General features: G+C 63.9%; 50 protein-coding genes, 1 other RNA gene and 1 pseudogene (1 of these 52 only partly in view). 29 read left to right on the top strand and 23 right to left on the bottom strand.

The genetic code is table 11. From position 1 onward, the window contains the following. A protein-coding gene (locus tag ACF8MI_RS23630) for an ATP-binding sensor histidine kinase (RefSeq protein ID WP_104833756.1) crosses the window boundary here: on the bottom strand, nucleotides 1-3,864 show its 5' portion. The gene continues 1,182 nt to the left of window position 1, outside the view; 3,864 of the gene's 5,046 nt are visible here — the first part of the coding sequence; the start codon lies at nucleotides 3,862-3,864; its stop codon lies off the left edge, out of view. Nucleotides 3,865-4,104: 240 nt separating this feature from the next. Between ACF8MI_RS23630 and ACF8MI_RS23625 the strand changes: the two genes are divergently transcribed. From ACF8MI_RS23625 to ACF8MI_RS23615, 3 genes are all read left to right on the top strand, one after another. Beyond that, a complete protein-coding gene (locus tag ACF8MI_RS23625; RefSeq protein ID WP_104833757.1) occupies nucleotides 4,105-5,097 on the top strand; it encodes a response regulator in 993 nt (330 codons plus the stop codon). Beyond that, a complete protein-coding gene (locus ACF8MI_RS23620) occupies nucleotides 5,094-5,462 on the top strand; it encodes a response regulator transcription factor (protein ID WP_156866863.1) in 369 nt (122 codons plus the stop codon). The genes ACF8MI_RS23625 and ACF8MI_RS23620 overlap by 4 nt, the downstream gene beginning before the upstream one ends. Before the next feature lie 141 nt (nucleotides 5,463-5,603). After that, complete coding sequence (locus ACF8MI_RS23615) at nucleotides 5,604-6,041, top strand: DoxX family protein (protein WP_104833758.1); 438 nt, start codon at nucleotides 5,604-5,606, stop codon at nucleotides 6,039-6,041. Here ACF8MI_RS23615 and ACF8MI_RS23610 read toward each other — a convergent pair. Further along, nucleotides 6,038-7,528, bottom strand: a pseudogene (locus ACF8MI_RS23610) (YifB family Mg chelatase-like AAA ATPase). The gene ACF8MI_RS23615 and the pseudogene ACF8MI_RS23610 sit on opposite strands and share 4 nt — an antisense overlap. 257 nt (nucleotides 7,529-7,785) lie before the next feature. On the opposite strand from ACF8MI_RS23610, the gene ACF8MI_RS23605 reads away from it, so the two are divergent. After that, a complete protein-coding gene (locus ACF8MI_RS23605; protein ID WP_060498166.1) occupies nucleotides 7,786-9,804 on the top strand; it encodes a DUF4034 domain-containing protein in 2,019 nt (672 codons plus the stop codon). A gap of 1 nt (nucleotide 9,805) precedes the next feature. On the opposite strand, the gene ACF8MI_RS23600 is transcribed toward ACF8MI_RS23605, so the two are convergent. Together ACF8MI_RS23600 and ACF8MI_RS23595 are read right to left on the bottom strand one after the other, a co-directional pair. Next, nucleotides 9,806-10,159, bottom strand: a complete 354-nt coding sequence (locus ACF8MI_RS23600) for a gamma-glutamylcyclotransferase family protein (RefSeq protein WP_060498165.1) — start codon at nucleotides 10,157-10,159, stop codon at nucleotides 9,806-9,808. Then, nucleotides 10,160-10,426: an accessory factor UbiK family protein gene (locus ACF8MI_RS23595; protein ID WP_060498175.1), complete on the bottom strand. Its 267-nt coding sequence runs from the start codon at nucleotides 10,424-10,426 to the stop codon at nucleotides 10,160-10,162. A gap of 371 nt (nucleotides 10,427-10,797) precedes the next feature. Between ACF8MI_RS23595 and glnK the strand changes: the two genes are divergently transcribed. The 3 genes from glnK to sutA all read left to right on the top strand — a co-directional run bounded on the left by glnK (nucleotide 10,798) and on the right by sutA (nucleotide 13,273). Further along, nucleotides 10,798-11,136, top strand: a complete 339-nt coding sequence (glnK, locus tag ACF8MI_RS23590) for a P-II family nitrogen regulator (RefSeq protein ID WP_002555808.1) — start codon at nucleotides 10,798-10,800, stop codon at nucleotides 11,134-11,136. A 46-nt stretch (nucleotides 11,137-11,182) separates the two neighbouring features. Then, nucleotides 11,183-12,514, top strand: coding sequence for an ammonium transporter (locus ACF8MI_RS23585; RefSeq protein WP_019096449.1), 1,332 nt, complete (start codon nucleotides 11,183-11,185; stop codon nucleotides 12,512-12,514). 429 nt (nucleotides 12,515-12,943) lie between these two features. Further along, complete coding sequence (sutA, locus tag ACF8MI_RS23580; RefSeq protein ID WP_200928897.1) at nucleotides 12,944-13,273, top strand: transcriptional regulator SutA; 330 nt, start codon at nucleotides 12,944-12,946, stop codon at nucleotides 13,271-13,273. 99 nt (nucleotides 13,274-13,372) lie between these two features. Here the strand turns inward: sutA and ACF8MI_RS23575 are convergent, their stop codons facing one another. From ACF8MI_RS23575 to ACF8MI_RS23550, 6 genes are read right to left on the bottom strand one after another with little or no spacing between them, the layout of a single operon-like run. Then, nucleotides 13,373-14,068 carry an HAD family hydrolase gene (locus ACF8MI_RS23575; RefSeq protein ID WP_104833759.1) on the bottom strand — a complete coding sequence of 232 codons (696 nt, stop codon included), beginning with the start codon at nucleotides 14,066-14,068 and terminating at the stop codon, nucleotides 13,373-13,375. Beyond that, nucleotides 14,065-14,964 carry a tyrosine recombinase XerC gene (gene xerC / locus ACF8MI_RS23570; protein WP_060498162.1) on the bottom strand — a complete coding sequence of 300 codons (900 nt, stop codon included), beginning with the start codon at nucleotides 14,962-14,964 and terminating at the stop codon, nucleotides 14,065-14,067. Before xerC ends, ACF8MI_RS23575 begins: the two co-directional genes overlap by 4 nt. Continuing rightward, entirely contained in the window at nucleotides 14,964-15,674 is a 711-nt protein-coding gene (locus tag ACF8MI_RS23565) for a DUF484 family protein (RefSeq protein ID WP_016712636.1), read from the bottom strand. Before ACF8MI_RS23565 ends, xerC begins: the two co-directional genes overlap by 1 nt. A gap of 13 nt (nucleotides 15,675-15,687) precedes the next feature. Beyond that, nucleotides 15,688-16,518 carry a diaminopimelate epimerase gene (gene dapF / locus ACF8MI_RS23560; RefSeq protein ID WP_060498161.1) on the bottom strand — a complete coding sequence of 277 codons (831 nt, stop codon included), beginning with the start codon at nucleotides 16,516-16,518 and terminating at the stop codon, nucleotides 15,688-15,690. A gap of 4 nt (nucleotides 16,519-16,522) precedes the next feature. Then, nucleotides 16,523-17,770: a diaminopimelate decarboxylase gene (gene lysA / locus ACF8MI_RS23555; protein WP_060498160.1), complete on the bottom strand. Its 1,248-nt coding sequence runs from the start codon at nucleotides 17,768-17,770 to the stop codon at nucleotides 16,523-16,525. Between the two features lie 9 nt (nucleotides 17,771-17,779). Further along, complete coding sequence (locus ACF8MI_RS23550; RefSeq protein ID WP_060498159.1) at nucleotides 17,780-17,992, bottom strand: lipoprotein; 213 nt, start codon at nucleotides 17,990-17,992, stop codon at nucleotides 17,780-17,782. A 252-nt stretch (nucleotides 17,993-18,244) separates the two neighbouring features. Here ACF8MI_RS23550 and cyaY point away from each other — a divergent pair, with 252 nt between their 5' ends. From cyaY to rnk, 3 genes are all read left to right on the top strand, one after another. After that, a complete protein-coding gene (gene cyaY / locus ACF8MI_RS23545) occupies nucleotides 18,245-18,577 on the top strand; it encodes an iron donor protein CyaY (RefSeq protein WP_004375540.1) in 333 nt (110 codons plus the stop codon). Between the two features lies 1 nt (nucleotide 18,578). Further along, a complete protein-coding gene (locus tag ACF8MI_RS23540) occupies nucleotides 18,579-18,803 on the top strand; it encodes a DUF1289 domain-containing protein (protein WP_013974742.1) in 225 nt (74 codons plus the stop codon). A gap of 146 nt (nucleotides 18,804-18,949) precedes the next feature. After that, nucleotides 18,950-19,360 carry a nucleoside diphosphate kinase regulator gene (rnk, locus tag ACF8MI_RS23535; protein WP_016712630.1) on the top strand — a complete coding sequence of 137 codons (411 nt, stop codon included), beginning with the start codon at nucleotides 18,950-18,952 and terminating at the stop codon, nucleotides 19,358-19,360. Between the two features lie 32 nt (nucleotides 19,361-19,392). On the opposite strand, the gene ACF8MI_RS23530 is transcribed toward rnk, so the two are convergent. After that, a complete protein-coding gene (locus tag ACF8MI_RS23530; RefSeq protein WP_200928896.1) occupies nucleotides 19,393-22,248 on the bottom strand; it encodes a class I adenylate cyclase in 2,856 nt (951 codons plus the stop codon). A 169-nt stretch (nucleotides 22,249-22,417) separates the two neighbouring features. Between ACF8MI_RS23530 and ACF8MI_RS23525 the strand changes: the two genes are divergently transcribed. Continuing rightward, entirely contained in the window at nucleotides 22,418-22,870 is a 453-nt protein-coding gene (locus tag ACF8MI_RS23525) for a YaiI/YqxD family protein (RefSeq protein WP_060498157.1), read from the top strand. A 175-nt stretch (nucleotides 22,871-23,045) separates the two neighbouring features. Here ACF8MI_RS23525 and elbB read toward each other — a convergent pair whose 3' ends face one another. Continuing rightward, nucleotides 23,046-23,705 (bottom strand): isoprenoid biosynthesis glyoxalase ElbB, encoded by a 660-nt coding sequence (gene elbB / locus ACF8MI_RS23520; RefSeq protein WP_060498156.1) that lies wholly within the window; start codon nucleotides 23,703-23,705, stop codon nucleotides 23,046-23,048. 307 nt (nucleotides 23,706-24,012) lie between these two features. After that, entirely contained in the window at nucleotides 24,013-24,651 is a 639-nt protein-coding gene (locus tag ACF8MI_RS23515) for a DedA family protein (RefSeq protein WP_164525194.1), read from the bottom strand. Between the two features lie 213 nt (nucleotides 24,652-24,864). Between ACF8MI_RS23515 and ppk1 the strand changes: the two genes are divergently transcribed. After that, the gene (gene ppk1, locus ACF8MI_RS23510) at nucleotides 24,865-27,114 is read left to right on the top strand and encodes a polyphosphate kinase 1 (protein WP_060498153.1); all 2,250 of its coding nucleotides are present in this window, start codon (nucleotides 24,865-24,867) and stop codon (nucleotides 27,112-27,114) included. Here ppk1 and ppx read toward each other — a convergent pair. Then, nucleotides 27,101-28,603, bottom strand: a complete 1,503-nt coding sequence (gene ppx, locus ACF8MI_RS23505; protein WP_016712623.1) for an exopolyphosphatase — start codon at nucleotides 28,601-28,603, stop codon at nucleotides 27,101-27,103. The two genes, ppk1 and ppx, sit on opposite strands and share 14 nt — an antisense overlap. Nucleotides 28,604-28,859: 256 nt before the next feature. On the opposite strand from ppx, the gene trxA reads away from it, so the two are divergent. From trxA to ACF8MI_RS23480, 5 genes are all read left to right on the top strand, one after another. After that, entirely contained in the window at nucleotides 28,860-29,186 is a 327-nt protein-coding gene (gene trxA / locus ACF8MI_RS23500; RefSeq protein WP_016712622.1) for a thioredoxin TrxA, read from the top strand. Between the two features lie 227 nt (nucleotides 29,187-29,413). Beyond that, nucleotides 29,414-30,673: a transcription termination factor Rho gene (gene rho, locus ACF8MI_RS23495; protein WP_003253661.1), complete on the top strand. Its 1,260-nt coding sequence runs from the start codon at nucleotides 29,414-29,416 to the stop codon at nucleotides 30,671-30,673. A 122-nt stretch (nucleotides 30,674-30,795) separates the two neighbouring features. Beyond that, entirely contained in the window at nucleotides 30,796-32,262 is a 1,467-nt protein-coding gene (ubiD, locus tag ACF8MI_RS23490) for a 4-hydroxy-3-polyprenylbenzoate decarboxylase (protein ID WP_016489755.1), read from the top strand. Further along, nucleotides 32,262-33,230, top strand: coding sequence for a CDP-6-deoxy-delta-3,4-glucoseen reductase (locus ACF8MI_RS23485; RefSeq protein ID WP_060498152.1), 969 nt, complete (start codon nucleotides 32,262-32,264; stop codon nucleotides 33,228-33,230). Before ubiD ends, ACF8MI_RS23485 begins: the two co-directional genes overlap by 1 nt. A gap of 246 nt (nucleotides 33,231-33,476) precedes the next feature. After that, on the top strand, nucleotides 33,477-34,127 hold the full coding sequence (locus ACF8MI_RS23480; RefSeq protein WP_016712620.1) for a gamma-glutamylcyclotransferase: 651 nt from the start codon (nucleotides 33,477-33,479) through the stop codon (nucleotides 34,125-34,127). A 115-nt stretch (nucleotides 34,128-34,242) separates the two neighbouring features. On the opposite strand, the gene ACF8MI_RS23475 is transcribed toward ACF8MI_RS23480, so the two are convergent. After that, complete coding sequence (locus tag ACF8MI_RS23475; protein ID WP_060498151.1) at nucleotides 34,243-35,220, bottom strand: NADPH:quinone oxidoreductase family protein; 978 nt, start codon at nucleotides 35,218-35,220, stop codon at nucleotides 34,243-34,245. A gap of 169 nt (nucleotides 35,221-35,389) precedes the next feature. Here ACF8MI_RS23475 and ACF8MI_RS23470 point away from each other — a divergent pair, with 169 nt between their 5' ends. Then, nucleotides 35,390-35,794 carry a flagellar basal body-associated protein FliL gene (locus ACF8MI_RS23470; RefSeq protein WP_016712618.1) on the top strand — a complete coding sequence of 135 codons (405 nt, stop codon included), beginning with the start codon at nucleotides 35,390-35,392 and terminating at the stop codon, nucleotides 35,792-35,794. Between the two features lie 57 nt (nucleotides 35,795-35,851). Here the strand turns inward: ACF8MI_RS23470 and ACF8MI_RS23465 are convergent, their stop codons facing one another. From ACF8MI_RS23465 to ACF8MI_RS23450, 4 genes are all read right to left on the bottom strand, one after another. Next, entirely contained in the window at nucleotides 35,852-36,964 is a 1,113-nt protein-coding gene (locus ACF8MI_RS23465) for an ABC transporter permease (protein WP_019096508.1), read from the bottom strand. A gap of 1 nt (nucleotide 36,965) precedes the next feature. Then, nucleotides 36,966-39,686, bottom strand: coding sequence for a ribosome-associated ATPase/putative transporter RbbA (gene rbbA, locus ACF8MI_RS23460; RefSeq protein ID WP_200928895.1), 2,721 nt, complete (start codon nucleotides 39,684-39,686; stop codon nucleotides 36,966-36,968). After that, nucleotides 39,683-40,642 carry an HlyD family secretion protein gene (locus ACF8MI_RS23455; RefSeq protein ID WP_060498148.1) on the bottom strand — a complete coding sequence of 320 codons (960 nt, stop codon included), beginning with the start codon at nucleotides 40,640-40,642 and terminating at the stop codon, nucleotides 39,683-39,685. Before ACF8MI_RS23455 ends, rbbA begins: the two co-directional genes overlap by 4 nt. 95 nt (nucleotides 40,643-40,737) lie before the next feature. Next, nucleotides 40,738-41,187 (bottom strand): EVE domain-containing protein, encoded by a 450-nt coding sequence (locus ACF8MI_RS23450; protein WP_025752145.1) that lies wholly within the window; start codon nucleotides 41,185-41,187, stop codon nucleotides 40,738-40,740. A gap of 179 nt (nucleotides 41,188-41,366) precedes the next feature. Between ACF8MI_RS23450 and ACF8MI_RS23445 the strand changes: the two genes are divergently transcribed. After that, nucleotides 41,367-41,522: a hypothetical protein gene (locus tag ACF8MI_RS23445; protein ID WP_164525190.1), complete on the top strand. Its 156-nt coding sequence runs from the start codon at nucleotides 41,367-41,369 to the stop codon at nucleotides 41,520-41,522. A gap of 18 nt (nucleotides 41,523-41,540) precedes the next feature. Here ACF8MI_RS23445 and ACF8MI_RS23440 read toward each other — a convergent pair whose 3' ends face one another. The 4 genes from ACF8MI_RS23440 to ACF8MI_RS23425 form a co-directional block, all read right to left on the bottom strand. After that, on the bottom strand, nucleotides 41,541-42,149 hold the full coding sequence (locus ACF8MI_RS23440; RefSeq protein ID WP_060498155.1) for a 5-formyltetrahydrofolate cyclo-ligase: 609 nt from the start codon (nucleotides 42,147-42,149) through the stop codon (nucleotides 41,541-41,543). 81 nt (nucleotides 42,150-42,230) lie between these two features. Further along, a non-coding RNA gene (ssrS, locus tag ACF8MI_RS23435) (6S RNA) lies at nucleotides 42,231-42,410 on the bottom strand. A gap of 17 nt (nucleotides 42,411-42,427) precedes the next feature. Beyond that, a complete protein-coding gene (locus ACF8MI_RS23430) occupies nucleotides 42,428-42,748 on the bottom strand; it encodes a cell division protein ZapA (protein ID WP_019098106.1) in 321 nt (106 codons plus the stop codon). Then, complete coding sequence (locus ACF8MI_RS23425; RefSeq protein ID WP_029886233.1) at nucleotides 42,745-42,927, bottom strand: TIGR02449 family protein; 183 nt, start codon at nucleotides 42,925-42,927, stop codon at nucleotides 42,745-42,747. The genes ACF8MI_RS23430 and ACF8MI_RS23425 overlap by 4 nt, the downstream gene beginning before the upstream one ends. Nucleotides 42,928-43,108: 181 nt before the next feature. Between ACF8MI_RS23425 and ACF8MI_RS23420 the strand changes: the two genes are divergently transcribed. The 10 genes from ACF8MI_RS23420 to gcvP all read left to right on the top strand — a co-directional run bounded on the left by ACF8MI_RS23420 (nucleotide 43,109) and on the right by gcvP (nucleotide 55,535). Further along, nucleotides 43,109-43,663, top strand: coding sequence for a YecA family protein (locus ACF8MI_RS23420; protein WP_060498147.1), 555 nt, complete (start codon nucleotides 43,109-43,111; stop codon nucleotides 43,661-43,663). A gap of 21 nt (nucleotides 43,664-43,684) precedes the next feature. Beyond that, nucleotides 43,685-45,019: a Xaa-Pro aminopeptidase gene (pepP, locus tag ACF8MI_RS23415; RefSeq protein WP_060498146.1), complete on the top strand. Its 1,335-nt coding sequence runs from the start codon at nucleotides 43,685-43,687 to the stop codon at nucleotides 45,017-45,019. Continuing rightward, nucleotides 45,016-46,215: a 2-octaprenyl-6-methoxyphenyl hydroxylase gene (ubiH, locus tag ACF8MI_RS23410; protein ID WP_060498145.1), complete on the top strand. Its 1,200-nt coding sequence runs from the start codon at nucleotides 45,016-45,018 to the stop codon at nucleotides 46,213-46,215. Before pepP ends, ubiH begins: the two co-directional genes overlap by 4 nt. Next, entirely contained in the window at nucleotides 46,212-46,694 is a 483-nt protein-coding gene (locus ACF8MI_RS23405) for a DUF4442 domain-containing protein (protein ID WP_060498144.1), read from the top strand. Before ubiH ends, ACF8MI_RS23405 begins: the two co-directional genes overlap by 4 nt. Nucleotides 46,695-46,703: 9 nt before the next feature. After that, nucleotides 46,704-47,921: a 2-octaprenyl-3-methyl-6-methoxy-1,4-benzoquinol hydroxylase gene (locus ACF8MI_RS23400; protein ID WP_177337090.1), complete on the top strand. Its 1,218-nt coding sequence runs from the start codon at nucleotides 46,704-46,706 to the stop codon at nucleotides 47,919-47,921. Nucleotides 47,922-48,039: 118 nt separating this feature from the next. Continuing rightward, the gene (locus tag ACF8MI_RS23395) at nucleotides 48,040-49,041 is read left to right on the top strand and encodes an extracellular solute-binding protein (RefSeq protein WP_016712606.1); all 1,002 of its coding nucleotides are present in this window, start codon (nucleotides 48,040-48,042) and stop codon (nucleotides 49,039-49,041) included. 162 nt (nucleotides 49,042-49,203) lie between these two features. After that, nucleotides 49,204-50,826: an iron ABC transporter permease gene (locus tag ACF8MI_RS23390; RefSeq protein ID WP_200928893.1), complete on the top strand. Its 1,623-nt coding sequence runs from the start codon at nucleotides 49,204-49,206 to the stop codon at nucleotides 50,824-50,826. Nucleotides 50,827-50,949: 123 nt separating this feature from the next. Next, nucleotides 50,950-52,032 carry a glycine cleavage system aminomethyltransferase GcvT gene (gene gcvT / locus ACF8MI_RS23385; protein ID WP_060498141.1) on the top strand — a complete coding sequence of 361 codons (1,083 nt, stop codon included), beginning with the start codon at nucleotides 50,950-50,952 and terminating at the stop codon, nucleotides 52,030-52,032. 51 nt (nucleotides 52,033-52,083) lie between these two features. After that, nucleotides 52,084-52,467 (top strand): glycine cleavage system protein GcvH, encoded by a 384-nt coding sequence (gcvH, locus tag ACF8MI_RS23380; protein ID WP_060498140.1) that lies wholly within the window; start codon nucleotides 52,084-52,086, stop codon nucleotides 52,465-52,467. A 194-nt stretch (nucleotides 52,468-52,661) separates the two neighbouring features. After that, on the top strand, nucleotides 52,662-55,535 hold the full coding sequence (gene gcvP, locus ACF8MI_RS23375; protein WP_060498139.1) for an aminomethyl-transferring glycine dehydrogenase: 2,874 nt from the start codon (nucleotides 52,662-52,664) through the stop codon (nucleotides 55,533-55,535). Nucleotides 55,536-55,605: the final 70 nt, after the last annotated feature.

The following is a 55,605-nucleotide window of genomic DNA, read 5'->3' as shown; positions in this document are numbered from 1 at the left end:
CAAGGTTTCGATCAGCCCTTCGAGCAGCACTTCTTCGGACAACGCGCGCGCCGCTTCTATGCCGGCTTCCAGGTCCCGCTTGGCCTGGTGGTCGGTGTGGCAGGCCTCCTGGATCGGCTGGGTGCGCAAGAAGGGGTGCAGCGCCTCCAGCTGATGCACCTTGCCGGTCGCCCCCCAGATATGGAAGCAGTCGCGGGCAATGCGCAGGTGCAGGTTGGCACCGGAAATCAGGCCGCTGGGGATGCATACCTCGGCCAGCTGTTCATGGGCCAGGGCCTGCTCGTGGATGAAGCCGGCAGCGGCGGCTGCGATCTGCGCCTGGTCGAAGCAGCGGATGGCACTCAGGCCGTCGCCTTCGAGCTTGGCGATCACGCCTTCGATCAGCAACAGCTTGTTGCGGAAGGTGGCCGGGTTGAAACCGGCCCAGCGGCCGAAGCGCTCGCGCAGGGCCTGTAGCTCGCGCAGCTTGTCGGCAATGCTGCCAGCGGCCTCGGGGCTGCCCAGGGCCAGGCCGCGGAACAGGTGAAAGTCTGCCAGGTTGATGTGCGCCGGTACTGCCCAGGTGTTGTCTGCGGCCAGTGCCAGGTTGCGCATGGCCTGCGGGATATTGCCCAGGTAGAAGTCGCACATGCCGGCGAACAGGTACTGGAAGAACCGCGTCGTGGGCGATTTCGAGGCTGTGGCCGAGGCTGGGCAGGGCGTGCCGCTCAAGCGGGTGACGAACGCTTGCTGGGCTAGCAGGATCTGCTCGACGTCGCGGTAACCGTAGCGACGTACGGTGGTTAGGCCTTGCGCCAGTTCCTCTACCACGTCTGGCAGGTAACGGCCCATGAACAGCGAGTCGGAAACCAGGTGGTTGCAGGCGTAGCAGCTCATCGCCAGGTCGCCGCTCAGGCGCCCTGAATCGACCGCATCCAGCGCGGTACGGCGGGTGAACTCCATGGGCGAGGTCCAGGCGCTGACCTGGTCCAGGGCCAGCAGCGCGCTGGTCAGGTCCGCGTCGAAGCCGTGCCGTTCAATCAGCTTGAGTGCGGCCAGGCAGCAGGCGTGGCCATCATGGTAAGCGCCGAAACGCTCGGCAATCATCACCCCGTACCAGGCCATGCCATAAGTGCTGCCCGGGGCAGCACCGTGCAGCAGCGACAGCTCCATGAGCTTGGCCAGGTGCAGGAAGCAGATGTCGTCTTTGACGAAAAACGATGACGACAGGGTGGCCAGCAGGCTGATGGCAACCGTCACTTCTTCCGAATCGGTGCGCTGCAGCGACTCCAGACAGTGCCGCCCTTTCTGTTCGACCAAGGCCTGCACATGGGCATGACTCGCCTCGACCTGTTGCCAGTCGATGCCCCGTACCGGGCTTATACCCAGCAAGTCCAGGCCGGATATGGCGCTGTCGATGGCCGCCTGATAGTCGCCGCGCAAGGTATGCAGCAGTGCCTGCAGGCGGCACACCCGCGCCTGGTCCAGCGTCGAACGTGCGCGCTGGCGGCATTCGGTGATCCGGGCTTCGGCTGCGATCATTCGCGACAGTTGTATGTCGCACTCCGTCGCCATGCAGGCGATGGCAAAGCCATGTGTGGCGCGGCTTTCCAGCGTGGCGCCGTGCTGCAGCAGCTGCTCGGCGGTGTGCAGGTAGCCTGCGCTCTGCTCGAAAGCGCCACCGTCGCGCGCGCGCGTTGCTGCTTCGCGCAAAAGCTGCAGGAACGCTTCGCAGTCATCTGCTGCAAACCCGCATGGGCTGGCGCGTTGCAGCTGGCTGGCGAGCTCGAACAGTGCTTCGTGCAGGTGGCGTGGCCAGGCCTTTCGCATGGCCAGGGCAATACGTGCATGCAGTTGGGTACGTTCGCGTATGGGCGTGAGCGCGTACGCGGCTTCCATCACCCGCTCATGGGCAAAGCCCAGGCCGTTCTGGCCCTGTTGCAGGAAACCCTCGCCAATCAAGGCTCTCAACGGTTCGCCAGGCGCCTGGGCAAGGACCTGCTGAAGCAAGCGCTCATCGCAGCGGCTACCCGCCGCGCTGGCCACCCGCAGCAGATCGCGCTGCGGCATCGGCAGGCGGGCCAGGCGGTGGATCATCAGGTCGGCGACATTGTCGGAGTAGCGGTGGCGGGCCACGGCCTGCAGGCACCATGACCAGCGCATGGCCTGGGTGTCGAAGGTGAACAGCTGGTCCTCGACCATGGCCCGGAGGATCTGATGGATGAAGAACGGGTTGCCCGCCGTCTTGTCGTGCACCAGCACGGCCACCGGCAATGCGTCCTCGGGGCCGATGTGGTAGCGCTCGCCGATCAGCTCGGACACCGCGTCCACACCCAGAGGCCGCAGGTTCAGCGTGGTGCTGCGCACCGTTGCGGGCAGGCTAAGGGGGGCACTGCTGGCTGGCGCATCATTGCGTCGGGCGACGATCAACAGCAGGTTGCCGGGTGCGTGAGCCAGCAGTTGCGTCAACAGTTGCTGGCTGGCGTCGTCGGCCCACTGCAGGTCATCGAAGAACAGCACCAGCGGCTGACCGGGGCGGCTGAACACCTGCAAGAACTCGACGATCGCCCGTAGCTCCTTCTGCAGTGCCAGGCGCGTGGGCTTGGCCGGCAACGCGGGCAAGGGGCCAAGGATCAGTTGCAGGTCTGGTGCCAGCTTGCCGAGCAGCCGGCCATGGCCTTTGATGCGGCGCAGGATCTCGCGGCGCAGGCTGTCGAGGGCCTGGCTGCTCTTGGCCAGCAACTGGGTGGTCAGCGCACCGAGAATGTCGACCCAGGGTGCGTAGGGCACGGTTTGGGCAACGCTGTTGCACTTGCCGATGGCCCAGTAACCCTGGGCGTTGGCTTTGAGTGCTGCCTCGACCAGAGTCGACTTGCCCATGCCGGTGGCGCCGTTGATGAACAGGGCTTGCGGCTTGCTGTCGCGGCGCAGGGCCTTGAGCAGCAGGGCGATGGCCTTCTGTTCGGCGCAGCGGCCATACAGGCGTTCGCGGCCAGGCGTGGCGGGGTCGGCGCAGCCTGGCTCGAAGCCCTGAATGGTCTTGCTGGCGGCCCATTGCCGCTGGCAGTGGGCCAGGTCTACCGCCAGGGCGCGCGCACTCTGATAGCGGGCGTCGGGCTCCTTGGCCAGCGCCTTGGCCAGCACCCGGCTCAGCGGCTGTGGCACGTTGCTGTCCACTTCGCAGGCCGCCCTTGGCTGCACGCCGGCATGCAGCTGGCGCCAGTGCTGAGTGTCGCGCCCTGCCAGCGGCAGTTCACCCAGCAGCAACTGGTACAGGATCGCACCCAGGGCATAGATGTCACTGCGCTGATCGCTGCTGCTGCCGTGCGGGCAGACCTGTTCCGGTGCCAGGTACGACCAGTTGCCGAGGGGGGCGCCTTGTTCGCCAATCAGTTCCGCCAGGTCGGCGCGAAAACAGCCTAGGCGCACTCGCTGGCTGGCGTACAGGCACACGTACTCGGGTTGTAGCGCGCCATGCAGCACATTGCCTGCGTGAGCCTGTGCCAAGGCATTGGCCGCATTTACCGCGATGTCGAGAAATGGCGCTAGGGCTGCCGGGCCTTCGGCGATCAGGTCGGCGACTGAGTGGCCAGCCGGGTACACCAGCAGCGGGCCTTCGGCTGAACGCACGAACGCAGACGGGATCACCGCCCACTGCGGGTCCAGTTGGAGGCGGTAGTCTCTTTCCAGGCGCTGACAGGCGGCGGGGGCCTCAAGTGGGGCGCGCACGGCGATCCAGGCCTGATGGGTGGCCGGGTCGCGCAGGCGAAAGTAGCTGAGCTCGCCTTCCTGGCCCAGCGCGCTGATGTCGCACCGGTTCAGCCAGCCCTCGTCGACCGACTGGTCGTATTCGATGGGCCTGTGGGCAAGGCGTTCATCGAGCATAAAGCACCCCCTGCTAGCGACATCCTGAGTCGCGAGTATACGCAGCGGGCCCAGTAAGGATGCGGCTTGTAGCCTGCCTGGCAGGAACGGGCACGCTGTTGTCCGTTATCGCACCCTGCGGGCAGGCGGGCTTTTGTATAGTCCTGAGGGCAACCTATCCCTCGGGATAATTGTGTGAACGCGTACGCTGTCCTAGCCTGCCCGGGGCTGCGTAAACGCCCATGCCCGCGTGAGGACGCCATGATCCGAATAGGCAATGCCCAAGTGTCGCTGGAGCGGCGAGAAGTGTTTCTCGACGGCAAGCCGATCCTGTTGGGTGGCCGCGCATTCGAGGTGTTGGCCACGTTGATCAAGGCCAAGGGCCGGGTGGTCGGCAAGGACGAACTGTTCAGCCAGGTGTGGGCCGGCACGGTGGTCGAGGACAACAACCTGCAGGTGCAGGTGTCCTTGCTGCGCAAGGCCTTTGGCGACCGTGGGCTGATTCAGACCGTATCCCGCCGGGGCTACCGCCTGGCTGCCGAGATAAGCCTTGATGTCCCTTGCCAGTCGCCGGGTCACTTGCCGCAGGGCGCCGGTGCCGACATGTTTGGGCCCTTGGAAGACAGTGCGAATGTACCGGTGCTGGTGGTGGACGATGACCCCTCGGTGCGTACGGCACTGGGCCGCCTGCTGCGCTTGCAGGGTATTCCGCATCATTTGTTCGCCAGTGCCGACGCGTTGTTCGAAGCCCGTCTGGAAACCCCCTGCGCCTGCCTGCTGCTCGATATGCACCTGCCCGATACCACTGGCCTTGAGGTGCAGCACGCCCTCCGCCAGCTGGGGCTGCCTTGGCCGATCGTGTTCATGACCGGTTTCGGCACCATCCCGATGACGGTGCAGGCCATGCGTGCGGGGGCAGTGGAGTTCCTGACCAAGCCTTTTGATGAAGACCAGTTGCTGACGCTGCTGCAGGCCGTGCGCACCCAGGCTGTGGTCGATGGGCGCAAATGGCACCATGCGCGGCAGGTCGAGGCAAAGTACCAACGCCTGACCCAGCGTGAGCGCCAGGTGTTCTCGCTGGTGGTCGATGGCCTGTCGCACAAGCAGATCGCCAGGCAGATCGGCACCAGCGAAGTGACGACCAAGGTGCACAAGAAAAACATCATGAACAAGATGCAGTCCCGCTCGCTGGTGGAACTGGTGGCCATGCACAACATCATCGGGGCGCGGGTAGAGGGCCTGGCCGGCGCATGAGCAAATGGGTGTGCATCGTCGATGACGATGCTTTGGTGCGCAAAAGCCTGGCCAACCTGCTGCGTTCGGCCGGGTTCGAGAGCTTGGCGTTTGCTGCGGGGGATGTATTCCTGGGTTCGGAGCTGGCGCGGCAGGCGGGCTGTGTGCTGCTCGACCTGAAAATGCCCGGAATGAGCGGGCTGGCCGTGCAGCGCAAGCTGGCCCGGCAGCAGTGGCGGTTGCCGGTGATCTGCATGTCGGCGCATTGGGATGATGACGCGGTGCATGCGGCGATGAGCCTTGGGGCATTGGCCTGCCTGGGCAAGCCTTTTTCTGAAGAGGTGCTGCTAAGAGTGGTTGAAGAGGCATTGGCGGGCGGGCAGTGATGTGCTGCCTTTGCCGGCCCTTTCGCGGGCTCGCCCGCGAAGAGGCCAGTAGCCTTAACATCCATCTCAGCACACTTGCGCAATCAATCACCGGGGATTCGGGCAATGCTCCCGTGGTAATCGTTTAGCGAGCCCCTTGCCATGCCCCGCCTGAAAACCTTCCTTGACCCCCAATCCCCAAGCCTGAGCGCCACCGGCCTGCTCTTCATGCGGGTAATGGCCGCCTTGCTATTACTGTTTATCCATGGGCTCCCCAAGCTGCTGGACTGGAGCGGTGAATTGCAGCGCATAGAAGACCCATTCGGGTTGGGCGCACCGCTGACCTTGGGGCTGGCGGTTTTTGCCGAGGTGGTTTGCCCACTGTTGCTGCTTTTGGGTGTTGCCGCGCGCCTGGCTTGCCTGCCGGTGCTGGCAGTGTTGCTGGTGGCGCTGGTGGTGGTGCACCCGGACTGGACGCTAGAGCAGGGGCAGTTTGCCTGGTTGCTGGTGGCACTTTACGGCGGGTTGGCGTTGACTGGGCCTGGGGCGTATTCGGTTTCCGGGTATTTCTGCCGGGGCAAAAAAGCCCCGGCAATCTAACTGCTCCCCGACCGGTACTGCAGGGCCTCGGCTAGATGAGCCCGGCCAATCGCCTCGCAACCCTCCAGGTCTGCCAACGTTCGTGCCACCTTCAACAAGCGGTGTGCCGCCCGCAACGATAAGGTCAATCGCTCACAGGCACCCTCCAGTCAGGCCTGGTCTGCTGGAGTCAACTCACAGTGGCGGCGCAACCCCTCGAGGTTGAGAAACGCATTCGCGCACCCTTGGCGCCGGTGCTGCAGTTCCCGTGCTTCAGCCACCCTGACGGCCACATCGGCACTGGTCTCGCCGCAGGGCTGGTTGTTCAGGGTGGTGCTTTCGCGGGCCACGGTCAGGTGCAGGTCGATACGGTCCAGCAGCGGCCCGGACAGCTTGTTGCGGTACCGTGCGATCTGCTCGGTGCTGCACCGGCAGCGGCCTGTGGGGTCGCCCAGGTAGCCGCAAGGGCAGGGGTTCATGGCAGCCACCAGCTGAAAGCGTGCCGGGAAGCGCACCTTGTCGCGGGCCCGGGCAATCACGATTTCGCCCGATTCCAGCGGCTCGCGCAGCACTTCCAGCACACGCCGTTCGAACTCTGGCAGCTCATCCAGAAACAGCGCGCCATGGTGGGCCAGGGTGATTTCGCCCGGTTGCGGTCGGCTGCTGCCTCCGACCAGTGCCGGGCCGGAGGCGGAGTGATGAGGGTGGCGAAACGGCCGTTGTGGCCAGCTATTCAGCGGTGCATGCCCGCTGACCGACTGAATGGCCGCTACTTCCAGCGCCTCGTGCTCGTCCAGCGGCGGCAGCAGCCCGGGCAGGCGGCTGGCGAGCAAGGTCTTGCCGGTGCCCGGGGGGCCTGTGAACAACAGGTTATGTGCACCGGCCGCTGCCAGTAGCAAAGCCCGTTTGGCTGCCAGTTGGCCCTGCACTTCGCTCAGGTCCGGGTAGGGGCGTTGATGCAGGATCAGGCCATTGGCAGCGTACGGTGGCAGCGGCACCTGGCCATTCAGGTGGGCGACCAGCTCCAGCAGGTGCCCCACTGCATACACCACCAGTCCACCCGCCAGGCTGGCTTCCTCGGCATTTTCCCGTGGTACCACCAGCGCCCGGCCTGCCTCTCGCGCCGCCAGTGCCGCGGGTAGCACGCCCTGCACCGGGCGCAACTTGCCCGACAGCGCCAGTTCGCCCAGGCATTCGACTTCGGCGAGGGTGGCAACCGGCACCTGGCCGTCGGCAGCCAGTATGCCCAAGGCAATGGCCAGGTCGTAACGCCCGCCATCCTTGGGCAGGTCGGCAGGGGCAAGGTTCTGGGTAATGCGCCGCTGCGGGTAGTTCAGCCCGGAGTTGACGATGGCGCTGCGCACCCGGTCCTTGCTTTCCTTGACGGTGGTTTCCGGCAAACCGACCAGGGTGAGATGGGGCAGGCCATTGGCCAAGTGGGTTTCAACGCTGACTGCCGGTGCCTGCACACCCACCTGGGCGCGGCTATGGACGAGGGCTAGGGACATGGACGCTCCGTTGTCGCTGGAAAGGGCCGCTTCCTGCGGCTGGGCCAAGGATAGCCAGCGCCGTGCCTGGGTGGCGCAAGAAGTGTGCGTCATGGTTTTTCAGGGCAGGGACTTTCCCTGTATTTTCAGGCAGATTGGCAAGAATGGATCCAATTACCTTTGCGCAGGTGCCCGCGATGGCTTAGTGTTGTTGGGCAACTGCCGTTGCCATGGGATGGCATCGCGGCTTCTTTCAAATGGACTTGAGGTATTGCTCCGTGCAAACGCTCGCCCGCACGCGCCAGGTTATCCGCGAACTGGTGCAGGCCAATTCATTCATAGAGCTCACCCGCTTTTTCGACAGCCTCGAGGCGCAATGGCACCAAGCCCCGCCCGGCGAGTTTCCCGCCTACATGGCGGCCCTCGAGGGGCACATGCTGGTCGACCTGGGCAGCCAGGGCGACAGGGCGCTGAGCCAGGTGCTCAAAGCCTGGATCGACGTCTGCCCCAAGGCCTACCACCCGCAGGTGGTAATGGGCCTGCATTGTTTTCATCGCGCCTGTCAGGTGCAGGGCGGCGGCCAAAGCAACGCGGCACGCGTGCTGGCCGTCGAGCAGATGTGTGAACGCGCGACGGCGCACTTGCTCCGCGCCATGGACCGTTCTGCCCAGCCTGTGGCAGCGGCCATTGGTATGCTGCGCATCAGTGCGCAATTGCGCGAGCCCGGCTGGTTGGTCGAACTGTTCCAGGGTCAGCCCGCACGCTACAGGCCCAGTGCCCATACCGATGTGGAGGTGCAGGAGGCTGCGGCCCCACTGCTGGTGAAGCATGGGTTGCTGCCCCTGGCCGAATTGCCACTGGCATTGCCGGCATGCCTGAGCAGGCGAGTCGATCACGAGAACGAAGCCCCCCGCTATTACTGGCTGCGCCATGCGCTGGTTGCCCGCCCGGGTTGCTTCGAAGCGATCCAGGCCCTCGCCGAATACTTGCTGCCCCGTTGGGGCGCCAGCTTCGATGCGCTGGAGCTATTGGCCAATGGACCGTTGTGCGAGGCGTGGGACGAAGCGTTGCGTAATGCGTTGCGCTGGATGGCCGTCGAAGACCGGCTGAAACTGCCCCATGGCGACCAGTTGCAGGCCGTCGCGGATTGGCAGCAGCTGTTCGACGCCTGGTTGCAACGCCCGCTAAGGCCCAGGGAGCGCGCTGTCGTGTTGGCTTGGCGAGCCGCGCTGCGCAGCAGTGCCTTGCAGGACGCTGTCGGTGGTATGCGCGACTTTACCGCGAGCTTTGCGTGCAACGCCGATCACGGCGCAATCCGCGCCATGGGCGTGCCGTTTCGCTGTCTGGTCGAGCTGATACTGCGCGATGGCATGGCAGATGAACAACAGCTGTTGCGCACCGCCATCGAGCGCCTGTGTGACGGTCGCTTGCATGCTGGCGCCAGTGCACTGCGCGCTGTCGGGCATCGCTTCGGCCTCTGGGGGATGCCGCGCTCTGCCGAGCAGGCAAGGGTATGGTCGCAGGTGGCGGTGAAACTCCAGCGCGCGGGCCAGGTATCGGGCCTCGAGGTGCTTGGCGCGGCGCGGCTGCTGTGGGCTGCCAACCGGCATGAGCTGGCCTGTTACCTGTATGAGCGCTGTGCCGAGCTGAACCTGCCGGGGGCTGCCCTGGGACTGTACGAGCTGCACAGCGGCGGCCTGAGCAACACGCCGGCGCACTATCTGGATGACGAGGCGGCAGAGCACTGGCTGCTGCGTGCGGTGGAAACAGGCAGCCGGCAAGCCAAGTACAACCTGGCCTGCTTGCGCATGGAGGGTGATGAGGACCTTAACGAGCGCAGTGCCATGCTGGCCGTCAGGTGCCTGCTGGTCGACGCGCTGGGCAATGCACAAACCAATGCACGCGCGCGCTTGCACCTGGGGATTCTGTTGCGCCAGTTTGGCCAAACGCAGGAACGGGCCGAAGCGGTCGCCTACCTGTCGAGCCTGGTCGAGCACCCGGACCCGTGGATTGCCGGGCGTGCCAGCGCCGAACTGGGGCTGGCCTGGATGCAGGGGCGCGGCACCCGCAAGCAGAGCCGTTTTGCCGCCATCGAATGGGCCAACCGTGCGGCCGCTTTGCAGCCAGGGGATTCGGCCATCGAGGATATCCAGGCCGAGATACTCAATTCACACAACCGGGTGAAAACCCTGTTCACTCAGTGCGGTGCGGCCCTGTTTCGCGGCACTCTGCATGCCAGTGAGCTACCGCCGAAACAAGCGGCATCCCGGCTACCTCGATTACGGGCCTCGGCCTGATTCAGGCGCGCACATAAACCCAGGCAGTCAGGCCCGAGGCAAGGGTGACGGCGACACGCTTGTAGTCGGCGACTTCATAGCGGTCTGCTGCCGCCAGCTCTTCTTCGCTGATCTGGAAGACCATGCCGGCCACGCTGTCATCGGCCTGGCTGCTGGGGGAAACGATGGGGTGACGGGATTTGCCGCTGGCCGCCAGTACGGCCGGGTCGGTGATCTCGACCCAGTCCTGGCGGTAGCCCGGCATGCGGTCGGCCTGGCCGTTCAGCTCACGGCCGAAGTTGGCCAGTTGCACGGCCTTGTCCTGCAAGGTGCCGTAGGAAAACAGCAATACCGGGTAGGCGCTGGAGGGCTGCATTCACTCATCCTGTGGGGTCGGGTTCAGCCGTGCTTCCAGCTCGGCTACTTGTTTTTCCAGGGTCTCGAGGCGTGCGCGGGTGCGCGCCAGCACGACCATCTGGCTGTCAAATTCATCGCGGCTGACCAGGTCCAGCTTGCTGAAGGCACCTTGCATCAGCACCTTGAACTGGCTTTCCAGCTCTGCGCGGGGCTGGGCGGTATCGCCGCTGAACAGGCGCGAGGCCTGGTCGCTCAGGGCATCGAGAAGGGCTTTTGGCGCGAGCATGGGGCTGTCCACTGAAACTGAGAATGGCCGGCAGTGTAGCACGGGCCATGACGCGGCTTGGGGCCACAAGCCTGCACGTTTTTCGCGCAGCGCGGCCTGCCGGTGCGCACCGAAATTGTGCATGTTTTCCATGCTGGCGACTGGCCAATCCCGACTGATTTGCATAACCCACTGTTTTCCGGTGCTTTGCCCGAACTGGCAAGGTTTCTGCAAAGACCTGTACGAGCCATGCACTGATGCAGTTCCTTGTGACCAGGCAGTGCGCACGCGGAGCCGGATGCCGACGACGCGTTACAAAGCCAACCGCTGCGCTTAGACTTGAGACGGGTTTGTTTTCCTGGGGCAAGTCCACCAAATCGGGAGAGAGTTTCATGAAGCTAGTCACAGCCATCATCAAGCCGTTCAAGCTGGACGACGTGCGCGAGTCGCTGTCGGAAATCGGCGTGCAGGGCATCACTGTTACCGAAGTCAAAGGTTTCGGTCGCCAGAAGGGCCACACCGAGCTGTATCGCGGTGCTGAATATGTGGTCGATTTCCTGCCCAAGGTGAAGATCGATGTCGCCATCGATGACAAGGACCTTGATCGGGTAATCGAAGCCATCACCAAGGCAGCCAACACCGGCAAGATCGGTGACGGCAAGATTTTCGTGGTGAATCTGGAGCAGGCGATCCGCATCCGTACCGGCGAAACCGATACCGACGCGATCTAAGCAGCAACAAAGCCTCACCAAACCCAAAGCCCCAGGAGAAAACAACATGACTCTGCGTAAGATCGCAGGGCTAGGAGCCCTATTGTCCCTCGTAATGCCCGGGCTTGCCCTGGCAGAGGAAGCTGCCCCAGCGCTGAACTCCGGCGACACCGCTTGGATGCTGACCGCAACGGCGCTGGTGCTGTTCATGACCATTCCGGGCCTGGCCCTGTTCTATGGCGGTATGGTGCGCTCCAAGAACGTGCTGTCGGTGATGATGCAGTGTTTTGCAATCACCGGCCTGATGAGCATTCTCTGGGTCGTCTACGGCTACAGCATGGCCTTCGATACCACCGGTATGGAAAAGGGCGTGCTCAACTTCAACTCCTTCGTCGGCGGCTTCTCCAAGGCCTTCCTCAGTGGCGTCACGCCCGAGAACCTGACGTCGGCCACCGCGCTGTTCCCTGAGGCGGTGTTCATCACCTTCCAGATGACTTTCGCCATCATCACCCCGGCGCTGATCGTGGGTGCCTTCGCCGAGCGCATGAAGTTCTCCGCGATGCTGGTGTTCATGGGCATCTGGTTCACCCTGGTGTACGCGCCGATCGCGCACATGGTGTGGAGCGGTGACGGTGCACTGATGTGGGACTGGGGCGTACTGGACTTCGCGGGCGGCACCGTGGTGCACATCAACGCCGGTATCGCAGGCCTGGTCTGCTGTCTGGTGCTGGGCAAGCGCAAGGGCTACCCGACCACCCCGATGGCCCCGCACAACCTGGGTTACACCCTGATGGGCGCCGCCATGCTGTGGATCGGATGGTTCGGCTTCAACGCAGGCTCCGCCGCTGCCGCCAACGGCACCGCCGGCATGGCCATGCTGGTTACCCAGATCGCCACTGCCGCTGCTGCACTGGGCTGGATGTTCGCCGAGTGGATCGGCCACGGTAAGCCAAGTGCCCTGGGCATTGCCTCGGGTGTGGTTGCCGGCCTGGTCGCCATCACCCCGGCTGCAGGCACCGTAGGCCCGATGGGCGCCCTGGTGATCGGTCTGGCTTCGGGTGTGATCTGCTACTTCTGCGCCACCACCCTCAAGCGCAAGCTGGGTTATGACGACTCGCTGGACGCCTTCGGCGTGCACGGTATCGGCGGCATCATCGGTGCCATTCTCACTGGCGTGTTCGCAGCTCCGGCGCTGGGCGGCTTCGGCGCCGTCACCGACATCGGCATGCAGGTCTGGATCCAGGCCAAGGGCGTGATCTTCACCGTGGTCTACACCGCCATCGTTACCTACGTGATCCTCAAGGTGCTGGATGTGGTGATGGGCCTGCGGGTCAACGAAGAAGAAGAGTCGGTCGGTCTCGACCTGGCTCAACACAACGAACGCGGCTACAACCTGTAACTGCGACGCGGTAAAAACTTGCCCGGCTTGCCGGGCATTTTTTTGCCAGATTTTTAGCATTTCCCGCACGGCAAACGGTTTATCCAACACGTTCGCGACGTAGGTAGAAAACTTACAAGTCGTAGGGCATTTATGGTGCTTTGCTTTTTCCACGGGCGCGCTAGAATGCGCGCCGAAGGGTGTTTTACGAGTAGTCCACACACTTCTCCAGCCTTTGCTAGGCTTGCCAATAGCGTGTGGCCAGCAGGGGCTAATGGATTTGTCAGGTCCTGCCAGGAGCAGGGCCTGCTGGGTGCCGCCTCCCATCAGGAGCGCCGACCCAAGGGCAGTGGCCTAACCCACGGCCAGTTGAATTTTCACTGGTGGCTGCCGGTCTACGGCTGCACTGGTCTATAACTAACCTGCTTTTCGCAAGTCATGAGGTAGAACATGAGCGACGACGATCTGGAAAACGACGACCTCGAAGTAGGCGACGAAGACGAGGGTGATGAAGGCCTCGACGCGGCAGCTGACGACGGCGCCGAAGACGCTGGCGATGACGACAGCAGCCCGGCACCCAGTGCCAAGGGCAAATCCAAGGCGGCGGTCTCGGTAGACGAGATGCCGAGCATGGAAGCCAAGCAGAAAGAGCGTGATGCACTGGCCAAGGCGATGGAAGAATTCCTTTCTCGCGGTGGCAAGGTGCAGGAAGTCGAGGCCAACGTGGTCGCTGACCCGCCCAAGAAGCCGGACAACAAGTACGGCAGCCGCCCTATCTGAGTGGCTGATCGCAAAAAAGCCCGCCGTCGCTGCGGGCTTTTTTGTGCCTGCGGGTTATGGGTTGCCTGTGCCCGCGAATGGGCCGCGTAGCGGACCCTGTCAGCGCCAGCGCGAAAGGACGTCGGGTAACTGCGACAGCCGCTGGATCTCGGCATCCGGCGCCTGCTCACCCGCCCAGGCCTTGCCCTGTGGGTTGAACCACACTGCCCGCAGTCCGGCGCGTTGGGCGCCGGCAATGTCATCGCCAGGGTGGTCGCCGATGTGCACAGCCGCGCTGGCGTCCACTTCGCCACGGCGAAGGGCTTCCAGGAACGGGGCCGGGTCTGGCTTGCCGATGCCAAGGTCCTCGGCGCACAGGGCAAAGCGGAAGTAGTCCGCCAGCCCCAGTCGGCTTACGTCGGCGTTGCCGTTGGTAACCACACCCAGGGTGTACTGATGGCGCAAGATCTCCAGCACCGGCTGCACCTCGGGGAAGATCTCCACCTGGTGGCGAGCATGCAGGAACACTTCAAAGCCTTCATTGGCCAGCTCCTGCGCATGTTTTTCGCTGTAGCCGACCTCTTCCAGGGCATGGAACAGCACCCGCCGGCGCAGGGCGCTGATGCGGTGCTTGAGGCCGGGCTCGGCCTGCACCAGGCGCTCGCGGATAGCAAACAGGTGCTCTACCGGCACACCGCCCAGGATCGGGGCGTTGGCTTCCAGCCAGTCGCGCAGCACGACTTCTGCACTGGCGATGACCGGCGCGGTGTCCCACAGGGTGTCGTCAAGGTCGAAGGTGATCAGCTTGATGCTCATGAGTCTGTGCCTTTGCTGCGTTTGGCCCGAGGGTGGGCACTGTCGTACACCGCGGCCAAGTGCTGGAAGTCCAGGTGGGTGTAGATCTGGGTGGTGCTGATGTCGGCGTGGCCGAGCAGCTCTTGCACCGCGCGCAGGTCCTGAGACGACTCCAGTATATGGCTGGCGAAGGAATGGCGAAGCATGTGAGGGTGCAGGTGCTGGCCCAGCTCGCGTTCGCCGGCTGCCTTCACCCTTCGCCGAACGTCCCGGGGGCTGATGCGGTTGCCGTTGCGGGTGATAAACACCGCGCGATCGCGCGGGTTACCGATGCCGCGCAGGCGATACCAAGCCTGCAACGCCTCGCGTGCCTTGCGGCCCACCGGCAGCACGCGTGCCTTGCCGCCTTTGCCCAACACCTGTACCAGGCCGGCGGCCAGGTCGAGGTGATCGAGGTCGAGGTTGGTCAGCTCGGACAGGCGCAGGCCCGACGAGTAGAGCAGTTCCAGGATGGCGTGGTCACGGCGGGCGAAGAAGTCGTCGTCGACGCCGCCATCGAGCAGCTGCTGGGCACGGTCGGTGTCCAGCACCTTGGGCAGCCGTCGCTCACCTTTGGGCGCGCTCAGGCCGGAAGCCGGATCGTGCTGGCACAGGCCTTCGCGGATGAGGTAGCGGTACAGGCCGCGTACTGCCGAAAGTAGCCGTGCCAGGCTGCGCGAAGACTGGCCGTGGTGGTGCAGGCGGGCGATCAGCTGGCGCAACGGCTGGATCTGCAGCGTTTGCCAGTCGGCAATGCCGTGCTCTTCGCAGTAGGCCATGACCTTGTTCAGGTCGCGACGGTAGCCCAGCAGGGTGTGCTCCGACACCTGGCGCTCGTTGCGCAGGTGTGCGCAATAAGCCTCCAGTTGGCGCTCCATCAGCGTACCGGGCGCAGGGTTTGGGTCACGCGTGGCACAACGCGGCCGAGCACCTCGGCAATGTAGCCGAGGAACAGGGTACCGACGCTGCTCTTGTAGTGTTGCGGGTCGCGGCTGCCGATTGCCAGCACCCCATGCAGCCCTTGGTACTCAAGGGTAGCGACGGCGCTGGAGCCCACTTCCCGGCGCTGTTCCTCACCGAACAGGAAGGCCAGCTCGTGCTCGCGCAGGTTGCCACTGACCGTCTTGCCGCCGCCCAGCAGGGCTCCGATGGCTTGTTGCGCTTCGGTGTTGCTGACCCAGCGCCCGACCGGCGCGACGTTGTCGCCGAACAGGATCAGGCTGACGAAGGGCACCTGGAACTCCTGGCGCAGGCTGTCCTCGACGGCCATCACCACTTCTTCCAGGCTGCCGGCATCGAGCAGGTCCAGGATCAGCCGGCGGGTCTTGTCGAACAGCCGGTCGTTGTCGCGGGCCACGTCCATCAGTTGCGACAGGCGATGGCGCATCTCGATGTTGCGGTCACGCAGCAGCTTCAGCTGGCGCTCAACCAGCGAAACGCTGTCGCCACGCTGGTGCGGGATGCGCTGCTCGATCAGCAGCTCGTCGTGCTCGGCGAAGAAGGTGGGGTGGGCGCGCAGGTAGGCGACCACCGCTTCGGCATCGAGCTCGACGGACTGCGTGGGTACAACCTTGGGCTGATCGGTCATGGCGTTTACTCGCTTAGAGACGAACCTGTCCTTCGTAGACGCGTACGGCCGGGCCGGTCATCAGCACGGGCTTGCCGGGGCCGGCCCATTCGATGTGCAGGCGGCCGCCGGGCAGGTCGAGGGACACCGGGGAGTCCATCCAGCCTTGGCTGATTGCCGCCACGGCTGCGGCGCACGCGCCGGTGCCGCAGGCCTGGGTTTCGCCCGCGCCGCGCTCCCACACGCGCAGGTTGGCGCGGTGGCGGTCGATGACCTGGATGAAGCCTGCATTCACCCGCTGCGGGAAGCGTGGGTGGTTTTCGATCTTCGGGCCCAGCTCATGCACGGGGGCAGTCTGCACGTCGTCAACGCGCAGCACCGCATGCGGGTTACCCATGGACACGGCGGCAATCGAATACAGCTGGCCGTCGACGTCCAGTGGGTAGCTCTGTGCTTGCGCGTCAGCGATGAAGGGGATTTCGGCAGGGATGAAGCGCGGAGGGCCCATGTCGACACTCACCTGGCCGTCGTTCTGCACGTCCAGCACGATGATGCCGCTCTTGGTTTCCACCCGAATGCGCTTTTTCGCGGTCAGGCGCTTGTCCAGCACGAAGCGGGCGAAGCAACGCGCACCATTGCCGCACTGCTCGACCTCGGAGCCGTCGGCGTTGAAGATGCGGTAGCGGAAGTCCACTTCCGGGTTGTTCGGCGCCTCGACGATCAGCAACTGGTCGAAGCCGATACCGGTGTGGCGGTCACCCCATTGCTTGGCATGCTTGGGCTGGATGTGCGCGTGCTGGCTGACCAGGTCGAGGACCATGAAGTCGTTGCCCAGCCCATGCATCTTGGTAAAACGCAGCAGCATGGGCTTACTCCGGCAGCAGGCTTTCGCCAGCGTACAGTTCGGCGATGGTCTCGCGGCGGCGTACTTCGAACGCCTGGTCGCCGTCGACCAGGATTTCAGCGCAACGGCCACGGGTGTTGTAGTTGGAGCTCATGACAAAACCATAGGCGCCCGCGGACTGTACGGCCAGCAGGTCACCTTCGGCCAGGTTCAGTACACGGTCCTTGCCCAGGAAGTCCCCGGTCTCGCAGATCGGGCCGACCAGGTCGTAGGCACGGCCTTCACCGGCGCGTGGTTTGACCGCACTGACACCCATCCAGGCCTGGTACAGGGCCGGGCGGATCAGGTCGTTCATGGCCGCATCGATGATGGCGAAATCTTTGTGCTCGGTGTGCTTGAGGTATTCCACGCGGGTCAGCAGCACGCCAGCGTTGGCCACGATGTAGCGGCCCGGCTCGAACACCAGGGCCAGGTCGCGCGTGCCTACGCGTTCGCGGATGGCCTTGATGTAGTCGGCCACCAGCGGCGGCTGTTCATCGCGGTAACGCACGCCCACACCGCCGCCCAGGTCCAGGTGGCGCAGGTGGATGCCGCATTCGGCCAGGCGGTCGACCAGCACCAGCAGGCGGTCGAGGGCGTCGAGGAACGGCTCTACGGTGGTCAGCTGCGAGCCGATGTGGCAGTCGACACCGACCACTTCCAGGTTCGGCAACTGCGCGGCGCGCACGTAGATGGCCTCGGCGTCGGCAATGGCGATGCCGAACTTGTTTTCTTTAAGGCCGGTGGAAATGTACGGATGGGTACCGGCGTCGACGTCCGGGTTGACCCGCAGCGACACCGGGGCCACCTTGCCCATCTCGGCGGCCACCACTTGCAGGCGCTCCAGCTCGTCGGTGGATTCGACGTTGAAGCAGTGCACGCCCACTTCCAGGGCGCGGCGCATGTCTTCGCGGGTTTTGCCAACGCCCGAGAACACCACGCGGTCAGCGCGCCCGCCAGCGGCCAGCACGCGCTCCAGCTCACCGCCGGAGACGATGTCGAAGCCTGCGCCCAGGCGCGCCAGTACGTTCAGCACGCCCAGGTTCGAGTTGGCCTTGACCGCGAAGCACACCAGGTGCTCGGCGCCTTGCAGGGCGTCGGTGTAGCTGCGGTACTGGGCCTCGATGTGGGCGCGCGAGTACACGTAGGTCGGGGTGCCGAACTGCTCGGCGATGGCCGACAGGGCCACCCCCTCCGCGAACAGCTCACCGTCGCGGTAGTTGAAAGCATTCATCTGGTTTCCTTACTGCGCAGGCGACTGCTCGGGCTCGGACGGCAGCTCGGGCTGCTGTTCTTGTACCGGGGCCGGCTTGGCTTTTGGCTGGTGCTGATGTGCCTTGTGCGCTTTGCCGTTATCGCCGTCTTCAGGCAGATACAGCGGGCCCTTCTGGCCGCAGGCAGAAACGAGGCAGGCAACAGCGACCAGCGCCGCGAAGGAGGAAATCAGGCGCTTCATGGGTGAAATCCTTAGAAAATGCAGTATTGCGCCCGAGTATACCGAGCGACCGGCGGCTTGCCTATGCAAGGGCCGGTCAGCCGGACGGAGCAGCAGAAAACTGCAAGTTCTAAGCTTCAAGCGGCAAGAAAAGGCTGCCAGGTGTAGGCTGAGCTTTTTCTTGCCGCTTGAAGCTAGCAGCTTGCAGCTGGCGCTTTGCGCCCGTATCTTGCCCGGCTTGCCTGTAACGCAGCCAATTTCGAGGTTCCTGCAATGAGTTTGAGTGAAGCGCGTTTCCATGATCTGGTCGACGCGACCCAACAGGCCCTGGAAGACCTGTTCGACGAGAGCGGCCTGGACCTGGACATGGAGAACTCCGCTGGTGTCCTGACCATCAAGTTCGACAATGGCAGCACGCTGATCTTCAGCCGCCAGGAGCCGCTGCGCCAGCTGTGGCTGGCCGACCGTTCCGGCGGTTTCCACTTCGACTACGACGAAGAAAGCGGCAAGTGGGTGTGCGAGAAGAGCGAGGAGCTGCTGGGCGAAATGCTCGAGCGCATCGTCTGGGAGCGGGCCGGCGAGAAGCTGGACTTCGACGAGATCTGACATGAGCAGCACCCAGGCCCGGCCGCCCAAGCCGCTCTACAGCAACGTCAGCCCCGCAGTACCGTCGCCCTGCATCAGTGTTTGCCGGCTGGACGAACAGCGGGTCTGCACGGGTTGCCATCGGCATGTCGAGCACATCCGCGAATGGCGTTCGGCCGATGACGAACGGCGCCGGCAGATCTGCCGCGAGGCACAGGCCCTGCGCGACCAGGCTAAGGCACACTGAACGCAGGGGCTTGAGTATTTGCCCGGCTGTGGTAACGTCGGGTTCTGCGTCGGTGACGCCAAAGCCTTCTCAAACCCCGCCCTTGGGCGGGGTTTTGCTTTATCTGCACGATGAAAACCGCCTGTTCAAAGGAGTCTGACTGGATCATGAGCACCAAGCCTTCCCTCATCCTCACCCGATTGGACGTACAACGTCTGGAGCGTCTGATCGACAGCCTCGACGAGAGTACGCCGGGTGTGCTCGCCCTGCAGGACGAGCTGGACCGCGCCGAGCAGGTGGTCGGTCACGAGGAAGTGCCGGCAGGCGTGGTGACCATGAATTCCCGCGTGCACTGCCGTGAGGAAGCCAGTGGCAAGGACTACCACCTGACCCTGGTGTACCCGAAGGATGCCGGGCCGGAAGGCAAGGTTTCGATCCTGGCGCCGATCGGCTGTGCGCTGCTTGGGCTGTCGGTGGGCGAGCAGATCGACTGGCCGGCACCGGGCGGCAAAACCCTCAAGCTGAAGCTGCTGGAAGTGGAATACCAGCCGGAAGCGGCGGGCGATTTCGACCTGTAAGGGTCAAGGGGTCGCAAAGCGGCCCCGGCATTTCAGGCGCCTTCCGCCAACACCTGCTCCAAACCCTCATTCAACGCCTGCTCCAGCACCCGCTTGTAGCTCAGGTACACCTGCGTCGCCCCCAGCCGGTCATCCAGCAGCTCGGACAAATCCAGGTCGGTGATGTAGCACCGGTACCGCCCCGCGCCACGCCGCTGCCCGATGATCTGCCGGGCCACCACCGCATACAGCTGGTCACCATGCTCCAGCTCGGAAAACTCTTGCTGGTCGCAGTACAGCGTCACATGTGCCGTACCCGCCACACCGGCCTGGATGATGGCCTGCACCTCGTAGTAAGGCTGAGCGCTACCCTCGACCAGGGCCGGGCATGGCTCGATGCTGCGCGCCTTGCCAGGGCCGGCAGGCAACAGTTGTGCATAGTGGATGTCCAGCGAGGCCGCGCGCTGGCTGTCCAGCGGCAAGCGGGCATCGCGGCGCATCACCACCGAACGCAGGAAGCGCTGTAGCGGTAGCAGCAGGTGCGCTTCGTCATGCAAGGGCAGGCGTTGCTGCCAGAGGGCATTGTATTCATCCAGCACATACAGGTCGGCCCAGCCATCTTGCAGGCGGTAGAACACCTGGACGCACGCCGGCCGGCCTTGTTCCAGCACCAGGCGCAGATCGTGGTCCAGCAGGGCGTTGGCATCCAGGTACAGCGGGCTGTAGGCACTGCGCTCCTCGCCCAGGTGGCTGAGCAGCGCATCGTGCTCGGCCAGGGTGGCCAGGCTGACATGCCCGGGTAACAGCTCCAGTACATGGGTGTGCTGGGCTACCTGAAGCAGATAGCGGTGGTTCAGGCCTTGGTCCAGCAATAGCTGCACGGTGTCGAATATTTCCTCCACGCGCTGGCCGATGGCCTGGGCGCGGCTCTGGCAGAAGCAACGCACCCGCACCCGTGGCCGGTGCCCGCGCAGCACCGGGCTGTTGAGGAAGTCGCGCAGGCAGCGTACCAGCGCGTGTTCGCCTTCGTAGCGCTGCACCAGCACTTCGTTCCAGCTGTTCAGAGTGACCTGGTCCAGGGTCAGCACCAGGTTATCGCGCACGCCGGCATAGCTCAAGGCGTCGGTACGCTCGGTGGTCATCAGGATGTTCAGGTCGCGGTGGTGGCGCAGCGGGTCGACGGCGACGTTGACCAGCAATAGCACCTCGTCGGCAACACTGGGTTGCAGCAGGCGCACTTCGCTGACGATCGGCAAGGGCAGAGGGATACGCTGCTGCAGGCAGCCCACCAGATTGAACAGCTCGTACTCGGTGAGGTCGCTGACGCCCGGGTGCAGTGCCAGGCGCGTGCTGCTGTCGATTACGCCGTTGCGGTGTGCCCAGGCCAGCAGTTCAAGCAGCTCGCGGCAGCGTTTGATCGGGCTGAAGTGTTCAACTTCATGGGTATTCAGGTTGCCGGTGTACAGCTCCCAGTGGTAGCTGCCGGGCTCCCTGCGGTTGGGTGCCTGGACCAGGGTCAGGGTGCCTTCGGCAAGGTCCGGGGCGATGCCGGGGTTGATCACTTCGACCTTGCCTGCACGGCGCTCGAAGGCTGCATACAAACGCCGGCCCAGCACGTTGAGGTCGCGCTGGTCGGCGCGGCTGCTTGCGTTCTGGGTGCGCGCAAACTCGCTGAGGAAGCGATAGCTATGGTTCAGCTCGGCCACCAGTTCGCGGCGTTCGGCGGCCACCTGCTGCACTTTCCATTGGCTGCGGGTGTCCAGCAGGGCCAACTGACGTTTGTCCCAGCCCCACTCGTCGGCCAGGCGCTGCAACAGGCGGCGCTGCCAGCCCTGATTGCGGCCTTGGTCACTGAGTTTCTTGTTCACCTTCAGGTACAGGCTGCGCCGTACCAGTTCCAGGCGCGCAGGCTCGCCACGTTGCAGCAGGTAGCGCTCGATACGGCGGTAGACCATCACATACGGGTCCAGCTCGTCGAGGTCGAGCTGGTTGGCGAATACGGCTTGCTTGTAGTCCAGGCTCAGGCAGCGCACAGCGGGGTGTTCGCTGGCGTAGGTTTCGGTCAGCAGCAGCTTGAGCAGCGACTTGTAGGGTGAATCGATGCCCTTGAACAATTGCCACAGGCCGGCGCCGACGAACTCGCCTGGCGGTATGTGCGCGAGGTTGCCAAGGTCGAGTGCGTCCTGGCTGCGGATGAAACGCTTGGTCAGCAGGGTCTGGGTATACGCGTGGTAGTTGTGTTCCTGGTAGACGGGTACCAGCCACCACAGCGGTGTGCGCCCGGCTAGCCAGAGGGTGGTGCGGTAGAACTCGTCCAGCAGCAGGTAGTGCTGGGTGGTGCCGCAGTCGTCGGAGCCCAGCTGGCCCTCCCGCTGGCCCCGGGCAAAGCCTTGCGTGTCGATCAGGAAGAAGTGTGCCTCGGCGCCCAGGCTTGCGGCCCAGTCCTCCAGCAATTGGCATTTGCGGCGCAGCTCTTCCAGCAACGGCTCGGGTAAACCGGGCGCGTGGCACACCCACAGGTCCATGTCGCTTTGCTCGGCCTGGGCCAGCGAGCCCAGGCTGCCCATCAGGAACAGGCCGTGGATCGGGCGTGGCGGGTTGCCATGGCGGGCTTTGTAGGTGAACGAGCGGGCCAGGCGCTGGGCCTCGATCACCAGGTCGGCGCCTGGCTCGTAGCCCGATACGCCGGCTGGAGTGCTGCCCGAGACGTAACCCGGCAACAGCGGGTGGTTCACATGGAACAGCAGCGGCAGCAGCGTCAGTACCTGTTGCTGGCGCGTCGACAGGCCTTCCATGGCCCGCTGCAGCCGCCCTTGGTTCAGCCGCAGGAAGCGCGCACGCAACGTCGCCAGGACCTTGCGGTCGATGCCTTCGTCCAGGTCTGGGCGGATTTCGTGAGGGTGGTTCATTGCGCACTCGGGCAGGCCAGTGGGGCTGTGGCGAGTTTAGCCTGAGTGGCGGGGTCGGATAAGCGGCAATCGAAATATTGGCGCCATTTTTACAGCGCTTGCCGGGCGGCTGCAGTTTTCACCGGGCTTGAGGCATGATGGGGGCCTTGAATTCATGAAGAGTAGTCCGATGCGTGTATGGATCGATGCCGACGCCTGTCCCAAGGCGGCCAAGGATCTGATCGTCAAGTTCGCCCTCAAGCGCAAGTTCGAAGTGGTGATGGTGGCGGGCCAGGCCGTCGCCAAGCCGGCGTTCTCGATCGTGCGGTTGATCGTGGTGCCAAGCGGCATGGACGCAGCCGACGATTACCTGGTCGAGCACGCTGTGTCGGGCGAGTTGGTGATCTGCAGTGATGTGCCGTTGGCTGACCGCCTGGTGAAAAAGGGCGTGGCGGCGCTGGACCCGCGCGGGCGCGAATTCGACGAACGCAACATGGGCGACCGCCTGGCGGCGCGCAACCTGTTTACCGAGCTGCGTGAGCAAGGCCAGGTGGGGGGAGGGCAGGCGGCCTATGGCGAGCGCGACAAACAGGCGTTCGCCAATGCGCTGGACCGGATCATTGCCCGGCTGTCCAAGCCCTGAGGCGACCCTGTGAGGGCATGTTGTGGGTTAACTGTCTTCTGCAAATATTGGAAGCTTGCGCGGTACCTGTGGGAGCGGGCTTGCCCGCGAACACGGGCGAAGCCCGTGCCATCCACCGCGGTGCCTGCTTCGCGGGCTTGCCCGCTCTCACAGGGATTTGCGTAATACTTGCGGGTTACTCGTGCGTCAGCTCCAGCACCCGATCCACCAGCTTGTAGATCCCGCCAGCCGCTTCGCTGATCGACTTGGCCTCCATGTACGCCGGTGTCGTCACCAGTTTGCGCTGGGTATCTTCGACAATATCGTGCACATCGCACTCTTCATGGGTGCCGCCCATTTTCGTCACGGCTGCCGCAGTGCCTGCGTCGGTACCGATGGTGCAGACCACGCCCGGCCCGTAGATTTTCGCCGCCAGTGCCGGCGAGATGCAGATCAGGCCGACCGGCTTGCAGGCGTCGGCGAAGGCTTCGGCCAGGGCCAGCACGTCCGGGTTGACGCTGCAGTTGGCGCCTTCCACGGCAAAGTTGGACAGGTTTTTCGCTGCACCAAAACCGCCAGGCACGATCAGCGCATCGAAGTCTTCGGCCTTGGCTTCGCGGATGTCCTTGACCTCACCGCGGGCAATGCGCGCCGATTCCACCAGCACATTGCGTGATTCGGGCATTTCTTCGCCGGTCAGGTGGTTGATCACATGCATCTGCGCAATGTTCGGCGCGAAGCACTGCACCTGAGCGCCGCGCTGGTCGAGGCGCAGCAGGGTGATCACGCTTTCGTGGATTTCGGCGCCGTCATACACGCCACAGCCGGAAAGAATCACCGCCACTTTTTTTGTCATGTTTAAAACTCCAGTATTTTATGGCGCCTGGGAGATCGAGCGCCGCCCGCGCGGCGCATCGCGAGCTGGCGCGCGCTCCTACGTTTGTTTCGGGCCAGTCATGTCTGTGACAGGCCCATGGCTGCGATGTTCGTACTACGCGATACCAAGCCATTCGCCAAGGCGGTCGCGCGCAAATCCCACAGGTATTATTGGCCAGAAACAAACGTAGGAGCGAGCGCCAGCTCGCGATGCGCAGCGCGGGCGGCGCTCGATTTATGCATCACCTGAAAACTCAAGGCAGGCACTACTGGCCGGCGCAGTGGGCCTAGCGGTGGTCGCGCCGCTGGCCTGGTTCCTGCTCGTGGCTTACAGCCTGCTTAGCCTCTGGGGCCTGGCCCGCCGCCTTGCGCTCCGCACGCAGGGTGCGGAAGCGCCGGCGCAGCCACAACAGGCCGCCCAGCGCCAGCAGGCCACCGAGCACCCATAGCTCGTAACGCTTCACATTGCCCAGCAGGCCTTCGAGAATGGCGCCGAAGTGGTAGGCAGCGGCGCCCAAGGCTATTGCCCAGATGGCCGCACCAATGCCGTTCAGCAGCAGGTAGCGGCGAGGCGGGTAGCCCGACAGGCCAATGGCCACCGGCATGACCGTGCGCAGGCCATAAACGAAGCGGAAACTCAGCACCCAGATATCGGGGTGGCGGCGGATGTGGTCCAGCGCCCGGTCACCCATGGCCTGCCAGCGCGGCTTGCGCGCCAGGATCCTGCGCCCGTGGCGGCGGCCCATGAAATACCACAGCTGGTCGCCGGCGTAGCTGCCGAAGAAGGCCACCAGGCACACCAGGTTGATGTCCATGTAACCGCGGAACGCAAGGAATCCTGCAAGCACCAGGATGGTCTCGCCTTCGAAGAAGGTGCCTAGAAAAAGGGCGAAGTAGCCGAAATCCTGCAGGAATTGTTGAAGCATTTTCTGAGGTGCTGGCGAAATGAACGCGCAGCCTACCCCTTCGCGCGCGTTCGTGAAAGTGTCCAAATGTGTCTCGACATGAACAATCCCTACTCAGACAATGCCAGAAGCCACGCGCCATGGCTTGCCCTGGTGTGTAACACAGGCGTCATAATGGGCGCTTATCTTGCCGCTCAATTGATGATAGGGCGTTAACGTCCTCAGGAACGCCAGATGAATAACGAAGTGCTCACCCCTGTCGCGATCAAGGATGCCCAGGAGCTCCCAGAAGAGATGGTGCAGACCCCGCCAGACCTGCCGCCTGCGCCCGAGCCGGTAGCGGAGCAGGTGGCCGAGCCTGTGGCCCCGGTGCCTGCCCCCGCGCCCGCCCCGGCAATCGCCGTCCCTGGCCTGGACGACAGCAGCCTGTACATTCATCGCGAACTCTCGCAGCTGCAGTTCAACATCCGCGTGCTGGAACAGGCGCTGGACGAGAGCTACCCGCTGCTCGAACGCCTCAAGTTCCTGTTGATCTTCTCCAGTAACCTCGACGAGTTCTTCGAGATCCGCGTCGCCGGCCTGAAGAAGCAGATCAACTTCGCCCGTGAGCAGGCTGGCGCCGACGGCCTGCAGCCGCACCAGGCGCTGGCGCGCATCAGCGAGCTGGTGCACATCGAGGTAGAGCGCCAGTACGCGATCCTCAACGACGTGCTGTTGCCAGAGCTGGAAAAACACCAGATCCGCTTCATTCGCCGCCGTTACTGGACACCCAAGCTCAAGACCTGGGTGCGCCGCTATTTCCGCGACGAAATCGCCCCGATCATCACCCCGATCGGCCTCGACCCGACTCACCCGTTCCCGCTGCTGGTGAACAAGAGCCTCAACTTCATCGTCGAGCTCGAAGGTGTCGACGCCTTTGGTCGCGATTCAGGCCTGGCGATCATCCCGGCCCCGCGCCTGCTGCCGCGGGTGATCCGCGTGCCGGAGGAGGTCGGTGGCCCAGGCGCCAACTACGTGTTCCTGTCGTCGATGATCCACGCGCACGCCGACGACCTGTTCCAGGGCATGAAGGTGAAGGGCTGCTACCAGTTCCGCCTGACCCGTAACGCCGACCTGGCGCTGGACTCTGAAGAAGTCGACGACCTGGCCCGCGCCCTGCGCGGCGAACTGTTCTCGCGCCGTTACGGCGACGCCGTTCGCCTGGAAGTGGCCGACACCTGCCCGAAACACCTGTCGGACTACCTGCTCAAGCAGTTCAGCCTCAGCGAAAGCGAGCTGTATCAGGTCAATGGCCCGGTCAACCTCACCCGCTTGTTCAGCATCACCGGTCTGGACAGCCACCCGGAGCTGCAATACACGCCGTTCACCCCGGCGATTCCAAAACTGCTGCAGAACGCCGACAACATCTTCAGCGTGATCGGCAAGCAGGACATCCTGCTGATGCACCCTTTCGAGTCCTTCACCCCGGTGATCGACCTGCTGCGCCAGGCCGCCAAGGATCCACACGTACTGGCCGTGCGCCAGACCCTGTACCGCTCCGGGGCCAACTCGGAAATCGTCGATGCCCTGGTGGACGCGGCGCGTAACGGTAAGGAGGTCACTGCGGTGATCGAATTGCGCGCGCGCTTCGACGAAGAGTCCAACCTGCAGATGGCCAGCCGCCTGCAAGCGGCCGGTGCGGTGGTGATCTACGGCGTGGTCGGCTTCAAGACCCACGCCAAGATGATGCTGATCCTGCGCCGCGAACAGGGCGAGATCGTGCGGTATGCGCACCTGGGTACCGGTAACTACCACGCCGGCAACGCCCGCCTGTACACCGACTACAGCCTGCTCACCTCTGACGACGCCCTCACCGAAGACGTCGGCAAGCTGTTCAGCCAGCTGATCGGCATGGGCAAGACCCTGCGCATGAAAAAGCTGCTGCACGCGCCGTTCACCCTGAAAAAGGGCATGCTCGACATGATCGCGCGGGAAACCCAGTTCGCCCTCGAGGGCAAGCCGGCGCACATCATTGCCAAGTTCAACTCGCTGACCGACGCCAAGGTCATCAAGGCGCTGTACAAAGCCAGCCAGTCGGGCGTGAAGATCGACCTGATAGTGCGTGGCATGTGCTGCCTGCGCCCAGGCATTCCGGGGGTTTCGCACAACATCCAAGTGCGCTCGATCATCGGCCGCTTCCTGGAGCACACGCGGGTGTTCTACTTCCTCAATGGCGGCGAAGAGCAGATCTACCTGTCCAGCGCCGACTGGATGGAGCGCAACCTCGACAAGCGTGTGGAGACCTGCTTCCCGGTGGAAGGCAAGAAGCTGTTGCTGCGGGTGAAGAAGGAGCTGGAAGGCTACCTGACCGACAACACCCACGCCTGGACCTTGCAGCCAGACGGGCGCTACGTGCGCAGCACGCCAACCGGCAACCAGAACCCGCGCAGTGCCCAGGCGACCCTGCTGGAGCGCCTGAGCAACCCGGTCCTCAACGTACGCTGAGGACGAAGCCGACCCGGGTCAGCCACTCCGCCTCGTTGGCGAAGTCGGCCTGGGTTAGCTGGTTCTGTTCCAGCCAGCCTTCCGGGAAGGCGACATCGAGGCTGTCATCGGCAGCCTTGAGCTGAACTTTTGGCATCTGCTGGTTGCCACGGATGTGGTGGAACAGGATGGCGAAGCGCAGCAGCACGCACAGGCGTAGCAGTTTGACGCCTTCTTCACCCAGTTCGGCGAACTTGTCCTTGGGGATGTTGCGGCGGTGGCCGCGCACCAGCAGGGCCATCATCTGCTGGTCCTCGCGGGAAAAGCCCGACAAGTCGGAGTGCTCGATCAGGTAGGCGCCGTGCTTATGGTAGTGGTAGTGGGCAATATCCAGGCCGATTTCGTGCACTTTCGCCGCCCAGCCTAGCAGATCGCGCCAGTTGCCGTCTTTCAGGTCCCAGGCATCGGCCACTTGGTCGAAGGCGTGCAACGCCTTGCGCTCGACGCGCGCGGCCTGGCCTTGGTCCACATGGTAGCGCTCCATCAGCGAGTTCAACGTGCGTTCGCGCACGTCTTCATGGTGGTGGCGGCCGAGCAGGTCGAACAGCACACCTTCGCGCAGTGCGCCGTCACAGTGGTCCATGCGCTGCAGTTCCAGGGCGTCGAAGATCGCCTCCAGAATCGCCAGGCCCGCTGGGAAGATGGTGCGGCGGTCCGGTTTGACGCCGTCGAAGTCAATCTTGTCGACCTCGCCCAGTTTGAACAGCTTGCGTTTGACCCAGGCCAGGCCTTCAGCGTTGACCTCGCCATTGCCCAGGCCGCCGGCCTTGATGGCGGCGCCGATGGCACGGATGGTGCCGGACGAGCCGATGGCCTCGTCCCAGGTCAGGCGGTGCAGGGCGTGTTCGATGCTCATCAGCTCCAGGCGTGCAGCGGTGTAGGCCTGTGCATAACGCGCCGGGGTGATCTTGCCGTCGCGGAAGTAGCGCTGGGTGAAGCTGACGCAGCCCATCTGCAGGCTTTCGCGCAGCAGCGGCTCGAAGCGCTGGCCGATGATGAATTCGGTACTGCCACCGCCAATGTCGGCCACCAGGCGCTTGCCTGGGGTGTCGGCCAGGGTGTGCGACACACCCAGGTAGATCAGGCGCGCCTCTTCACGGCCGGAGATGACCTCCACCGGGTGGCCGAGAATGGCCTCGGCGCGCTGGATGAATGCATTACGGTTGCGCGCTTCGCGCAGGGCGTTGGTACCGACGATACGCACGGCGCCGGCCGGCATGCCGTTGATCAGCTGTGCGAAGCGCTTGAGGCATTCGAGGCCCCGTTCCATGGCTTCTTCGCTAAGCAGGCGGTCCTCGCCGATGCCGGCGGCCAGCTGAACCTTCTCGCCCAGCCGCTCGAGAATGCGGATTTCGGTATGGTGGGCCTTGGCCACGACCATATGGAAGCTGTTGGAGCCAAGGTCGATGGCAGCGATCAGGGACAGGTTCTTCGCGATGGTATGCGGCATGATCTGGTTGTTCTCGGTCGTTAACCCGGCAATCGTGCCACGATAGCAGGCTGTCGCCAACGCGTGACACGCAGCCGGTGTGCTGGCCTTGATGCAAGGCAATGTGCCATTCGATTCTATGACGGCTGTGTGACAGTTTCGATTCGCGGCGTCTTGCACAACTATAGTTACACTCAATCGTCCGCAGCTTCCTGTAGACGGCAGGGGCGGCTATGATGGGCAACGTTTTTTATTGCTTACGACCTTGGAGATTTCCATGAGCGACAAAATCAAACACGTCACCGACGCCAGCTTCGACGCCGACGTACTGCAGGCTCAAGGCCCGGTGCTGGTCGACTACTGGGCTGAATGGTGCGGCCCATGCAAGATGATCGCTCCGGTTCTGGACGACATCGCTGCCACCTACGAGGGCAAACTGACCGTCGCCAAGCTGAACATCGACGAGAACCAGGAAACCCCGGCCAAGCACGGCGTGCGTGGTATCCCGACGCTGATGCTGTTCAAGAACGGCAACGTCGAAGCCACCAAGGTTGGCGCTCTGTCCAAATCGCAGCTGGCCGCGTTCCTCGACGCCCACCTGTGATGTGAAAAGGCCCCGCAAATGCGGGGCTTTTCTTTTTCAGAGCACTAGACGCAGAAAAAAGCAAGTGTTACATTCGGTCTCGCACTGCTTTTCCAGTGCCCTCTACACGCCGTCGCCGAAGCATCCCTAATTCGAATCAGTACGCGATCCTGTCGCCATCTAGCGGCGCGGCCTCATTAAGCCAGAAGCTTAATTCTCCCTTCTTACATGATTACGTCACTCCCCTTATGAACCTGACTGAACTCAAGCAAAAGCCGATTACCGATCTTTTGGAAATGGCCGAACAGATGGGCATCGAAAACATGGCCCGTTCGCGCAAACAGGACGTGATTTTCGCCCTGCTGAAGAAGCACGCGAAAAGCGGCGAAGAGATCTCGGGTGACGGCGTGCTGGAGATTCTCCAGGATGGTTTCGGTTTCCTGCGTTCGGCTGATGCGTCCTACCTGGCCGGCCCAGACGATATCTACGTCTCGCCTAGCCAGATCCGCCGTTTCAACCTGCGTACCGGCGACACCATCGTCGGCAAGATCCGCCCACCGAAGGAAGGGGAGCGTTACTTCGCCCTGCTGAAGGTCGACACCATCAACTTCGACCGTCCGGAAAACGCGAAGAACAAGATCCTGTTCGAAAACCTGACGCCGCTGTTCCCGAACAAGCGCCTGAAGATGGAGGCTGGTAACGGCTCCACCGAGGACTTGACCGGTCGCGTCATCGACCTGTGCGCCCCGATCGGCAAAGGCCAGCGTGGCCTGATCGTCGCTCCGCCAAAAGCGGGCAAGACGATCATGCTGCAGAACATTGCGGCCAACATCACCCGTAACAACCCCGAGTGCCACCTGATCGTCCTGCTGATCGACGAGCGCCCGGAAGAAGTGACCGAAATGCAGCGCACCGTGCGCGGCGAAGTGGTTGCCTCCACCTTCGACGAGCCGCCAACCCGCCACGTGCAGGTTGCCGAAATGGTGATCGAAAAGGCCAAGCGCCTGGTCGAGCACAAGAAGGACGTGGTCATCCTGCTGGACTCCATCACCCGTCTGGCGCGGGCCTACAACACCGTGATCCCGAGCTCCGGCAAGGTGCTGACCGGTGGTGTCGACGCCCACGCCCTGGAGAAGCCGAAGCGCTTCTTTGGTGCTGCGCGTAACATCGAGGAAGGCGGCTCGCTGACCATCATCGCCACCGCGCTGGTCGAAACCGGCTCGAAGATGGACGAAGTGATCTACGAAGAGTTCAAGGGCACCGGCAACATGGAGCTGCCACTGGACCGCCGCATCGCCGAGAAACGCGTGTTCCCGGCCATCAACATCAACCGTTCCGGTACCCGTCGCGAAGAGCTGCTGACCGCCGACGACGAACTGCAGCGCATGTGGATCCTGCGCAAGCTGCTGCACCCGATGGACGAAATCGCCGCCATCGAGTTCCTGGTCGACAAGCTCAAGCAGACCAAGACCAACGACGAGTTCTTCTTGTCGATGAAGCGCAAGTAAGATCGTCGTACCACGCAAAAGCCGGGGAAACCCGGCTTTTTGCTATCTGTACTTTGGCTATTGCGGCCCTATCGGCGCTACACTCTGCACCCCGACCGATACGGCCAACACGAGGCTCATGCATGCAGTATCGCGACTTGCGCGACTTCATCCGTGGCCTGGAGCAGCGCGGCGAACTCAAGCGCATCCAGGTTCCGATTTCCCCCGTCCTGGAAATGACCGAGGTCTGCGACCGCACCTTGCGTGCCAAAGGCCCGGCATTGCTGTTCGAAAAGCCCACCGGCTTCGACATCCCGGTACTCGGCAACCTGTTCGGTACGCCAGAGCGCGTGGCCATGGGCATGGGCGCCGAGTCGGTCGACGAACTACGCGAGATCGGCAAGCTACTGGCCTTTCTCAAGGAGCCCGAGCCGCCAAAGGGCCTGAAGGACGCCTGGTCCAAGCTGCCGATCTTCAAGAAGGTCGTGTCGATGGCGCCGAAAGTGGTCAAGGACGCGGTGTGCCAGGAAGTGGTGGTCGAGGGTGACGATGTCGACCTTGGTGCACTGCCGATCCAGCACTGCTGGCCGGGCGACGTGGCGCCGCTGATCACCTGGGGCCTTACGGTTACCCGTGGCCCGAACAAGGACCGCCAGAACCTGGGCATCTACCGCCAGCAGGTCATCGGCCGCAACAAGGTCATCATGCGCTGGCTCAGCCACCGTGGTGGCGCCCTCGACTACCGCGAGTGGTGCGAGAAGAACCCCGGCCAGCCGTTCCCGGTTGCCGTGGCACTGGGCGCTGACCCGGCAACCATCCTCGGCGCCGTGACCCCGGTGCCGGACACCCTCTCTGAATATGCCTTCGCCGGCCTGCTTCGTGGCAACCGCACCGAGTTGGTCAAGTGCCGTGGCAGCAACCTTCAGGTGCCGGCCACTGCCGAAATCATCCTGGAGGGTGTGATTCATCCGGGCGAAATGGCCCCGGAAGGCCCGTACGGCGACCACACCGGTTACTACAACGAAGTGGACAGCTTCCCGGTGTTCACCGTCGAGCGCATCACGCACCGGCAAAAGCCGATCTACCACAGCACCTACACCGGCCGGCCGCCAGATGAGCCGGCAATCCTCGGTGTGGCGTTGAACGAAGTGTTCGTGCCAATCCTGCAGAAGCAGTTCCCGGAAATTACCGACTTCTACCTGCCGCCGGAAGGCTGCTCGTACCGTATGGCGGTGGTGACCATGAAGAAGCAGTACCCGGGCCACGCCAAGCGCGTGATGCTGGGTGTGTGGTCGTTCCTGCGACAGTTCATGTACACCAAGTTCGTTATTGTGACCGATGACGATATCAACGCCCGTGACTGGAACGATGTGATCTGGGCCATTACCACGCGCATGGACCCCAAGCGTGATACGGTGATGATCGACAACACGCCGATCGACTACCTGGACTTCGCGTCGCCGGTATCGGGGCTGGGGTCGAAGATGGGCCTGGACGCCACGCACAAGTGGCCGGGCGAGACAACACGCGAATGGGGACGGGTCATCGTCAAGGACGAAGCCGTCACCCGCCGTATCGATGAGCTGTGGGATCAGTTGGGAATAGATTGATGCAGGTAACGTTGCAGCCGTCCGGGGCGGTGCTGGCGCTCGAACCCGGGGAACGGATCCTGGATGGAGCGCGGCGGTTGGGCTATGACTGCCCGAACAGCTGCCGCAATGGCAATTGCCATGTTTGCGCCGCGTTGTTGGTCGAAGGCCGGGTACGCCAGGATGGCGAAGTCCGCGACCATGGCGAGTTGTTCACCTGCATTGCCGAACCGCTGGAGGACTGTGTGTTGCTCTGGGACGGTGTGCTCGCCCTGGGCGAGCTGCCAGTGCGCAAGCTGGCGTGCAGCGTCAGCGAGTGCGTCGACGTCGGTGGCGACGTGTGGCGGGTGCGTTTGCGCGCGCCAGCCGGCAAGCCGCCGCGTTACCACGCCGGGCAATACCTGATGATCGAGCGCGAGGGCGGCAAGCAGGCGGCCTTCTCGCTGGCCTCCGCGCCCCACGGCGGTCGTGAGCTGGAGCTGCATGTGCTGGCGCGTGAGCCCAGTGCGCTGCAACTGATCGAGCAACTCAAGCGTGACGGTTTGGCGCGCATCGAAATGCCATTCGGCGACACTCACCTGGCCGAGCTGCCGGATGGGCCGCTGGTGCTGATCGCCGCGGGTACCGGCATGGGCCAGATGCACAGCCTGGTCGAGCATTGCCGGGCCAAGGGCTTCAAGCACCCGGTGCACCTGTACTGGGGCGTGCGCAGGCCCGAAGACTTCTACCAGATCGAGCACTGGGATGAATGGCAGCGCCTGCCCAACCTGTTCCTGCATCAGGTTGTCAGCGACCTGTGTGGCTGGGAAGGCCGTTGCGGCATGTTGCACGAGGCGGTTTGCGAGGACATTGCCGACCTCAACACCGTGCATGTGTATGCCAGTGGTTCCCCAAACATGATCTACGCCACCCTCGACGCCCTGGTCGAAGCCGGCATGGATGCACACCGCATGCGTGCGGATGTGTTTGCCTACGCACCGCGCGGTTAATAACCGAAGTTTGAAAGTGTGGGTATAAGGCGGTAATTGTTACCGCCTTGGCTAATAACTTTCACCGCTGTTGAAACAGTACTTTCCAGTCGTCGGAACCGCGCATGAAACACTGATGCGAGGGCTTGAGTATTCCTGCCGTTCTGGCCTATGGTTACTGCAAGCGCCCTTGGTATAGAGGCCTTGGGCCGCAGCGTAATCGAATCTCGCTACATCCGTAGTTCACAGGGATAATGGCGGCAGCTTATGTCGGCACTTGAAAGTATGTCCTGGGAAGTTTCATATCCTCCGGCACTCGACTTCGGTCAGCAACATACTCACGACCAGTTGTTCAACTCGATGAAGACGACCATGTCGCGCCATCAGGGTGGGCCGGTGTGGTTGTTTGCCTATGGTTCGTTGATCTGGCGGCCGGAGTGCAATTCGGTAGAACGCCAGCGCGCGCGGGTACATGGCTATCACCGGGGCTTGTACCTGTGGTCGCACGAACACCGCGGTACCCCGGAAACGCCCGGGCTGGTGTTTGGCCTGGACCGTGGCGGTTCCTGCAGCGGCTTTGCCTACCGGCTGGATGAAAGCAACCTGGATGACTCGCTGATGGCCCTGTGGCAGCGCGAGATGCCGTACCCGGCATACCGACCGCACTGGCTCACCTGCCGGCTGGGCGATGGTAGCAAGGTGCAGGCTTTAGGCTTTGTGCTGGAGCGGCATTTGCCGTGCTATGCGGGGAACTTGCCAGATACCTTGCTCAGCCAGATTCTGGCCAGTGCCAAAGGGCGTTATGGCACCACGCGGGACTACGTGGAACAGACGTTGAATGCCTTGCGCAGCCACCAGATGCCCGATCGCAACCTGGAGGCGCGGTTCCGGCGCTGCCATAACCTGCGCGAAGTGTGAGTAACCTGTACCGGCCTCTTCGCGCGCAAGCCCGCTCCCACAGGTACTGCACATTTCTCAAGGTCGGTGCGATCCCTGTGAGAGCGGGCTTGCCCGCGAAAGGGCCGGAACTTTCTTACTTGGCCAACACCACCAACTTACCCACAGCCTGCCGCTGCCCCAACTTCTCGATGGCAGCTCCAGCCTCAGCCAGTGGATAAGTCTGCGACACCAGCGGTTTCAACTTGCCCTCGGCATGCCAGGCAAACAGCTGCCTGAAGTTGGCCGCGTTATCTTCCGGCTGGCGCTGTGCAAACGCCCCCCAGAACACCCCCAGCACCGCAGCGCCCTTGAGCAACACCAGGTTGGCCGCCAACTGCGGAATGGTCCCGCTGGCAAAGCCCACCACCAGCAGCCGGCCATTCCAGGCCAGCCCGCGCACGGCCTGCTCGAACAACTCGCCACCGACCGGGTCGTAGATGACATCCACACCCTGGCCACCGGAAAGCCGCTTGATCTCGTCGCGCAGGCTGGCCTGGCTATAGTCGATCAGCTCATCCGCCCCGGCCGCCTTGGCCACGGCCAGTTTCTCGGCACTGCTGGCCGCCGCGATCACCCGTGCGCCCATGGCCTTGCCGATTTCCACTGCCGCCAGCCCAACACCGCCGGAAGCGCCCAACACCAGCAGGGTTTCAGCTGCTTGCAGTTGGCCACGCTGGCGCAGGGCGTGCATCGAGGTGCCGTAGGTCATGCCGAATGCCGCAGCGGTGGTGAAATCCATGCTCGCCGGGATCGGCAGTACGTTGTAGAACGGCACCGCCACCTGTTCGGCAAACGCGCCCCAGCCGGTCAGCGCCATGACCCGGTCACCCACCTTGAACGCTCCAGCCTTTTCCCCGACCGCAGCCACCACGCCCGCCGCTTCGCCACCCGGCGAGAATGGCAGCGGCGGCTGGAACTGGTACTTGCCTTCGATGATCAGGGTGTCGGGGAAGTTGACCCCGGCGGCCTGCACATCCAGCAGGATCTCGTTCTTCTTCGGCAGCGGGCTGGCCACGTCTTCCAGCACCAGGTTGCGCGCCGGGCCCAGGGTTTTGCACAACACAGCTTTCATCGGGGCTATTCCTTTGCGGGTAGTGGCCGATAAGTGTAGGAGGGCCACCTGCCGGGTCAACGAGCATGGCCCACCCTGATGTGCAGGCATAAGTGCCGGCATAAGCCCGGGCTTGGGTTTGAGCGGTGTGCTGGGTAAGCTGGCGCCAACTGTATTGAGGAGCGAATTCGTGAAAGCGTGGATCTTGATGGTATTGGCGCTGCTGCTGCCGGCTGCGGCCATGGCCGAAGAAGCCAAGGAAGGGGCGCCCAAGGTCGCCTACATCAGTCTGAGCCCGCCCTTTGTCGGCAACTATGCCCTCGACGGCGGCCCACGGCTGCGTGTGTACAAGGCCGATGTGGCCCTGCGCGTGACAGGCGATGAAGCCGCCAAGGCGGTGCAGCACCACGAACCGCTGATCCGCAACCAGCTGGTGGCGCTGTTCACCCAGCAGACGGTGGACAGCATGAGCAATGTCGAGGCCAAGGAACACCTGCGCCAGGAGGCGCTGAAGCAGGTGCAGCAGGTGCTGGAAGCAGAAGAGGGCAAGCCGATTGTTGAAGACTTGCTGTTCAATAACCTGATCGTGCAGTAATCAATTGTGGGAGCGGGCGTGTCCGCTCCCACAGATGCCTCCACGGTGCCTGCGTTATCAAGACGCCAGGCTCCGACGAAACCGCGCCAGCGCCACGCTGAAGAACACCAGGCCGATCAGGCCCAGCGCCAGGATATCCGGCCAAACCACCGCCCACCCTGCATCCCGGAACAGGATCGCCGCCCCCAGGCTGACGAAGTGCGTCGACGGCGAGCCCTGCATCACCCACTGCAACCACTGCGGCATGCTGTCCAGCGGTGTGCTGCCGCCTGACAGTAACAGCATCGGGATGATCACCGGGATCGCCAGCAGGCCGAACTGCGGTGTCGAGCGCGCCAGGGTGGCGAGGAAGATGCCCAGCGCGGTACTGGCGAACAGGTACAGCGCCGTCACGGCCAGGAACAGCCCCATCGAGCCGGACAACGGCACGCCCAGCGCACCTTTCACCACCACCACCAGCGAAATCCACGTGCAGATCACCACCACCAGCGCGTTGCTGCCAATCTTCGCCAGCATGATTTCCAGTGCCGTCAGCGGCAGCACCAGCAGGTGGTCGAGGGTGCCGTGCTCACGCTCACGCAGCAGCGCGGTGCCGGTGAGGATGATCGCCAGAATGGTGATGTTGTTGACGATCTGGATCACCGCCAGGAACCAACCACCCTCCAGGTTGGGGTTGAACAGCGCTTTGGGGTTGATCAGCACTGGGCTTTGCACATTGCCGCGTTGGCTGTAGTCGAGCAGTTCACGCTCGAAGATGCGGCCGATATAGCCAGCGCCCATGAACGCCTGGCTCATGGCCGTGGCATCGACATTGATCTGCAATTCCGGCGAGCGCCCGGCCAACAGGTCGCTCTGGAAATTCACCGGCACATTGATCACAAAGGTGTACTGGCCGCTGTCCATGGCCTGGTCCAGGTGCTCCGGTGCCAGCGGCACGGCGGGCTGGAACTCGGGCGGTTGCAGGGCTTCGCTGAGCTTGCGTGAGAGCAGGCTGTGGTCTTCGTCCACCACCGCGACGCTGGCGTTGTGCACGCCGATCACCGAGCCGGCTGCCGGCATGTAGATCGCCACGCTGAAGGCATACAGCAGGAACAGCAGCAGGACGCTGTCGTGGCGAAGGCTGGTCAGTTCTTTCAGGCCCAGGCGCAGGGTGTGGTTCAGGCGCGACATGTCAGGCCTCCTGCTTCTTCAGCATGGCCAGGCTCAGGCCGGTGAACGCGGCAAAGAAGCCCAGCAGGATCAGGCACTGCGGCCACAGTTCGCGCAGGCCCAGTGCCTTGGTGAAGGTGCCGACCGCGATATCGAGGAAATAGCCCGCCGGGAACAGCTGGCCCATCACCGCCGCTGCGCCGTCCAGCGACGAGCGTGGCACGATCAGCCCGGAAAACTGGATGGTTGGCAGGCTGGTGATGATCATGGTGCCCAGGATGGCCGCGATCTGGGTGCGGGTGAACGCCGAGATCAGCAGGCCCAGGCTGGTGGTGGCCAGCAGGTAGGCCACGCCCCCGCAGGCCAGGGCCAGCACGCTGCCCTTGAGCGGCACGGCGAACAGCCAGCGGTTCATCGCCACCAGCAGCGCCAGGTTGACCAGGCTTACGGCCAGGTAGGGCATCTGCTTGCCCAGCAGGAACTCCAGGCGCGTGAGGGGGGTGGCATAGAAGTTGGTGATGGAGCCCAGCTCTTTCTCGCGGACGATGCCCAACGCAGTAAGCATGGCCGGGATGAAGGCCAGGATCAGTGCCATCACGCCCGGGCCGATGGCATTCACGCTGACCACGTCCTGGTTGTAGCGAAAACGCGTTTCCAGGCGCACCAGGTCCTGCCGTGCCTGCGGCGGTGGGCTGGCCCTTGCCAATTGCTCCAGGTTGGCCTGGTGCACGGCTTCCACGTAGTTGCGGCTGGTTTCCGCCCGGAACGGCATGCCGCCGTCGAGCCAGGCGGCCACCACCGGCTGGCGCCCGGCATACAGGTCACGCCCAAAACCGGGAGGAATCTCCAGCGCCAGTTTGATTTCCGAGCGTTGCAGGCGCTGGTGCATTTCGCGGCTGTCGCGGATCGGCGCCTGCTCGGCGAAATACCGTGAGCCACGGAAGGCCTCGAGGTACGCCCGGCTTTGCGGGCTCTGGTCCTGGTCGTGCACAGCAAAGGCAAGGTTTTCCACATCCAGCGAAATGCCGTAGCCGAAGATCACCATCATGAACAGCGCACCCAGCAGGGCGAAGGCCAGGCGTACCTTGTCGCGCAGCAGCTCCTTGCCCTCGCGGCTGGCCACCGCCAGCAGGCGGCGCAGGCTGAAGCCCTGGCGCAGCGGCGGCGCGGCCGTGGCGGCCTGCTCCAGCACAGCGTTGTCCGTGGCTTGTGGTGCCAGCTCCTGGGCTTGCTCCAGGCAGCGAACGAATGCGTCTTCCAGGGTGACGCCGTGGTACTGGCGCTGCAAGGCATCCGGTGTGTCGCAGGCCAGTACCCGTCCGGCATGCATCAGCGAGATGCGGTCGCAGCGCTGGGCTTCGTTCATGAAGTGAGTGGAAAGGAAAATGGTCACGCCCTGCTCGCGGGACAGCTCTACCAGCAGGCGCCAGAAGTCGTCGCGGGCGGCCGGGTCGACGCCAGAGGTCGGCTCGTCGAGGATCAATACTTCCGGGCGGTGCAGCACCGCCACCGCCAACGACAGGCGCTGACGCAGGCCAAGGGGCAGGGCGCCGGACGGTTGGTCGGCGATAGCGGTAAGGTCGAAGCGCTCTATCAATTCGTCGATGCGCTGGGCGCTTTCGGCTTTGGGCAGGTCGAACAGGCGGGCATGCAAGGCCAGGTTTTGCCGGGTGCTGAGCTCGCCATACAGCGAGAAACTCTGCGACATGAAACCGACCCGCTTGCGCGTGGCCAGGTCGCTGGCGTCCACCGGGCGCCCCAGCAGGCTGGCGTTGCCCTCGCTGGCCGGCATCAGGCCGGTCAGCACTTTCATGGTGGTGGTCTTGCCGCAGCCGTTGGAGCCGAGGAAGCCGAAGATCTCCCCACGGCCGATGGCGAAGCTGACCTTGTTCACCGCTGTGAAGTCGCCAAAGCGCAGGGTCAGGTCGTGGGCCTCGATGGCGATCTGGCCGTCCTTGGCCTCACGCGGCGGGATGGTCAGGGGTTGATGCTGCGCCTTGCCTGCGCCCTGGTAGTGGGTGAAGGCATCGTCCAGCTTGCCACTGGGAGTGGCTGCGGCCAGCTCATGGCTGGGGCCTGCGGCCAGCAGGCGGCCGCCATCGAGCATCAGGCAATGTTCGAATTGTTCGGCCTCTTCCATGTAGGCGGTGGCCACCAACAGTGTCAGCTGGGGGCGTTGTGCGCGCACCTGTTCGACCAGCTCCCAGAAGCGCCGCCGCGACAACGGGTCGACGCCAGTGGTCGGCTCGTCGAGGATCAGCAGGTCCGGTTCGTGGATCAACGCGCAGCACAGGCCCAGCTTCTGCTTCATGCCGCCTGACAGCTTGCCGGCCGGCCGCTCGGCAAAGCGCTGCAGGTCGGTGGCTTGCAGCAGGTTGGCCATACGCTGCTCGCACTCGCGCCGACCCAGCCCGAACAGGGTGGCGAAAAAGCGGATGTTCTCGCTGATCGACAGTTCCGGGTACAGGTTGTTGCCAAGCCCCTGCGGCATGAACGCCACTTTCGGGTACAGCGCAGCCCGATGACGGCGCTGGCGGATCGAGCCGCCCAGCACCTGCAACTCGCCCTGTTGCAGGCGCTTCACGCCGGCGATCAGCCCAAGCAGGGTCGATTTGCCCGCGCCATCAGGGCCGATCAGTGCGCAGCGGGTACCGGCAGGCAGGCTGAAACCCAGTGTATGCAGGGCTGTCAGGTCGCCATAGCGGTGGCTGATACCCTCGGCCAGCAGTGCCGGGGCGTTCATTGCAGGTTGGCCGGCCAGTCCACCTCAGCCGTGCGCACGTAGCCGGCGCCAGGCATGCCCGGTTTGGCCTGCGGCACGGTGCCCGGATCGGTCAGGCGCAGTTTTACCCGGAACACCAGCTTCTGCCGCTCGTCGCGGGTTTCCACCTGTTTGGGAGTGAACTGGGCCTTGGCCGCAACGAACGCCACTTTCGCCGGCAGGGCACGTTCGGGTAGGGCGTCGAGCACGATCCGCGCCTGGTCGCCTACCGTCAGCCGGCCGCTGGTGGAAGCCGGGAGGTACAGGTTCATGTACTGGTCGCTGGGGTCGATCAGCATCAGCACGCGGCCGCCAGCACCCAGCACTTCACCGGGCTCGGCCAGGCGCAACTGGATAATGCCGTCGATGGGCGCACGCAGGCTGCTGTCGTCGATTTCACTGGTGAGCTGGGCCACCTGGGCTTCGGCGGCGCCGATGGCGGCCTTGATTGCTGCCAGCTGGGCGCGGGCCGCGACCACGGCCGAGTTGGCCGTGTCGAAGCGCGCCTGCTGTTGGTCGAGCAATTGCTGACTGGCGTACTTGCGCTGGAAAATTTCGCGCACGCGCTTGAGTTCCTGGCTGGCCAGCAGCAATTCGCTCTGGCGCAACTGTACGGACGCCTGGGCCGCTGCGTAGTTTTCCCGGGCGCGCAGCACTTCGGCCTCGGCCTGGGTGCGCTGGGCCTCCATGGTGCGGGTGTCGATACGTGCCAGTAACTGGCCGCGGGTGACCTTGTCGCCTTCGTCGACCAGCACTTCGGCCAGGCGACCGGGAATTTTGCTGGCGATCTGCACTTCGGTGGCCTCCAGGCGGCCATTTCCCATGCTCAGGCCTTCGGGCAACTGATCGTGAAGCGATTTCCAGTACCCCAGCCCACCGGCTGTTGCCAGCAGGGCGATCAGTGCGGTGGCGAAGATTCTGGGGGCGTATCGGTTCATCGTTCTGCATCCTTGCGGTCATGCACGCCACATCATGGCGCGCGGCCCTGTATGGCGTGTTGATATCGGTCAAACCCTTGACCTTAGCTGCACATTCAACGCAACGCGACAATCACCGCCCATTGTTCGGGTGTTACCGGCATCACCGACAGGCGGCTGCCTTTTTGCACCAGCGGCAACTCGGCCAGGCCGGCTTGTTGTTTCAGCCAGCCCAGCTCCAACACCCGAGGCAGGGTTTGCACATGGGCCACATCCACTGCGCTCCACGGGTTTTTCTCGGGCGTGGCCTTGGCATCGTAATAGTGGCTTTGCGGGTCCAGTGCGGTCGGGTCGGGGTAGGCCGCGCGGGTGATCCTGGCAATACCGGCGATGCCCGGTTGCGGGCAGCTGGAGTGGTAGAAGAAAAATTCGTCACCCACGCTCATGGCCCGCAGGAAATTACGCGCCTGATAGTTGCGCACGCCGTCCCAGCGCGCTTCGCCCAAGCGGCCGAGGGCTTCGATGGAGAGCTCGTCGGGCTCGGATTTCATCAGCCAATAGGCCATGGAGGTTGCTCCTGAAAAGGTTTGAAATAACCTGTTGCACGAAACCGACAGCCGGTTGGCGTCAAGGTTTGCGTGCGGACGCAGGTTGTCGGAAAATGCGCCCCGTTTAAAGCGCTATGCGCTGGCGATTCCCAGAAAATCGCCGCGCACTGAACAGTTTGCCTGGGGGGCAATCTTCGATGAATCAACGTAAAAAGCCGGATCTGCTGTGGATCCTGGTGTTCATTTTTGGCCTGGGTGTGGTCACTACCGGTTATGCGCAAGGGTTCTGGGAGCGTAAGCTGGACAACGCCTACCAGATGCCGGTCGACGCCAGCCAGCCACAACAACGTTGATGCCCTCGCTGGCGCCGCTCAACGCGGCGCCAGGTACCAGCCACGGTCCGAGACCGTCCCCTGCAGCGGTACATCCCAGCTGGCCTGCGCCAGCCGCTCGACCTTCTGGCATTCATGCGCCAGCCCCAGCAGCAAAGGCTTCTTCCAGGTGTTGCGACGCCCTTGGTAGGCCAGGCTGCGATCATAAAAGCCGCCGCCCATGCCCAGGCGCCCGCCCACTTCATCGAAACCGACCAGCGGCAGCAGGATCAGGTCCAGCGCCCAGATCGGCCGTTGGCGCTTGCGGTCGGTGACCGGTTCAGGAATACGGAAACGGTTGGGCTTGAGCTTTTCGCCCTGCTCGAAACGCTGGAACACCATGCGCGTACGTGGCCAGGCGTGCAGCACCGGCAGGTAGGTGCGCTTGCCGCGGCGCTGAGCTTCGCGCAGCAGCAGGCCGGGGTCGATTTCGCCGTCGTTGGGCAAATACAAGGCAATGTGCCGAGCGCGGCGGAACAGCGGGTGTTGCGCCAGTTGGCGGTACAGGCCGAGGGTGGCCTGGCGTTGCTGGGCAGGGGTAAGGGCGCGGCGGGCGTTGCGAAGCAGGCGACGGAGCTGGGGGCGGGTGAGCGGCGCGGTGTCGGTCATGGCACGGGCGATCCCAGAAGTGATGGCCGACATTGTCGGCCAAAACGAATTGCCCGCCAGAAGGGGCGGGCAAGAAAATTCAGGCTCCCCGATAAGACCGCTATCGGTGTAGCCCTTGAACCCGAAAGTTCAAGGTGGAGATTGCAGGGGGCGTTAAGGCTTTCCGTCGGGCGGACATGCACACCGGCCCCAGCGTGCAACCCCCGTGGTTGTGCGTATCGGCTCAGGGACATAACCGACTGGCGCATCCCCCAGGGAGTGGCGCCAGTATACCAATGTCAGCCGATTTTGGTACCCGTGTCGTCGGACAGCGCCTGATCGACCCGCTCCAGCAGGTCGCGCACCTGTTCGCGGGTGGTGCCGCCGGCCGGCGCTTCATTGCGGTCTTCCTGGCGGTGCAGCATCTCGTGGGTAATGTTCAAGGCCGCCATCACCGCGATACGGTCGGCGCCAATCACCTTGCCGCTGCTGCGGATCTCGCGCATCTTGCCGTCCAGGTAGCGGGCGGCGCTGACCAGGTTGTTGCGCTCTTCCGGCGGGCAGATGATCGAGTATTCCTTGTCGAGGATCTGCACGGTGACGCTATTGCTTGAACTCATGAGTCTTGCTCCAGAGCCTTGAGGCGTAAAATCATCGACTCGACTTTGCGCTTGGCGATCTCGTTCTTTTCGATGAGGTGGGCGCGCTCTTCGCGCCAGGATTTTTCCTGCGCTACTAGGAGTGCATTTTGCCGTTTTAGTTGCTCGACGCGTTCGATCAGCAACTCGAATCGGCTCATCAGTGCCTGCAGGTCGTTCTCTTGCGTGGGTTGCACTCGATTCGCTCCGTCGTTGAGTCACCTGGCGATGATGCCTCTCCCTGGGCGCCGACGGCCAGTGCCGATGGTCTTGGCGCGCCTGCCGGTGCTAGGATACAAGGTCTCCATTCTAGTCATTGCGCCGTCTGGCGCCTAGCTGCCCATGCCCAATACCCAATCGCCCTACATCGCCTTCGCCATGCTGCTTTCGAGCAATGGCCACCCTGTTACCCCGGCCGAGCTGCACGGCCTGCTGATCGGCCGCAGCTGCGCCGGTGCCGGCTTTGACGCCGACAGCTGGCTGGCCGATGCCGCCCAGCTGCTGGAAACCGAGCCCGGTGATACCGTGCGCAACGCTCTGGTCGGCCTGCAGGAAATGGTCAAGGGCGAGCTCACCAGCGACGACATGGCCATCGTCCTGCTGTTGCCTTCCGACGACGCCGCACTGAGCGACCGCGCCACCGCGCTGGGCCAGTGGTGCCAGGGCTTCATTACCGGTTTTGGCCTGAATGCCGGTGGCAAGGACCTGTCCGACGAGGCCAAGGAAGTGCTGCAGGACCTGGTGGCCATTTCCCAGGTGCAGGAAGCGCTCGAAGAGTCCGAAGACGGCGAGAGCGACTACATGGAAGTCATGGAATACCTGCGCGTGGCACCGCTGTTGCTGTTCTCCGAGCTGGCCAAGCCGGCCGCACCCGCGCCCAAGCCATCGCTGCACTGATCAACCGGGGGTAGTCTGCCCATGAGCCACATTCCCAAGGCCGAGTATGCCCGTCGGCGCAAGGCGCTGATGGCGCAGATGGTCCCCAACAGTATCGCCATCCTGCCCGCCGCCGCCGTTGCCATCCGCAACCGCGACGTCGAGCACGTGTACCGCCAGGACAGCGATTTCCAGTACCTCAGCGGCTTCCCGGAGCCGGAGGCAGTGATTGCGTTGATCCCCGGGCGTGAGCACGGCGAGTACGTGCTGTTTTGCCGTGAACGCAACCCCGAGCGCGAGTTGTGGGACGGCCTGCGGGCCGGCCAGGAAGGCGCCGTGCGCGATTTTGGCGCCGACGATGCTTTCCCCATCACCGACATCGACGAGATTCTGCCGGGCCTGATCGAAGGCCGCGAGCGGGTGTACAGCGCCATGGGCAGCAATGCCGAGTTCGACCGCCGGCTGATGGACTGGATCAACGTGATCCGCTCCAAGGCCCGGCTGGGCGCGCAGCCGCCGAACGAGTTCGTTGCGCTGGATCATCTGCTGCACGACATGCGCCTGTATAAATCGGCGGCGGAAGTAAAGGTGATGCGCGCAGCGGCAGACATTTCGGCACGGGCTCATGTGCGGGCCATGCAGGCCTGCCGGGCCGGGCTGCACGAATACAGCCTGGAAGCCGAGCTGGACTACGAATTCCGCAAAGGCGGGGCGAAGATGCCGGCCTACGGCTCGATCGTCGCGGCCGGGCGCAACGGCTGCATCCTGCACTATCAGCAGAACGACGCCCCGCTCAAGGATGGCGACCTGGTGCTGATTGACGCCGGCTGCGAAATCGACTGCTACGCCAGTGACATCACGCGCACCTTCCCGGTTAGCGGGCGTTTTTCGCCCGAGCAGAAGGCCATCTACGAGCTGGTGCTCAAGGCACAGGCGGCGGCCTTTGCCGAAATTGCCCCCGGCAAGCACTGGAACCACGCGCATGAGGCGACCGTGCGGGTGATTACCGAGGGCCTGGTGGCGCTGGGCCTGCTCACCGGTGAGGTGCAGGCGCTGATCGACAGTGAGGCCTACCGCGCCTTCTACATGCACCGTGCCGGGCATTGGCTGGGCATGGATGTGCATGATGTGGGCGAGTACAAAGTGGGCGGCGAGTGGCGGGTGCTGGAGCCCGGCATGGCGCTGACCGTCGAGCCAGGCATCTACATTGGCGCCGACAATCAGGCCGTGGCCAAAAAATGGCGCGGCATTGGTGTAAGGATCGAGGACGACGTGGTGGTGACCAGGCAAGGTTGTGAAATCCTGACTTCGGGCGTGCCGCGCACGGTTGCCGAGATCGAGGCGCTGATGCAGGCCGCCCGCAAGGACGCGGCATGAACCGGGTAAACCTGGCGATCATCGGTGGTGGGCTGGTCGGCGCAAGCCTGGCCCTGGCCCTGCAAGCCGGGGCCAAAGCGCGTGGCTGGAAGATCCTGCTGATCGAACCGTTCGCCCCCGGCGACAGCTTCCAGCCCAGCTACGATGCGCGCTCTTCGGCGTTGTCGTTCGGCACCCAGCAGATCTACCAGCAGCTGGGCCTGTGGCAGGCCATCGGTCAGCGTGCAGAGCCGATCCGTCAGATTCACGTGTCCGACCGTGGCCGCTTTGGCGCCACTCGCCTGGATGCCCTGGAAGAGGGCGTACCAGCATTGGGCTACGTGGTGGAAAACGCCTGGCTGGGCCAATGCCTGTGGCAGGGGCTGGACAGTGAGGTGGTGAGCTGGCGCTGCCCGGCGGAAGTCACCTCCATGCAGGCGATCGAGGGCGGTTACCGCCTGTGCTTGAACGACGATACCCAGCTGGAGTGCGACCTGGCGGTACTGGCCGACGGCGGCCGTTCCGGCCTGCGCGAGCAGCTGGGTATTCACGTACGCCACACGCCTTACCAGCAGAGCGCCCTGATCGCCAACATCACCCCGGGTGAAGCCCACGGCGGCCAGGCGTTCGAGCGTTTCACAGAAGAAGGCCCCATGGCCCTGCTGCCGCTGCCGGAAAACCGCTGCGCGCTGGTGTGGACACGCCAAGGCATGGACGCACGGCGCCTGGCCGACATCGACGAGCGTAGCTTCCTGCGTGAGCTGCAGGGCGTGTTTGGCTATCGCCTGGGCGCGTTGCGCCAGGTTGGCGCACGGCACCTGTACCCGCTGTCGCTGATCGAAGCCCAAGAGCAGGTGCGGCCGCACCTGGTGGTGCTGGGCAACGCCGCGCACAGCCTGCACCCCATTGCCGGCCAGGGTTTCAACCTGTCGCTGCGCGATGTGCAGTCGCTGGCCGACGCGCTGCTGGCCGGGCCGCAGCAGCCTGGCGACCTGACCACGCTGCAGGCCTATCACCAGCGTCAGCGCCTGGACCAGGCCATGACCATCGGCTTTTCCGACCAGGTCACGCGCCTGTTCGGCAGCAACCAGCCGTTGCTCGCCGCCGGGCGTAACCTCGGCCTGCTCGGGCTCGACCTGCTGCCGCCGGCCAAAAGCTGGTTCGCCCGCCAGGCCATGGGCCTGGGTACGCGCCCCGATCCGCGGGGCCAGGCATGAGCAACCCTCGTAAACTGGCGCGCCGGGCGCGCATGCTGCGCTGGCTGCTGAACCTCTATCCACCTTACCTGGGCGCCGGGATCCGCGTGCAGCACATCAGCCCGGACATGCGCAGCGTCAAGGTAGCGATGAAGCTGACCCGCTGGAACCGCAATTATGTCGGTACGCAGTTCGGCGGCAGCCTGTATTCGATGGTCGACCCGTTTTACATGTTGCTGCTGATCGAGCAGTTGGGCCGCGATTACATCGTCTGGGACAAGGCCGCCAGCATCGATTTCATCTCGCCGGGCAAAGGCCCGGTGTATGCCGAATTCCACGTCGATGACGCGCTGCTGGACGACATTCGCCAGCAGACCGCCACCGGCAAGAAGTGCCTGCCGCGTTTGCAGGTCGATATCCGCGATGGTGCCGGCGAACTGGTCGCGCGGGTCGATAAAACCCTATACGTGCGGCTCAAGCCGCAAGCGAGGCTGGCGTAAGGCATGGAAATGCGCGCAGATCTGTTGATTGTCGGTGCCGGTATGGTCGGCAGCGCCCTGGCCCTGGCATTGCGCCACAGTGGCCTGCAAATCCTCTTGCTCGATGGCGGGCCGCTCACGGTCAAGCCATTCGATGCCCAAGCCCCGTTCGAGCCGCGTGTCAGTGCGCTTTCGGCGGCCAGCCAGCGCATTCTCGAACGCCTTGGCGCCTGGGACGGCATTGCCCAACGGCGTGCCACACCGTATTCCGACATGCATGTGTGGGACGGCAGTGGCACTGGGCAGATTCATTTCTCGGCCGCCAGTGTGCATGCACAGGTGCTCGGCCATATCGTCGAGAACCGGGTGGTGCAGGACGGCCTGCTGGAGCGCCTGCACGACAGTGACGTAGGCCTGTTGCCCAACGCCCGGCTGGAGCAGCTGCGTCGTTCCGGCGATGAGTGGCTGCTGACCCTGGCCGACGGCCGCCAGCTGCGTGCGCCGCTGGTGATCGCGGCCGACGGCGCCAATTCGGCCGTGCGACGCCTGGCCGGCTGCGAAACCCGCGAGTGGGATTACCTCCACCACGCCATCGTGACCAGCGTGCGTTGCAGCGCCGGGCACCAGGCCACGGCCTGGCAGCGCTTTACCGATGAGGGGCCACTGGCATTCCTGCCGTTGACCCGCGATGGCCAGCAGGACTGGTGCTCGATTGTGTGGTCGACCACGCCGGAGCATGCCGAGCAGCTGATGGCGCTGGATGAAGCGGCCTTCTTGCGGGCCCTTGAGCGGGCGTTCGAGGGGCGGCTGGGTGACGTGTTGCAGGCCGACCCACGGGTGTGCGTGCCGCTGCGTCAGCGCCATGCCAAGCGCTATGTGGATGAGGGCTTGGCGTTGATCGGCGATGCCGCGCACACCATTCACCCGCTGGCCGGGCAGGGTGTGAACCTGGGCTTCCTGGATGCTGCGGTGCTGGCCGAGGTGCTGGTCAATGCCTGCGCGCGTGGTGAGCGGCTGGCAGATGTGAAGGTGTTGAGCCGTTACGAGCGGCGGCGCATGCCGCACAACCTGGCGTTGATGGCGGCCATGGAAGGTTTTGAGCGGTTGTTCCAGGCTGATCCGCTGCCGTTGCGCTGGTTGCGTAACAGTGGGTTGAAACTGGTGGAGAAGATGCCGGAGGCCAAGGCGGTGTTTGTGCGCCAGGCGCTGGGTTTGAGTGGGGACCTGCCGGATTTGGCCAAGGCTTGAGATTGCTGGGGCCGCAAAGCGGCCCCCTCTGCAACATCCGGTAACGGCTAGGTAGATGAGCCAGAAAATGGGATTCACTACCATTTGCACCTCTCATACGATCCGAGGAGTGCTTCACATGTTGCCACGCAAGCCCCTACTGGCCGCTCTGGCCCTGACCCTGTTCGGCGGCACCGCCCAAGCGGCGGACGAAGTGGTGGTGTACTCCTCGCGCATCGACGAGCTGATCAAGCCGGTGTTCGATGCCTATACCGCCAAGACCGGGGTCAAGATCAAGTTCATCACCGACAAGGAAGCCCCGCTGATGCAGCGCATCAAGGCCGAGGGCGACAACGGCGTGGCCGACCTGTTGCTGACCGTCGACGCCGGCAACCTGTGGCAGGCCGAGCAGATGGGCATCCTGCAGCCGATCAAGTCCGACATCATCGACCAGAACATCCCGTCGCAGTACCGCGCCTCGTCCCATGACTGGACCGGCCTGAGCCTGCGCGCGCGCACCATCATCTACTCCACCGAGCGGGTCAAACCCGAAGAACTGAGCACCTACGAAGCCCTGGCCGACAAACAGTGGGAAGGCCGCCTGTGCCTGCGCACGGCGAAGAAGGTGTACAACCAGTCGCTCACCGCCACCCTGATCGAAACCCATGGCGAGGCCAAGACCGAGCAAATCGTCAAAGGCTGGGTCAACAACCTGTCCACCGACGTGTTCTCCGATGACAACGCGGTGATCCAGGCCATCGAAGCCGGCCAGTGCGACGTGGGCGTGGTCAACACTTACTACTACGGCCGCCTGCACAAGCAGAACCCGAAGCTGCCGGTGAAGATCTTCTGGCCCAACCAGGGAGACCGTGGCGTGCATGTGAACCTGTCGGGTATCGGCCTGACAAAGCACGCGCCGCACCCGGAAGCCGCGAAAAAGCTGGTGGAATGGATGACCGGTGAAGAAGCGCAGAAACTGTTTGCCGACATCAACCAGGAATTCCCGGCCAACCCGAAGGTGAAGCCATCGGAGGAAGTGGCCGCCTGGGGCAGCTTCAAGGCCGATACCATTCCGGTGGAAATTGCCGGCAAGCGCCAGGCTGAAGCCATTCGTCTGATGGATCGGGCTGGTTACAACTAAGCGCCAGGCTTTATCCTTTCGGGGCCCGCAAGGGCCCTTTCGCGGGCAAGCCCGCTCCCACAGGAACTGCACAGAGTCCAAACCTTGTGCGGTCCCTGTGGGAGCGGGCTTGCCCGCGAACGACCGCAAAGCGGTCGCAAACCAGCCACAGAGACATTGAACTTGCCCCACACCCCCCAACGCCGCTGGTACCTCCCGGTCTCCCTGATCGCCGCCCTGGTGCTGTTGCCCCTGAGCGTCCTGCTACTGTCCTGGCAGTCGATCGATACGCAGATCTGGTCGCACCTGCTCGACACCCAGATGACCCGCCTGCTCAGCAACACGCTGACGCTGGTGGTGGGCGTCGGCATCGGCGTCACCGTGCTGGGCGTCAGCCTCGCCTGGCTCACCAGCCTCTGCGAGTTCCCCGGCCGGCGCTGGCTGGACTGGGCACTGATGCTGCCATTCGCCATCCCTGCCTATGTGCTGGCGTTCGTCTTCGTCGGCCTGCTGGATTTCGCCGGCCCGGTGCAAAGCGCCTTGCGCGAGGTATTCGGGCTCATGCGTTTGCCACGGGTGCGCTCCACTGGCGGGGTGATCATCGTCCTGGTGCTGGTGTTCTACCCCTATGTCTACCTGCTGGCGCGGACAGCCTTCCTGGCCCAGGGCAAGGGCCTGATGGAAGCGGCACGGGTATTGGGGCTGTCACCGGTGCAAGCGTTCTGGCGCGTGGCCCTGCCCATGGCACGGCCAGCCATCGGTGCCGGCATCGCCCTGGCCTTGATGGAAACGTTGGCCGACTTCGGCGCGGTGGCGGTGTTCAACTTCGACACCTTCACCACCGCTATCTACAAAACCTGGTACGGCTTCTTCAGCCTGTCCAGTGCTGCCCAGTTGGCCAGCCTGCTGTTGCTGGCCGTTATGTTGGTGCTGTACGGCGAGCGGCGTGCCCGGGGGGCCAGCCGCAGCGGCAACGAACGGCCACGGGGGCAGGCGTTGTACCACCTGCGTGGGCTCAAGGCACTGCTGGCCAGCGGCTGGTGCCTGCTGGTGTTCGCCTGCGCCTTCGTCATCCCGCTGCTGCAGCTGCTGGCGTGGTTCTGGCAACGTGGCCGACACGACCTGGACGAGCGTTATGTTGGCCTGGTATTGCACACCCTGTACCTGGGTGGCATGGCGGCGCTGGTCACGGTGTGCGTCGCGCTGGTGCTGGCCTTTGCCCGGCGCCAGGCGCCGACCGGCGGCATTCGCGCCGGAGTCGGCCTGGCCAACCTGGGCTATGCCTTGCCGGGCTCGGTGCTGGCGGTGTCGATCATGTTGGCCTTCAGCTACCTCGATAACCACCTGGTGATCCCGCTGTCCAGCTGGTTGGGCGGGGCCAGCAAGCCGCTGTTGCTGGGCAGCCTCTCGGCGCTGCTGCTGGCCTACCTGGTGCGTTTCATCGCCGTGGCCTACGGGCCACTGGAGAGCAGCCTGGAGCGCATACGCCCGTCGCTGCCCGAGGCGTCCCGCAGCCTGGGCGTCGGTGGCGCGAGATTGTTTTTCAAGGTGTATCTACCGTTGTTGGTACCGGGCGCGCTCAGTGCCGCGCTGTTGGTGTTCGTCGATGTGCTCAAGGAAATGCCGGCCACCTTGCTGATGCGACCGTTCGGCTGGGACACCCTTGCCGTCCGGGTGTTCGAGATGACCAGCGAGGGCGAGTGGGCACGTGCCTCGCTGCCAGCATTGACGCTGGTGCTGGTGGGGCTGCTGCCGGTCATCGGCCTGATCCGCCGTTCGGCGCGTCGACCCGGTCACAGTCACTGAGGGTGCCAGCTTGCGGCCTTGCGGCTACAATGCGCGGCATTCGCGCGGCGGGTCTTTACAACAAGAGCTGACGACCAACGTCATCGACCGCCGCCGCTTCGCCACGCCCGGAAGGAGAAACCCATGGGACAGCGCACGCTTTTGTATGACCTGCACCTGGCGCTAGGCGCCAAAACGGTCGATTTCGGTGGCTGGGACATGCCCCTGCACTATGGCTCGCAGGTCGAGGAGCACCACCAGGTGCGCAGTGACTGCGGCGTTTTCGATGTTTCCCACATGACCGTGATCGACGTCGATGGCACCGATGCCTGCGTTTGGCTGCAGCGTTTGCTGGCCAACGACGTGGCCCGCCTCGACGACGTCGGCAAGGCACTGTACAGCCCGCTGCTCCACGAGCAGGGTGGGGTAATCGACGACTTGCTCGTCTACCGCATGGAAAACGGCTACCGCCTGGTCACCAATGCCGCCACCCGAGCCAAAGTGCTCGACTGGTTAGAGCAGCAGCGGGCCGGTTTCGCCGTGAACTTCCAGCCCCGTCCCGACCTTGCCATCCTCGCTATCCAAGGGCCGCATGCCCGCGAAAAGGTCGCCGCTTTGCTCAGCCCTGCACGCGCGGCCCTGATTCGTGAACTGCGCCCGTTTGAAGGCGTTGCCGAAGGCGACTGGTTCATTGCCCGCACCGGCTATACCGGTGAAGACGGCCTGGAGATCATCTTCCCGGGTGAGCAGGCCGTGGCTTTCTTCAACGACCTGGTCGGCGCCGGCATCGCGCCCAGCGGCCTCGGCGCCCGCGATACCCTGCGGCTGGAAGCCGGCATGAACCTGTACGGCCAGGATATCGATGAAACCCACACCCCGCTGACCTCCAACCTGGGCTGGAGCATCGCCTGGGAGCCGGCCGAGCGTGACTTCATCGGCCGCAGCGGCCTGCTGGCGGAAATCGAGCACGGCGTGAAGGAAAAACTGGTCGGCCTGGTGCTGGAAGAGCGCGGCGTTTTGCGTGCTCATCAGGTGGTGCGTGTATCAGGCATTGGCGAAGGGGAGATCACCAGTGGTAGTTTCTCGCCTACGCTGAGCAAGTCCATTGCCTTGGCGCGCGTACCCATGGCCACCGGTGACCGGGCCGAGGTGGAAATTCGCGGCAAGTGGTACCCGGTGCGGGTCGTCAAACCGACCTTCGTGCGCCACGGCAAGATCCTGATCTGAACCATTTTTAACCGGCGGGCGTACCGCTGAGCCAATCGAGGAATTCAAGACATGAGCAATATCCCCGCCGACCTGCGTTTTGCCGAAAGCCACGAGTGGGCTCGCCTGGAAGCCGATGGCACTGTGACCGTGGGCATCAGCGACCACGCCCAGCAAGCCCTGGGTGACGTGGTGTTCGTCGAGCTGGCCGAAGTTGGCAAGGTGTTCGCTGCAGGCGAGGCTGCTGGTGTGGTCGAGTCGGTGAAGGCCGCTTCGGACATTTACGCACCGATCGGTGGCGAAGTGATTGCGGTCAACGAAGAACTGGCCGACAGCCCGGAGCTGCTCAACGAAGAACCATACGAGTCGTGGATCTTCAAGCTGAAGCCAAGCAACCCGGCCGAGCTGGACAAGCTGCTGGATGCTGCCGGTTACGCCGCTGCTATCGGCGAGTAAGACCGCCTCGCCTGCTTCGCGGGCATGCCCGCTCCCACAGGGATAGCGCGTACCTCGGGCCTGCGCTTAACCTGTGGGAGCGGGCTCGCCCGCGAAGAGGCCGGAACAGGCAAAGCAAGATTCCCCGCAGAATCGGCAATCCTTCCTAGACTTATAAGTCTCCATGAGACCCGGTCTAGGAAGAGAGCGTCGTCATGTCACAGTCGCCATCCCTGCATCAACTGCAAGAGCTCAACCCTTTCCTGCGTCGCCACCTGGGCCCCGATGCCGCAGAGCAGCAGGCCATGCTCAACGCGCTGGGTATTGCCACCCGCAGTGAGCTGATCGAGCAGACCGTCCCCCCCGACATCCGCCTCAACCGCCCCCTCGACCTGCCGCCAGCGTTGGACGAACAGGCCGCCCTGGCCAAACTCGCCGCCTACGCCGAACAGAACCAGGTGTGGACCAGCCTGATCGGCATGGGCTACCACGGTACCATCACCCCCACGGTCATCCTGCGCAACGTGCTGGAAAACCCCGGCTGGTACACCGCCTACACACCGTATCAACCCGAAATCGCCCAAGGCCGCCTGGAGGCGCTGCTGAACTTCCAGCAAATGGTCATCGATCTGACCGGTCTGGCGCTGGCCAATGCCTCGCTGCTCGACGAAGCCACCGCTGCCGCCGAAGCCATGGCCCTGGCCAAGCGGGTGGCGCGTAACAAGAGCAACGCCTTCTTTGCCGACGAGCACTGCCACCCGCAAACCCTGTCGGTGCTGAAGACCCGCGCCGAAGGCTTTGGCTTCGAGCTGATCGTCGATGCTGTGGATAACCTTGGCAAACACGCGGTGTTCGGCGCTTTGTTGCAGTACCCCGACACCCACGGCGAGGTGCGCGACCTGCGCCCGCTGATCGACCTGTTGCACGGCCAGCAAGCGCTGGCCTGCGTGGCCGCCGACCTGCTCAGCCTGGTCGTGCTGGCACCGCCCGGCGAGCTGGGGGCCGATGTGGTACTGGGCTCGACCCAGCGCTTTGGCGTGCCGATGGGCTACGGCGGCCCTCACGCGGCTTACTTCGCCTGCCGCGACGATTACAAGCGGGCCATGCCGGGGCGCATCATTGGCGTGTCGCGCGATGCCCGTGGCAACACCGCGCTGCGCATGGCCCTGCAAACCCGCGAGCAGCATATCCGCCGCGAGAAGGCCAATTCCAACATTTGCACGGCCCAGGTGCTGCTGGCCAACATTGCCGGCTTCTATGCGGTGTACCACGGCCCCGAAGGCCTGCAACGCATCGCCCAGCGTGTGCATCGACTGACCTTTATCCTAGCGGCAGGGCTTGAGGCCAAAGGCATCAAGCGCCTCAATCAGCATTTCTTCGACACCCTAACCCTGGAGGTTGGTGGGGCCCAGGCGGCCATCATCGAAAGCGCCGAAGCGGCGCAGATCAACTTGCGTATTCTCGGACGCGGGCACCTGGGCGTGAGCCTGGACGAAACCTGTAACGAACAGACGGTGCTGCGCCTGCTCGACATCTTTCTGGGGGTGGATCACGGCCTGGAAATCGCCGCCCTTGACCAGTTGACCCTGCCCGAGGGCATCCCCGCCAATCTGGTACGGCGCACACCGTTCCTCGCTCATCCGGTGTTCAACCAGCACCACAGCGAAACCGAGATGCTGCGCTACCTCAAACAGCTGGAGAACAAGGACTTGGCGCTGAACCAGTCGATGATCCCGCTGGGTTCCTGCACCATGAAGCTCAACGCTACCAGCGAGATGATCCCCATCACCTGGCCCGGTTTTGCCCAACTGCACCCGTTTGCCCCGGCAGGCCAGGCCACGGGCTACAAGGCGATGATCGACGAGCTGGAAAGCTGGTTGTGCGCGATTACCGGTTTCGATGCCATCTGCATGCAGCCCAACTCCGGTGCCCAGGGTGAATACGCCGGCCTGATGGCCATTACCCGCTATCACCGCAGCCGCCATCAGCCACAGCGCACACTGTGCCTTATTCCCTCGTCAGCCCACGGCACCAACCCGGCTTCGGCGCAGATGGCCGGCATGGAGGTGGTGATCGTCGATTGCGACGACCATGGCAACGTCGACCTGGCCGACCTCAAAGCCAAGGCCCACGCAGCTGGCGAGCGCTTGTCGTGCCTGATGATCACTTACCCCTCGACCCACGGCGTGTACGAAGAAGGCATTCGGGAAATCTGCGAGGTGGTGCATCAGCACGGTGGCCAGGTGTACATGGACGGCGCCAACCTCAATGCCCAGGTGGGCCTGGCGCGCCCGGCGGATATCGGGGCTGATGTTTCGCACATGAACCTGCACAAAACCTTCTGCATCCCCCACGGCGGTGGTGGCCCGGGCATGGGGCCGATCGGCATTCGCTCACACCTCAAGCCGTTTGTCGCCAGCCACCCGGTGGTGCCGGTGCCTGGCCTGGACCCGAACAACAGCGCGGTCAGCGCCGCCCCTTGGGGCAGCGCGAGCATCCTGCCGATCAGCTGGATGTACATCGCCATGATGGGGCCGCAGTTGGCTGATGCGAGCGAGGTGGCCATTCTCTCAGCCAATTACCTGGCCTGCCAGCTGGGCAGTGCCTTCCCGGTACTTTATCGCGGGCGCAACCAGCGCGTGGCGCACGAGTGCATTCTCGACCTGCGGCCGCTGAAAGCGCAGACCGGCATCAGTGAAGAGGATGTGGCCAAGCGCCTGATGGACTATGGCTTCCATGCCCCGACCATGTCATTCCCGGTGCCGGGCACGCTGATGGTGGAGCCGACCGAGAGTGAATCGAAGGCCGAGCTGGACCGGTTTGTCGAGGCGATGCTGGCGATTCGTGCAGAGATTGCCGAGGTGCAGGAGGGCAACTGGCCGGCGGAGGATAATCCGCTCAAGCATGCGCCGCATACGCTGGAAGATGTGTTGGGGGTGTGGGATCGGTCGTATAGCTTGGCGCAGGCGGTGGCGCCCAGTGCACATGTGCGCCAGCACAAGTATTGGCCGGCGGTGAACCGGGTCGACAACGTGTATGGGGACAGGAATTTGTTCTGTTCTTGTGTGCCGGTGGAAGCTTACCGCTGAGATTGGTGGTGGATTCTTCGCGGGCAAGCCCGCTCCCACAGGATATCTACTGCTGCAGACCCAGTAGATA

The organism is Pseudomonas sp. yb_9 (genome assembly GCF_043103635.1).
Classification (GTDB): domain Bacteria; phylum Pseudomonadota; class Gammaproteobacteria; order Pseudomonadales; family Pseudomonadaceae; genus Aquipseudomonas; species Aquipseudomonas monteilii.
The sequence above is the reverse complement of the archived record's forward strand: the minus strand, read 5'-3'. Positions and strand labels throughout refer to the sequence as shown.

Bases quoted from the DNA above. Each gene is read 5' to 3' on its own strand.
- ACF8MI_RS23625 (WP_104833757.1), top strand. From the start codon at position 4,105: ATGATCCGAATAGGCAATGCCCAAGTGTCGCTGGAGCGGCGAGAAGTG.
- ACF8MI_RS23620 (WP_156866863.1), top strand. From the start codon at position 5,094: ATGAGCAAATGGGTGTGCATCGTCGATGACGATGCTTTGGTGCGCAAA.
- ACF8MI_RS23615 (WP_104833758.1), top strand. From the start codon at position 5,604: ATGCCCCGCCTGAAAACCTTCCTTGACCCCCAATCCCCAAGCCTGAGC.
- ACF8MI_RS23600 (WP_060498165.1), bottom strand. From the start codon at position 10,159: ATGCAGCCCTCCAGCGCCTACCCGGTATTGCTGTTTTCCTACGGCACC.
- ACF8MI_RS23595 (WP_060498175.1), bottom strand. From the start codon at position 10,426: ATGCTCGCGCCAAAAGCCCTTCTCGATGCCCTGAGCGACCAGGCCTCG.
- glnK (WP_002555808.1), top strand. From the start codon at position 10,798: ATGAAGCTAGTCACAGCCATCATCAAGCCGTTCAAGCTGGACGACGTG.
- ACF8MI_RS23585 (WP_019096449.1), top strand. From the start codon at position 11,183: ATGACTCTGCGTAAGATCGCAGGGCTAGGAGCCCTATTGTCCCTCGTA.
- sutA (WP_200928897.1), top strand. From the start codon at position 12,944: ATGAGCGACGACGATCTGGAAAACGACGACCTCGAAGTAGGCGACGAA.
- ACF8MI_RS23575 (WP_104833759.1), bottom strand. From the start codon at position 14,068: ATGAGCATCAAGCTGATCACCTTCGACCTTGACGACACCCTGTGGGAC.
- xerC (WP_060498162.1), bottom strand. From the start codon at position 14,964: ATGGAGCGCCAACTGGAGGCTTATTGCGCACACCTGCGCAACGAGCGC.
- ACF8MI_RS23565 (WP_016712636.1), bottom strand. From the start codon at position 15,674: ATGACCGATCAGCCCAAGGTTGTACCCACGCAGTCCGTCGAGCTCGAT.
- dapF (WP_060498161.1), bottom strand. From the start codon at position 16,518: ATGCTGCTGCGTTTTACCAAGATGCATGGGCTGGGCAACGACTTCATG.
- lysA (WP_060498160.1), bottom strand. From the start codon at position 17,770: ATGAATGCTTTCAACTACCGCGACGGTGAGCTGTTCGCGGAGGGGGTG.
- ACF8MI_RS23550 (WP_060498159.1), bottom strand. From the start codon at position 17,992: ATGAAGCGCCTGATTTCCTCCTTCGCGGCGCTGGTCGCTGTTGCCTGC.
- cyaY (WP_004375540.1), top strand. From the start codon at position 18,245: ATGAGTTTGAGTGAAGCGCGTTTCCATGATCTGGTCGACGCGACCCAA.
- ACF8MI_RS23540 (WP_013974742.1), top strand. From the start codon at position 18,579: ATGAGCAGCACCCAGGCCCGGCCGCCCAAGCCGCTCTACAGCAACGTC.
- rnk (WP_016712630.1), top strand. From the start codon at position 18,950: ATGAGCACCAAGCCTTCCCTCATCCTCACCCGATTGGACGTACAACGT.
- ACF8MI_RS23530 (WP_200928896.1), bottom strand. From the start codon at position 22,248: ATGAACCACCCTCACGAAATCCGCCCAGACCTGGACGAAGGCATCGAC.
- ACF8MI_RS23525 (WP_060498157.1), top strand. From the start codon at position 22,418: ATGCGTGTATGGATCGATGCCGACGCCTGTCCCAAGGCGGCCAAGGAT.
- elbB (WP_060498156.1), bottom strand. From the start codon at position 23,705: ATGACAAAAAAAGTGGCGGTGATTCTTTCCGGCTGTGGCGTGTATGAC.
- ACF8MI_RS23515 (WP_164525194.1), bottom strand. From the start codon at position 24,651: ATGCTTCAACAATTCCTGCAGGATTTCGGCTACTTCGCCCTTTTTCTA.
- ppk1 (WP_060498153.1), top strand. From the start codon at position 24,865: ATGAATAACGAAGTGCTCACCCCTGTCGCGATCAAGGATGCCCAGGAG.
- ppx (WP_016712623.1), bottom strand. From the start codon at position 28,603: ATGCCGCATACCATCGCGAAGAACCTGTCCCTGATCGCTGCCATCGAC.
- trxA (WP_016712622.1), top strand. From the start codon at position 28,860: ATGAGCGACAAAATCAAACACGTCACCGACGCCAGCTTCGACGCCGAC.
- rho (WP_003253661.1), top strand. From the start codon at position 29,414: ATGAACCTGACTGAACTCAAGCAAAAGCCGATTACCGATCTTTTGGAA.
- ubiD (WP_016489755.1), top strand. From the start codon at position 30,796: ATGCAGTATCGCGACTTGCGCGACTTCATCCGTGGCCTGGAGCAGCGC.
- ACF8MI_RS23485 (WP_060498152.1), top strand. From the start codon at position 32,262: ATGCAGGTAACGTTGCAGCCGTCCGGGGCGGTGCTGGCGCTCGAACCC.
- ACF8MI_RS23480 (WP_016712620.1), top strand. From the start codon at position 33,477: ATGTCGGCACTTGAAAGTATGTCCTGGGAAGTTTCATATCCTCCGGCA.
- ACF8MI_RS23475 (WP_060498151.1), bottom strand. From the start codon at position 35,220: ATGAAAGCTGTGTTGTGCAAAACCCTGGGCCCGGCGCGCAACCTGGTG.
- ACF8MI_RS23465 (WP_019096508.1), bottom strand. From the start codon at position 36,964: ATGTCGCGCCTGAACCACACCCTGCGCCTGGGCCTGAAAGAACTGACC.
- rbbA (WP_200928895.1), bottom strand. From the start codon at position 39,686: ATGAACGCCCCGGCACTGCTGGCCGAGGGTATCAGCCACCGCTATGGC.
- ACF8MI_RS23455 (WP_060498148.1), bottom strand. From the start codon at position 40,642: ATGAACCGATACGCCCCCAGAATCTTCGCCACCGCACTGATCGCCCTG.
- ACF8MI_RS23450 (WP_025752145.1), bottom strand. From the start codon at position 41,187: ATGGCCTATTGGCTGATGAAATCCGAGCCCGACGAGCTCTCCATCGAA.
- ACF8MI_RS23445 (WP_164525190.1), top strand. From the start codon at position 41,367: ATGAATCAACGTAAAAAGCCGGATCTGCTGTGGATCCTGGTGTTCATT.
- ACF8MI_RS23440 (WP_060498155.1), bottom strand. From the start codon at position 42,149: ATGACCGACACCGCGCCGCTCACCCGCCCCCAGCTCCGTCGCCTGCTT.
- ACF8MI_RS23430 (WP_019098106.1), bottom strand. From the start codon at position 42,748: ATGAGTTCAAGCAATAGCGTCACCGTGCAGATCCTCGACAAGGAATAC.
- ACF8MI_RS23425 (WP_029886233.1), bottom strand. From the start codon at position 42,927: ATGAGCCGATTCGAGTTGCTGATCGAACGCGTCGAGCAACTAAAACGG.
- ACF8MI_RS23420 (WP_060498147.1), top strand. From the start codon at position 43,109: ATGCCCAATACCCAATCGCCCTACATCGCCTTCGCCATGCTGCTTTCG.
- pepP (WP_060498146.1), top strand. From the start codon at position 43,685: ATGAGCCACATTCCCAAGGCCGAGTATGCCCGTCGGCGCAAGGCGCTG.
- ubiH (WP_060498145.1), top strand. From the start codon at position 45,016: ATGAACCGGGTAAACCTGGCGATCATCGGTGGTGGGCTGGTCGGCGCA.
- ACF8MI_RS23405 (WP_060498144.1), top strand. From the start codon at position 46,212: ATGAGCAACCCTCGTAAACTGGCGCGCCGGGCGCGCATGCTGCGCTGG.
- ACF8MI_RS23400 (WP_177337090.1), top strand. From the start codon at position 46,704: ATGCGCGCAGATCTGTTGATTGTCGGTGCCGGTATGGTCGGCAGCGCC.
- ACF8MI_RS23395 (WP_016712606.1), top strand. From the start codon at position 48,040: ATGTTGCCACGCAAGCCCCTACTGGCCGCTCTGGCCCTGACCCTGTTC.
- gcvT (WP_060498141.1), top strand. From the start codon at position 50,950: ATGGGACAGCGCACGCTTTTGTATGACCTGCACCTGGCGCTAGGCGCC.
- gcvH (WP_060498140.1), top strand. From the start codon at position 52,084: ATGAGCAATATCCCCGCCGACCTGCGTTTTGCCGAAAGCCACGAGTGG.
- gcvP (WP_060498139.1), top strand. From the start codon at position 52,662: ATGTCACAGTCGCCATCCCTGCATCAACTGCAAGAGCTCAACCCTTTC.